The following is a 55,326-nucleotide window of genomic DNA, read 5'->3' as shown; positions in this document are numbered from 1 at the left end:
GACGTGCTCGCGGCCCGTGCGGGAGTCAGCCGCGGCATGCTCATCCAGATCGAGCAGGCCCGGACGAACCCCAGCCTCGGCACCGTCGTCAAGATCGGCGACGCGCTCGGCGTCAGCATCACCACCCTGCTCGACTACGAACAGGGCCCCAAGGTCCGTATCGTCGCCCCCGACCAGGCCGTACGCCTGTGGCACACCGACGCCGGCAGCTACAACCGCCTGCTGGCGGGCACGGAGGCGCCCGGCCCGGTCGAGATGTGGGACTGGCGGCTGATGCCGGGCGAGTCCAGCCCCTCCGAGCCGCATCCGGTGGGCACCGTGGAACTCGTCCACGTCACCGCCGGCGAACTGACCCTCACCGTCGACGGCGTGGCCCACCTGGTGGCGGCCGGCGCGAGCGCCACGTTCGAGGCGAGCACCCGGCACACGTACGGCAACGAGGGCGACGTACCGATGGAGATGGTCATGGCCGTCTCCGTGCCGCCCGTGCGCTGAACGGCCCCGCGCCGCGGGCTGTTAGCGTGCGGCCATGCGCGCACCCATCGGAGACTTCGACACCGCCACCCCGGCCCCGGACTGCCTGGACGACCTGATCGCACCCGTCGCCGACGCCGTACGGCACTGGCAGGGCGCCGTCCCCGCCGACCGGATCCTCTACGTCGAGACCGACCCGCGCTGGGCCGACACCGCCGTCTTCGTGGAGCACTACGGCCGCGGCCTGCTGGAGCAGTCGGCGAACTGCGTGGTGGTCGCGGGCCGGCGCGGCGGCGAGACCTCCCTCGCCGCGTGCCTCGTGCTGTCCACCACCCGGGTCGACGTCAACGGCGTCGTGCGCCGCCAACTCGGCGCCCGCAAGGCCTCGTTCGCGTCGATGGACACGGCGACCGGCGAGACCGGCATGGAATACGGCGGCATCACCCCGGTCGGCCTGCCCGCCGGCTGGCCGGTGCTCGTGGACTCGGCGGTCGCCGACCTGCCGTACGTCCTCGTCGGCAGCGGACGCCGGCGCGGCAAGCTGCTGGTCCCCGGCAAGGCCCTCGCCGAACTGCCCGGCGCCGTGGTGCTGGAGGGACTCGGGACCGCCTGAGGCCGGGCTGCCGGAGGCCCGCGTCAGGCGGTCAGATGGTGGGCCAGTGCCAGGTGCGGGTCGCGCTCGCCCGGCACCGGTGCCGGATCGGCGTGCACGAGGGCGGCCGTCAGCCTCGGTACGGCGTGCAGCAGGGCGTGTTCGGCCTCGACGGCGATCGCGTGCGCCTGCCGCACCGTCGCCTCACCGTCCACGACCACCGCGAGCTCGGCGCGCAGCCGGTGCCCGATCCAGCGCAGCCGCAGCTCGCCCACCTCGCGCACGCCCGGCACCGCACGCACCGCCCGCTCGGCCCGGTCCACCAGCGCCGGGTCGACGGCGTCCATGATCCGCCGGAACACCTCCCGCGCCGCGTCCCGCAGCACCAGCGCGATCGCGGCCGTGATCGCCAACCCCACGACCGGGTCGGCCAGTTGCCGGCCGAGCGCGGAGCCGCCCGCGCCGGCCAGCACGGCCAGCGAGGTGAACCCGTCGGTGCGCGCGTGCAGCCCGTCGGCGACGAGCGCCGCCGAACCGATCGCGCGGCCCACCCGGATCCGGTGACGGGCCGCCCATTCGTTGCCGGCGAAGCCGACCAGGGCGGCCGCCGCGACGGCCGGGAGATGGCTGACCGGGCGCGGTTCGAGCAGCCGGCCGACGGCCGCCCACGCGGCGAAGGCCGCCGACGCGGCGATCGTCAGCACGATCACCAGCCCCGCCAGATCCTCGGCCCGGCCGTAGCCGTAGGTGAACCGACGCGTCGCCGCCCGCCGCCCCAGGACGAAGGCGATGCCGAGCGGGACGGCGGTCAGCGCGTCGGCGGCGTTGTGCACGGTGTCCCCGAGCAGCGCCACCGAACCGGACACGGCCACCACGACCGCCTGTGTCAGCGCCGTCGCCCCGAGCGCGGCCGACGACACCCACAGCGCCCGCATCCCGCGCGCCGAGGACTCCAGGGCGGAGTCCAGCTTGTCGGCGCTCTCGTGGGAGTGCGGGGTGAGCAGATGCGTGAGGCGGTGCCGGAGACCGGCGGCGCGGTGGCTTTGCCCCTGTCCGTGTGCGTGCCCGTGCGCGTACTGGTGAGAGTGCCGGTCGCTCACGTGGCTCCCCTTCCGGTGTGCGGGAGTGGACGTGCGGCGTCCATGGGACCATTATGTGCGTATGAGCGCACGCATGCACTTGTCACCTGCGCACCATACGCATCCGCGCAGCCCGGGCGAGGAGCAGTTCGCGCTGGCCGCCGAGCTGCTCGACCTGCTCGGTGACCGCACCCGCCTCACCCTGCTGCACGCGCTGACGGCGGGCGAGGCCGACGTCACGACGCTCACCGGGGCATGCGGCGCGGCCCGTCCCGCCGTGAGCCAGCATCTGGCCCGGCTGCGGCTCGCGGGTCTGGTGCGGACCCGCAAGGAGGGCCGCCGGGTGGTCTACTCGCTCGCGCACGGGCACCTGCGGCGGCTGGTGGACGAGGCGCTGAAGACCGCCGACCACCACCTCGCCGAACGGGCTCAGTAGGCGGAGGCCGTGCCGAGGTACTGCTCGGCGAAGGCCGCCGCCGCTGCGGGCGAGGAGAACAGCCGGCGCAGCCGGGCCAGCGTGGTGCCGGCGCGGAACGGATCACCGGACGCGACACCGTGGTAGATGTCCGACAGCCACTGCGAGAACTCCTGGTAGTCCCACACCCGGCGCAGCGCCGCGGCCGAGTAGCCGTCCAGGCCGGCGCCGTCCCCCTCCGTGACGTACGAGACGAGCGCGTCGCCGAGCAGGAAGGCGTCGTGCAGGGCGAGGTTCATCCCCTTCGCGGCGATCGGCGCGACCAGGTGACCGGCGTCGCCGGCCAGGAACAGCCGCCCGTGGGAGAGGGGTTCGACGACGTAGTGGTGCATGTCCAGCACCCGCTTCTCGACGATCCGCCCCTCGGTCAGCGGGGGCGCCCCGGTCGCGGCCAGCCGCTCGCGCAGCTCGGTCCAGACCCGCTCGTGCGGCCAGTTCTCCGGATCGTCGCCGGGCGGGCACTGGAGGTAGAACCGGGTCACCCCGGGGCTGCGGGGCATCTGCCCGGCGAAGCCGCGCGGATGGACGCCGAACAGGACACAGTCCGTCGACGGCGGGACCTCGGCGAGCAGCGCCAGCCAGCCGATGCCGTCGTCCTGCCGGACGATCCGCCGGTGCCGCTCGGGAATCGCGTCGCGCGTCACCCCGCGCGCCCCGTCGCACCCCGCGACGAAGTCGCAGCGCAGCAGCCGCCGTTCACCCGTGTCCGGACAGCGGTACGACACCGCCGGCCGGTCCGTGTCCAGGTCGTGCAGCGTGACGTCGCGCACGCCGAAGCGGATGTCACCGCCGCGCACGTCGGCGTACTCGCGCACCAGGTCCGTCACCAGCAACGGCTGCGGGTAGACATAGTGGTGACGGCCCGTCAGTTCGGCGTAGGGGAAGCGGTACCGCTCGCCGGCGAAGCGGAACTCGCAGGCGCTGTGCAGCTCGGCCCGCTGCGGCAGGTGCCCCGCGAGGCCGCGGCGGCCGAGTTCGCGCACCGCCCATTCCTCGATGACACCGGCCCGGGCCCGGGTCTCGATGAACTGCCTGCTCTCGGTCTCCAGGACGACACAGTCGACCGAGGCGGCCCGCAGGATGTTGGCGACGGCGAGCCCGGCGGGACCGGCGCCCACGACGACGACCGTACCGGCTTCCCGGCGTGCGGGGTGCGCGGGATCCGGGTGGGGGGAGGGGGAGGGGGAGATCACCCTCGCATTATGACGGTGTCCCGTCAGCCGGGAATCGGCTGACGGGACACCGGGAGCGGTGTGGCTCAGTGCGCGGGGGCGTCGGTGACGACGACCTCCTCGATGCTGCGCTCGATCGCCTCGGGCTGGGAGGCCGTGGCCTTGGCCCAGTAGTAGATGACGAGCGAGAACACCGTGACGACCAGCATGTCCCACCACAGCGGCAGGTCACCGTTACCGCCGAAGGTGCTCAGGTAGGAGATCACGCCGATGCCCAGCAGGTAGGGCGCGAGCCACTGCGCGGCCTTGAAGTCCAGCCGGGGGGCGTCGGGCAGGCCCTTGCGGATCGCGTAGGCCGCGTAGGCGCCGAGCAGCACGTAGCCGATCAGGATCGCGAAGCCCAGTCGCCACAGGGTGTCCCAGCCGGACCAGAAGATGATCAGGTTGGCGACCACGAACGACAGCGGCGAGATGAAGTTGCCGTAGGGCAGCTTGTACGGACGGTCGTGGTTCGGCAGCCGGTCCTTGAAGACGCCGTAGGCCAGCGGGGCGCCCGCGTACATCAGCACGCTCGCCGAGGTGATGAAGCCGACCAGCGTCTGCCAGCTCGGGAACGGCAGGAAGCAGATCACACCGGTCACGAACGACATCGCGAGGCCGAACCACGGCACACCGCGCGAGTCGGTCCTGGTGAAGAGCTTCGGCGCGTAGCCGTTCTTGGCCAGGCCGTAGGAGATACGGGAGGTGGCGGTGGTGTAGATCAGGCCGGTGCCGCCGGGGGAGATGATCGCGTCGGCGTACAGCACCCAGGCCAGCCAGCCCAGGCCGACCACCGAGGCGAGACCCGCCCAGGGGCCGCTGATGCCGGCGTAGGCCAGGTTCGCCCAGCCCTTGGCGAAGGAGGCGTGCGGCAGGGCGGCGATGAACACGATCTGGAGCAGGAGGTAGATCGTGGAGCCGATCGCGACCGAACCGAGCGTCGCGCGCGGCAGGTCACGCTTCGGGTTGCGGCTCTCGCCGGCCAGCTGGATCGCCTGCTCGAAGCCGAGCAGCGCGAAGATGATGCCGCTGGAGCTGATCGCGGTGAGGACACCCTTGGCGCCGAACGGCGCGAAACCCTGGGAGGTGAAGTTGGACGGGTGGAAGTTGCCGACCGCGATGATGAAGATCGCGGCGAGCGGAACAGCGATCTTCCACCAGGTGGCGGCGCTGTTGGTGTGGGCCAGGATGCGGACACCGAGGAAGTTGACCGCGACGAAGACCGCCATGAGCAGGACGGCGACGACGATGCCGCTGGTCGTCAGCGTGCCGTTGGCGTTCTGCAGGCCGTCGGCGAAGTGCCAGTGCTTGGCATAGCCGATCATGGCCTCGACCTCGATCGGGGCCACCGTCGCGGCCTGGAGCCAGGAGAACCAGCCGAAGGACATGCCGGCCAGGCCGCCGAAGGCGTAGTGCGGGTAGCGCGCGGTGCCGCCCGCCACCGGGAACATGCCGCCGAGCTCGGCGTGCACGAGGGCGAGGAGCACGATGGCCACCGCGCCGATCACCCACGAGATGATCGCCGCCGGACCGGCCACCACGACTGCCTTCTCGGCGCCGAAGAGCCAGCCGGAGCCGATGATGGAACCCACCGAGGCCCACATCAGACCGATCAGTCCGACGTCTCGGCGCAGACCACCGGTGTCGCTTGTGGCTACCGGTGCAGCCTGGTCGACATTCGCCATGTGTAGTGGCCTCTCAGATCTATACGCAGCGTTAACGGGCGAGGAGGCCACAGGTTAGGGGTGCGTTCCATGCCGTCAAAAGAGCGTTAACCAAATTTTGACCCGGGATCTTAGGTGTCTTGGCCCCACGCTCGGTCACTGTCTTGTCACAGGTCAGATGCCTAGTGCGAATGTCAATATTCAGCGTCGAATTGTAAGTAGAAGGAGAGATTCGCTAGTCGAGGCGGGGAATTTCGATGGCCGGGCAGTGGTCCATGACCATGTCCAGACCCGCCGCCCGGGTCCGGCTGTAGGCGGCCTCGTCCACGACGCCGAGCTGGAACCACACCGCCCGCGCGCCCTTCGCCACGGCCTCGTCGGCCACCGCCCCGGCCAGGTCGCTGTTCACGAAGACGTCGACCACGTCCACGTCGAAAGGGATGTCCGCGAGGGAGGCGTAGCCGCGCTCGCCGTGCACCGTCTCCGCCTTCGGATGCACCGGCACGACGCGCTTGCCGAACCGCTGGAGCACCTGCGCCACCCCGTAGGCGGCCCGGTTCCGGTTGTTCGACAGGCCGACCACGGCCCAGGTGTCGCCCAGCCCGGTCAGGATCCTGCGGATCACCGCTTCGTCGCCGTGGTCGTCGCCGTCGTAGCTGCCGTCGCCGTGCACGACCGCCATGGCCGCCTCCTCGGTTCGGGGGAACAGTTCGCCTGGGCAACAGCGGAGCGCAGGGTGCGGATTCCCGCCCCGGTAGCCGCCGCCATGTCCGGAATCGGAGCAAGATGCCTGCGTAGGACGCTCTGCCCGCCTACGCTCGCGCTGTGCTGCGCATCCTCGACGACCGAACCGGTGAGCCCGTCCCCGCCGCGCCCGCCCGCCGCGGCCTGACCCGCATCGAGGCCTACGCCTCCGGGCTGGACCCGACCGCCCTGCGGGTGCTCCTCACCGCCGACCTCCTGGTCCGCGCCCTGGAGCTGGGCGGCACCCCGGTCTGGACGATCCTCACGTCCCCCCACCAGCACGCCGAACTGCGCGCGGCCGCCACCGCCCTCGCCATCCGCCCCTTCGAGGACGGCCGCGACCTCGCCTCGGGGCTGGGCGAGTCCCAGGCGATCCACGTGACGGCCGACCCCGCGGCCGCCGTCGGCGAAGGCCCGGTGATGCGGGTGGCACCGGTGCACTGGCAGACGGACGGCCAGGGGCCGCAGGCGGTCGGCCGCGACGCGGGACCCGCGTCCGCACCCGCCCCCGGCACCGGTCCCACCCTCCACTCCCACCCCGCGCTCCCGGCCCTCCTCGAAGACCCCGAGGCGGTGCGGCTCGCCCTGCTCTCCGTCCCTCGGGGTGAACCCGTTCGGCTGTCGCCCGCCGTACTGGACGCGGCGGCCGGGCGGCTGGCGCAGTGGCGGCGGTCCGTCGCCGGGTGGGCCCGGCGGCCGTCCAGGCCGGTGCCGGAGGCGGTGCGGGGGCGGTTGCGCTCCGCGTGGGAGGACGATCTCGACCTGCCCGGCGTACTGGACGTGCTGCGGGACGTGGCGCGTGACCCGGATCTGCCCGACGGCGCCCGGTTCGAGACGTTCGCCTACGTGGACCGGCTGCTGGCGCTCGACCTCGCCCGTGACCTCGGGAGCCTCGCGTGAGCGCGCGGGCGGGCTCCTCGGGTCCGCTGCGCCGGCTGGTGGTGCTGCGGCACGCCAAGTCCGCCTGGCCCGAGGGCGTCGAGGACCACCGCAGGCCTCTCGCGCCGCGCGGCCTGCAGGACGCCCCCGCCGCCGGACGCACCCTCGCCGAGGCCGACTGCCTGCCCGACCTCGCTCTGTGCTCCACGGCCGCACGCGCCCGCCGCACCTGGGAGCTGGCCTCCGCCGAGTGGGGCACCCCGCCGCCGGTGCGCTACGACCGGCGGCTGTACACGGCCGACGCGGCGGACCTGGTGGAGGTGGTCCGCGAAGTGCCGTCCCAGGTGGAGACCCTGCTGCTGGTCGGGCACAACCCCGGGCTGGAGGAGCTGGTCCTGGAGCTGGCCGGGGACGGTCTCGACGACACGCTGGAGCGGGTGCGGACCAAGTTCCCGACGTCCGCGATCGCCGTCCTCACCTGGCACGGCACCGGCTGGTCCGCCCTCGCCCCCGGCGTCGCCCTGCTGACCTGGGTGACCGTGCCGCGCGGGGGCAAGAAGCAGTAGCGGAGCGCCGCCGGGGAGGAGGATCCGCCGCCACGCGCGCGTGGGCGCGGCCTCCGCCCGGACCCGCACTTCCCGCCACCGCTTAGGCTGGCGGGATGCAGGACGAGTACCGCACAGTCGCCCACGCGGGCGTGCACGAGACCGAGATCAACCGCTCCCGCTTCCTGTGCGCCCTCGCCCCGGCCGCCACCGAGCAGGAGGCACAGGACTTCATCGCCGCCGTCAGCAAGGAGCACGCCGACGCCACCCACAACTGCTGGGCGTACGTGATCGGCGCCGACGCCTCCGTGCAGAAGGCCAGCGACGACGGCGAACCGGGCGGCACCGCCGGCGTCCCCATGCTCCAGATGCTCCTGCGCCGTGAGATGCGCTACGTCGTCGCCGTCGTCACCCGTTACTACGGCGGCGTCAAGCTCGGGGCCGGCGGACTCATCCGCGCCTACGGCGGCGCCGTCGGCGAGGCCCTCGACACGCTCGGCACACTCACCCGGCGCCGCTTCCGGCTGGCCACCGTCACCGTCGACCACCAGCGCGCGGGCAAGGTCCAGAACGACCTGCGCGCCACGGGGCGGGAGGTGCGCGACGTCCGGTACGGCGAGGTGGTCACCATCGAGATCGGGCTGCCGGACGCCGACGTGGACGTCTTCCGGGCGTGGCTCGCCGATGCGACGGCGGGCTCGGCGGGGTTCGAACTGGGCGGAGAGGCCTACGGAGACGCGTGACATAGCGGACTGATCGGAACATCCAGACCATTCGCGACGTACGGGATATCCGTACGAACTCCTGCGTGCCGCCGGTCGATACGGGAGTAACCGCCCGTGATGTCAGACCCGGCCGTTAACCTCGGGGATCATGAGACTGCTGCACACGTCCGACTGGCACCTCGGCCGGGCCTTCCACCGGGTGAACATGCTCGGGGCCCAGGCCGAGTTCATCGGTCACCTCGTCACCGCCGTGCGCGAGCACGCCGTGGACGCGGTGGTCGTGTCCGGTGACGTGTACGACCGCGCGGTGCCCCCGCTCGCCGCGGTCGAGCTGTTCGACGACGCGCTGCACCGCCTCGCGGACCTCGGCGTACCGACGGTCATGATCTCCGGCAACCACGACTCGGGTCGCCGCCTCGGCGTCGGCGCCGGTCTCATCGAGCGCGCGGGCATCCATCTGCGCACCGACCCGGCCGCCGCCGGCACCCCGGTGCTGCTCGCGGACGCCCACGGGGACGTCGCCTTCTACGGGCTGCCGTATCTCGAACCGGCCCTGGTGAAGGACGAGTTCGCGGTGGACCGGGCCGGACACGAGGCCGTGCTCGGCGCCGCCATGGACCGTGTCCGCGCCGACCTCGCCACGCGCGCGCGGGGCACCCGCTCCGTCGTCCTCGCCCACGCCTTCGTCACCGGCGGCCGGGCCAGCGACAGCGAGCGGGACATCACCGTCGGCGGGGTGGCCGCCGTCCCGGCGGGCGTCTTCGACGGCGTCGACTACGTCGCCCTCGGGCATCTGCACGGCTGCCAGACCCTCACCGAGCGCGTGCGCTACTCCGGCTCCCCGCTCGCCTACTCCTTCTCCGAGACCGACCACCGCAAGAGCATGTGGTTGATCGACCTCGGCGCCGACGGCTCCGTCACCGCCGAGCGCCTCGACTGCCCGGTGCCGCGCCCGCTGGCCCGCGTCAGGGGCACGCTGGACGACCTGCTGGCCGACCCGGAGCTGGCCCGGTACGAGGACTCCTGGGTCGAAGCCACCCTCACCGACCCGGTTCGCCCGGCCGATCCCATGGCCCGGCTCACCGAGCGCTTCCCGCACACCCTCAGCCTGGTCTTCGCCCCCGAGCGGGCCCCGGACGACCCCGAGGTGTCGTACGCCCGGCGGCTCGCGGGCCGCAGCGACCAGCAGGTCGCCGAGGACTTCGTCGCCCATGTGCGCGGCGCCGGGCCGGACGACCGTGAACTGGGCGTGCTGCGCGAGGCGTTCGACGCCGTGCGCGCCGACGACGCCGTGCGGGAGGTGGCCCGGTGAGGCTGCACCGGCTCGACATCACCGCCTTCGGGCCCTTCGGCGGCTCCCTCGGCGTCGACTTCGACGCCCTGTCCGCCGCCGGACTCTTCCTGCTGCACGGCCCCACCGGCGCGGGCAAGACCTCCGTCCTGGACGCCGTCTGCTACGCCCTGTACGGCTCGGTCCCCGGCGCCCGGCAGAGCGGAAACGGCCAGGGCATGACCCTGCGCAGCGATCACGCCGAGCCCGGCACCCGCACCGAGGTCCGCCTCGACCTCACCGTCGCCGGCCGCCGTCTGGAGATCACCCGGCAGCCGCCCTGGGAGCGCCGCAAACTGCGCGGCAGGGGCACCACGGTCGACAAGGCCCAGACCTGGCTGCGCGAGTACGACAGCGCGGCCGGCGCCTGGCGCGACCGCAGCCGCTCCCACCAGGAGATCGGCGAGGAGATCACCCAGCTGCTCGGCATGAGCCGCGAGCAGTTCTGCCAGGTCGTGCTGCTGCCCCAGGGCGACTTCGCCCGCTTCCTGCGCGCCGACGCCGAGGCCCGCGGCCGGCTGCTCGGCCGGCTCTTCGACACCCAGCGCTTCGCCGACGTCGAAAAACGCCTCGCCGACCGCCGCCGCGCCACCGAGGCACGCGTGCGCGAGGGCGACGCGGCCCTGCTCGCCGACGCCCACCGCATGCAGCAGCAGGCAGGCGACACCATGGAGCTGCCGGACCTGGCGCCGGGCGAGCCGGGCCTGGCGGAGCAGGTGCTCGCCGCCGCCGCCGTGGCCCGCGCCACCGCCCGCGAGCGCCTCACCATCGCCCACCTCCGCCTCGGCGCCGCGGAGTCCGCGCACGCCGAGGCCCGCCGCGCCCTGGACGACGTACGCGAACTCGCCCGGCTCCAGGCCAGGTTCGCCGAGGCCCGGCAGCGCGCCGAGCGGCTCCAGCAGCACTCCGGCGCGCACCGCGAGGCCCAGGAGCGCATGGAGCGGGGCCGCAAGGCGGACACGGTCGCGCCCGCGCTGGAGCTGCGCGAGGCCGCCGAGCAGGAGCACCGCAGGGCAGCGGCGGCCGAGGCAGGCGCGCGCGGGAGGCTCCCCGAGTCGTACGCCGACGCCGGGGCGAGCGGACTGGCCGCCGCCGCCCGCCGGACCGCCGAGGAGCTGGGCGGCCTGGACGCGGCCCGGCGCGCCGAGCAGCGGCTCGTGCAGCTGGCCGAGGAACGCGACGGGCTCGACCGGCAGGAGCACGCCGACGAGGAGGTGCTGCGCGAGGCCGACACCTGGCTCGACGGCTGGGACACCGCTCGCGCCGCGCTCCAGGCCCGCGTGGACCGTGCCCAGGAGGCCGCCACCCGCGCCGAACAGCTCGCCGTCCGGCGGGAACCGATGGACCGCCGGCTCACCGCGGCCCGCACCCGCGACGCACTGGCCGCCGACCTGGAGGACGCACAGCACCGGGCGCGCGCGTCCCAGCAGCAGGCACTGGACGCCCGCGCCCACTGGCTCGACGTCAAGGAACAGCGTCTGAGCGGTATCGCCGCCGAGCTGGCCGCCCATCTCACCGACGGCGAGCCCTGCGCCGTCTGCGGAGCCACCGCGCACCCCGCCCCGGCCCGCAAAAACGCCGGACATGTCGACCGCGCGGCCGAGGAGCGGGCGCACCGGGCCTTCCAGCAGGCCGACCAGCGCCGCACCGAGGACGAACGGCGCCTCGGTGTCGTCCGCGAGGCGCTGGCCGCCGCCACCGCCGAGGCCGGTGACACCCCGACCGGTCAACTGGAAGCAGAGGCGGGGGAGTTGGAGCAGGAGTACGCCCGCGCCCGCCGTGCGGCCTCCGTCCTGCACGCCACCCACGAGGAGCTGCGCCGCGCCGAGCGCGAGCGCGAGCAGCGCCTCGCCGACCGCCAGCAGGCCGCCGTGCGCACCGCGTCCCGGCTCACCCGGCGCGAAACCCTGGAGCGCGAACAGGCCCAGCTGGAAACCGAGTTGGCGCAGGCACGCGGCGACGCGGGCAGCGTGGCCGCGCGCGCCGCCCAGCTGGAGCGGCGCGTCGCCCTGCTCGCCGACGCCGCCGACGCGACGCGCAGCGCCGAGGACGCCGCCCAGCGCCTGAAGGACGCCGACGCCCGCCTCGCCGACGCCGCCTACCGGGCCGGCTTCGACACCCCGCAGGCCGCGGCCGCCGCCCTCCTCGCCGACGCCGCCCACCGCGAGCTGCAACACCGCCTGGACGCCTGGCAGTCGGAGGAGGCGGCCGTACGGGCCGTGCTGGCCGAGGGCGACACCGCGGCCGCCGCCCAGCAGCCGCCCGCCGACCTCACCGCGGCCGAGCGCACCGCGGCCGAGGCGGAGCGCCGCCTGCGCACGGCCGCCTCCGCGCGCGACGCGGCCGCCCACTGCCGCACCGAGCTGGACCGCCTCTCCGCCCGCGCCACCGAGGCCGTACGGCAACTCGCCCCGCTGCGCGAGGAGTACGACCGGGTCGCCCGTCTCGCCGCCCTCACCGCGGGCACCTCCGCCGACAACGAGCGCAAGATGCGCCTGGAGTCGTACGTCCTGGCGGCCCGCCTGGAGCAGGTCGCCGCCGCCGCGACCGCGCGCCTTCAGCGCATGTCGTCCGGCCGTTACACCCTCGTCCACTCCGACGACCGCTCCGGCCGCGGTCGCAGCGGGCTCGGGCTGCACGTGGTCGACGCCTGGACCGGCCGCGAGCGCGACACCGCCACCCTCTCCGGCGGCGAGACCTTCTTCGCCTCGCTCGCCCTCGCCCTCGGTCTCGCGGACGTCGTCACGGACGAGGCCGGCGGCGTACGGCTCGACACCCTCTTCATCGACGAGGGCTTCGGCAGCCTCGACGACCAGACCCTCGACGAGGTCCTCGACGTCCTCGACTCCCTGCGCGAACGCGACCGCAGCGTCGGCATCGTCAGCCATGTGCCCGACCTGCGGCGCAGGATCCACGCCCAACTGGAGGTCGTCAAGGGGAGGACGGGGTCGACGCTGCGGCAGCGGGGCGCGTGAGGACCCCGTTGCGAGGAATAAGTTGTGAGGTGACCACCGGCCGACCAGGGGAGCCCGCATGTCCGTCGAACGCCAGCCTGTCAACAGCAGCGCGCCGCACTCCGCCCGCATCTGGAACTACTGGCTGGGCGGCAAGGACTGCTACGAGATCGACCGGCAGGTCGGCGACCGGATCGCCGCGGCCAACCCGGGGATCCTCGACACCGCCCGGGCGCAGCGGGCGTTCCTCGTCCGGGCCGTGGAGTACCTCGTCCGGGACGCCGGTATCCGTCAGTTCCTGGACGTGGGCACCGGGCTGCCCACCGCGGACAACACCCACGAGGTCGCCCAGCGCCTGCTGCCCGAGGCGCGGATCGTCTACGTCGACCACGACCCGGTCGTCCTCGTGCACGCCGAGGCGCTGCTCACCAGCACGCCCGAGGGCGCGACGGACTACATCGACGCCGATCTGCGCAACCCGGACGGCATCCTCGAACAGGCCGCCAGGACACTGGACTTCACCCAGCCGGTGGCCCTGATCCTGCTCGGGATCGCCGCGCATGTCACCGACGACTCCGTCTACGGCATCGTGCAGCGACTGCTCGACGCCCTGCCGTCCGGCAGCCACCTCGTGTTCTGCGACAGCACCGAGGTCATCCACCCCGAGCAGCAGCGCGCCATGGTCGAGCAGTGGAACGAGGCGAGCGACAACCCTCGCGTCAACCGCAGCCCCGACCAACTCGCCCGCTTCTTCGACGGCCTGGAGATGCTGGAGCCCGGCCTGGTCTCCACGTCCCGGTGGCGCCCCGCGCCGAACGGCGCCGAAGCACCGGCCGAAGTCGACAACTTCGGCGGCGTGGCCCGCAAACCGTAGCCCCGTACGCCCAGTTCGGGTCAGCGGCCCAGCGCGCGCCGGGGGAGCGGAGAGGAGTACACGACGCTGGTGGTCACCGAGCCCAGCGCGCCGATCTTCCCGGAGATCTCCTCCAGATGGGACATGGAACGGGCGGCGACCTTGATCACGAAGCAGTCGTCGCCCGTCACGTGGTGCGCCTCCAGGATCTCGGGCGTGGCGGCGACCAGGTCGTGGAACGGCTTGTAGTTGCCGTTCGGATAACGCAGCCGCACGAACGCCAGGATCGGCAGCCCCAGCCGCTCGGGGTCCACGACCGCCGCGTACCCCTGGATCACGCCGGCCTCCTCCAGCCGCCGTACGCGTTCGGTGACGGCGCTCGGCGACATCGAGACGGCGCGCGCCAGCTCGGCGTAACTGGCCCGGCCCTCGCGCTGGAGGACCTCAAGGATGCGCCAGTCGGTGGCGTCCGGGGAATACACGGTCATCCCGGATGGATAGCAGGGAAATCCCCGGCGCGGCAAGGGCAGGCCCGTGGATCGCCCCTTCAACGGCCGGGCGTGCGGCCGTAAATTCTCAGCCATGATCACCCACACCTCACCGGCCCCCGTGAACCCCGTCCTGCGCGTGGCCCCCGCGGCCCCCGCCGAGGCCGCCGCCCACTTCCGGGCGAGCCTCGCCTTCCACACCGACGTCTCCGACGTGGCCGCGGCGCTGGCGGCCGGCGGTGACCCCGGGTTCGTCGTCGTGGACTCCCGCTCGACCGAGTCCTGGGACCAGGGTCACATCCCCGGCGCCGTCCACCTGCCCACCGCCCGCATCCCCGAACAGGCGGGGCAACTCCTCGACCTCTCCGTGCCCGTGGTGACGTACTGCTGGGGCCCCGGCTGTGACGGCGCCACCCGCTCCGCCCTCGCCCTCGCCGAACTCGGCTATCGTGTAAAGGAGTTGCTCGGCGGCTTCGAGTACTGGGTGCGCGAGGGCTTCGCCTACGACACCTGGCAGGGACCGGCGCGGCGCGATCCCGACCCCCTGACCGCGCCGGTCGCAGGCGAGTGCGGCTGCTGACGCCGGCCCGTGTAGGTTCTTGGGCCATGGCTCGATACGCGGATCCAGGCGTGCTGGAGTGGGTGGAGTCGGCCGGCGGCCCTCTGATAGCCGTGCCCGAGACGGTGCTGTCGTTCTGGGCGGGCGCCGACAACGAGGACCTCGCCACGGACTACGACCGGGCGTGCGAGGTCGACGGGCACGTCGGTCTGCTGCCCGTCGGCGACAGCGCGGCCCTCGTGTTCGGCGAGGAACCCGCCTCCACCTCCTTCCTGCCGGAGCACGCCACCTTCGTACGGTGGTCCGCCGCCCACTCCGAGGACGAACTGCTCGCCGGTGTCCCGGCCGCCCTCGACTCGGCGGTGTGGGGCAGCGAGGTGCACTGGCGGGTGCCCGGCCCGGTGCTGCTGTTCGACTCGGCCTGGCCGGGCCGCGCCGCCGGCCGCGTCGAACACCTCCGGGTGCCGCTGGAGGCGGGCACGTACGCGGTGCGCGCCGCGTACGCCCAGCCGGGCCCCGAGACCTGGGTGGGGCTGGTCCGCCTCAGCCGCCTCGGCCACTGACCCGGCCCCCGCGCACGCGACCCCTGCGGTCAGTTCAGCCCGTCGAAGGCGATCTCCAGATGGCGCGGGCCGCGCAGGACCGCGTTCTGCCGGTACGGCGGCGGGTCCGCCACCAGGCGGGGGTTCTCCAGCCGCCGGGCCAGCGCGGCCAGGGCGGTCTGGGCCTCCAGACGGGCCAGCGGGGCGCCGAAGCAGCTGTGGATGCCGCTGCCGAAGCCGAGATGCTGGATGTCCTCACGGTCCGGGTCGAACCGGTCGGGGTCCTTGAACCGCTCGGGATCGCGGTTGCCCGCGGCCAGCATCAGCCAGATGCGCGAGCCCTTGGGGATGACGACCCCGCGCACCTCGATGTCGGCGATACAGGTGCGCTGCGGCACGATCTGCACCGGCGGCTCGTAGCGCAGCAGCTCCTCCACGATCCGCACCGACAGGCCCGGGTCCCGGGCGAGACGGCGCAGGACGTCCGGGTACCGCAGCAGGGTCAGCATGCCGTTGGTGATGAGGTTGACCGTCGTCTCATGGCCGGCGATCAACAGCAGCACCGCGGTGGCGAGCACTTCCATCATCGTCATGGAGCCGTCCGGGCCGTGGCTGTTGACCAGGTCGGACAGCAGGTCGTCCCGTGGTTCCCTGGTGCGCTGCTCGACCAGCCCGGACAGGTACATGCCGAGCTGCAGCCGCGCCTCCTGCGCGGCACGTGCGGAGTCGGCGCTCGTGCGGGAGTCGGGGTCCAGGCCGGCGACGATCGGGTCGACCCAGGCGCGGAACCTGGGCTCGTCCTCGCGGGGCACGCCGAGCAGCCGGCAGATCACCGTCACCGGGAACGGGTAGGCGAACTGGTCCACCAGGTCGATCTGCCGGGCGTCGCCGAGGCTGTCGAGCAGGCCGGCGACGATCTCCTCCAGCTCACCGCGCATGCCCTCGATCCGGCGCGGCCGGTGCGGCGGGCCGAAGCCCTGGTTGGCGATACGCCGCAGCCGGTCGTGCTCGGGCGGGTCGAGCCGGATGAACGACGGCGGCAGCCCGCCCGTCTCGTCCGGCTGGCTCAGCTCGTCGGCCCCGGCGGCGGCCAGGTTGGCGGCGTCGGAGCTGATCCGCGGATCGTGCAGCAGCGCCTCGATGTCCCAGTACGAGCTGATGACGTAGGGGCCGTCCTCCTCCTCGTGCAGCACCGGTGTCCGGCGCAGCTCCTCGTACAGCGGGTACGGGTCGGCGCGGTTGGCGAAGTCGGTGATCTGGCGGAACAGCGAGGCTTTCGGCATGACTCGTTCCTCGGAGCGTCGGGCCGGGCGGCCGTCAGTGGCGGGCGGGGTGGAAGACCAGCTGCTGGTCGGCCGGCGAGTAGCCGCTGAGCGTCACGGTGGGGCCGTGGGTCGGCAGGGACGGGTCGGGGAAGTCGGCCGCCACCGGCTGCCGGTTCTCGGGCCGCCGGTCCATCGTCGGGTACTCCACCGGGAACGGGGCGCCCCGCTCGATCTGCCGTGCGTAGAACTCCAGCCAGCGGGCGTTGTCGAAGGTCACGGCGGCGATGACGCGGCCCTGGTAGCCGTACACGCCGACGAACCGGCGCTCGGCCAGCGAGCCCTGCGTGATCATGAGCTGGTCGCCCATGGGCGGCACGCCCACCGACTTGATGTTCACGCCGAACATCGACGACCAGAACGCCGGCATCCACAGGTGCGGTCGGCGGTCGGCGCCGTGGCAGATCATGTTGTGCGCGGCGGTCTCCGCCTGTGCGACGGCGTTGCCCCAGTGCTCCAGCGACAGGAACTGGTAGCCGAACAGCGCGTGCGGGGAGCGCGCCACGTCGCCCGCCACGAAGACGTCGTCCGTGACGATGCCCCGGAAGTCGAAGGCCCGGCAGCCCGCGTCGCACGCGATGCCCCGGGGCCCGGCACCCAGCCCCGACCCGGTCAGCCACTCGGTGTTGCGCTGCGAACCCAGCGAGACCACGACCACGTCCGCCTCGACGACACTCTCGTCGGACAGATGGACAGCCCGCACCCGGCCGATCGAGTCGCCCTCCAGGCCGGTCACCGTGACATGGGTGCGCAGGTCCACGCCGTTCTCGGTCTGGAGGTCGGCGGCGACCGCGCCGATCACGCCACCGAGCGCGCCCACCAGCGGCGCCCCGGCGCGCTCCGCCACGGTGACCGGGATGCCCTTCTCGCGGCACGCCGAGGCGATCTCCGAACCGGCGAACCCGGCGCCGATGACGAACACCCGGCGCGGTCCCGCGTCCAGCCGCTGGACCAGATCGGCCGCGTCGTCCCGGGTCCGCAGCAGACAGACTCCGCCGAGCCGGGCCTCGTCCTCCTTCAGCCAGGGCCGGGCACGCACCCCGGTCGCGATGAGGAGGCGGTCGTACGGCACCTCGTCCCCGTCGGCCAGCTTGACCCGCCTGGCCGACAGATCCAGCCCGGTCGCCGCGACACCGAGCCGCCACTTTGCGTCGATCTCCCGGCGGTGCGGCAGCTCGGTGCGGCGCGGGGACGCCATGCCCAGCAGGACGGACTTCGACAGCGGCGGGCGGTCGTACGGCTCGTACGGCTCGTCACCGATCAGGGTCAGCTCGCCGGCGAAGCCCTCGGCGCGCAGCGTCTCCGCCGCCCGCAGGCCCGCCAGGGAGGCGCCCACGATGACGATCCGGCCCTCGCGCCGGAGCCGGTCCAGGTGGTCAGCGGCCATCGGACGCCTCCGGCGCCACCTGGCGGGGACCGGTGCCCGGCTCGGTCACGAGGTCCTCCAGCCCGTCGGCGGTGATCGCCTGCACCGGACAGGCGGCGACCGCGCGGGCCAGCCGCTCGCGTTGCTCCTCCGGCGCGTGCGGGTTGTAGATCAGCGACTCCTCGCCGTGCATCGCGAAGACGTCCGGTGCGAGGAACGCGCACTGGGCGTACCCCTGACATTTGTTGAGATCGACGACGAGCCTCATCGACGCTCCGCTCTTCCCGTGGTCATGTCCCGCCCGTCAGCATGCGAGACACGCGCGCACTCCGCTCGTCGGCACCACCGTCCGGGTCAACGGGCGCGACCGCCCACGACCAGGATGTAGCCGCTGAGCACCAGCGACCACGCGGGGAACACCAGCTCCGCCCAGGGCACGTTCGAGGAGGCGAAGAGGAGGGTCACGGTGGTGACGAAGCCCAGCAGCGTGAGCGGGCGGGGCAGTACGCCCAGGCGGTGGCCGAGCACCGACAGCGAGCACACGAAGACGGCCGCCATCCGCATGGCGTACTCCATCAGCAGGAGGTAGGCGAAGTGGCGCCCGAAGTCCCAGGAGGCCGGCGGCGGTGCCGTGCCGCTCGGATGCGCGACGTCGAGCACGGCACCGGCGGCGGCGCCGACGCCGAACAGTGTGGCGGTGAAGACCAGTCCGCTGCCCAGGAAGACCGTCGCGAGGAACTTGTCCTCCGCCGCGCCGACGTGCGCCCGTACGGCACCGATGAACCACAGGCAGAAGATCCCGGCGAACGGCACCAGCGCGAGGGCCGTCCGGAGCGCGGCGCGCCGCCCGGAGTCGGTGAACCCCCGGGCGGTGACCACGTGCGCCCCTTGCGGGATGCCCAGGCGCACGAGCACGATGACCGTCGCCAGCAACAGCGCGAACACGACCCCGGCCAGCCCGGCGGCCCGCGGCGTCCGCAGCGCCTCCGCCGCCCCCGTCTCCCGGCTCCCCGCCACGCACCCCGCCTCCTCGCCGCCGGCGTCATCGCTTCCGCCACCAGCCAGCAGTCCGCCGCCCCCGCCCGCCACCGGGGAGGGCCGGACGGCGGACACCGGGTCCGGCGCGGGAGCCGACGGCGCCGGGGGGCCGCCTGTGCCCAACTCCCTTGGGGCAGAAGGCCGTCAGAGCCGGGCGAGCTCGTCCACCAGGTCGTCCAGGCCCAGCGAACCCTGCGACAGCGCGGCCATGTGCCAGGCCTTCAGGTCGAAGGCGTCGCCGTGCCGCTCGCGCGCCTTCTCCCGGCCCAGCAGCCACGCCCGCTCACCGAGCTTGTAGCCGATCGCCTGGCCCGGAATCGTCAGGTACCGGGTCACCTCGCTCTCCACGAAGTCCGCCGGCCGGCTGCTGTGCGCACGGAAGAACTCCTGCGCCAGCTCCGGCGTCCAGCGCTCACCGGGGTGGAACGGCGAGTCCGCCGGAATCTCCAGCTCCAGGTGCATGCCGATGTCCACGATCACCCGGACCGCGCGCATCATCTGCGCGTCCAGGTAGCCGAGCCGCTCCTCCGGGCCCTTCAGATAGCCCAGTTCGTCCATCAGCCGCTCCGCGTACAGGGCCCAGCCCTCCGCGTTGGCGCTGACCCCGCCGACCGTGGCCTGGTAGCGGGAGAGGTCCTCCGCCACGTGCGCCCACTGCGCGAGCTGGAGGTGATGGCCGGGCACGCCCTCGTGGTACCAGGTCGAGACGAGGTCGTAGACCGGGAAGCGGGTCTGGCCCATGGTCGGCAGCCAGGTGCGGCCCGGACGCGAGAAGTCCTCCGACGGGGCCGTGTAGTACGGCGCCGCGGCACCGCCGGGCGGTGCGATGCGCGACTCCACCCGGCGCACCCGCTCGGCGAGTTCGAAGTGGGTGCCGTCCAGGTCCGCGACGGCCTGGTCCATGAGACCCTGGAGCCACTCCCGGACCTCCTCGACGCCCTCGATGTGCCGGCCGTGCTCGTCCAGGTGGGCGAGCGCCACCCACGGCGTCCCGGCACCGGGCAGGATCTTCTCCGCCTCCCGCCTCATCTCGCCGAGCAGCCGGTGGAACTCTGCCCAGCCGTACCCGTACGCCTCGTCGAGGTCCAGGTCGGTGCCGTTGAAGTAGCGGGACCAGCGGGCGTAGCGCTCGCGGCCCACGGTGTCCGGGGTGCCCTCGATCGCCGGGGCGTACACGTCCCGCAGCCAGTCCCGCAGCTCCGTCAGGGCGGCGGTCGCGGCGCGGGCCGCCTCGTCCAGCTCGGCGCGCAGCGCGTCCGGCCCGGCGGCGGCGAAGTCCTCGAACCAGCCGCGGCCCGAGCCGTCGGTGTCCGTCCACTCGGTCAGCTGCCCGATGTACGTCGCCGTCGGCCGGGGGGCCGCGAACAGCTTGCGGTCCAGGCCCAGCTCGATCGACTCCCGGTAGCCCGCGAGCGCCCCGGGCACCGCGCGCAGCCGCTCGGCGATCGCCGCCCAGTCCTCCTCCGTCTGCTGAGGGGTCACCGTGAACACGTCCCGCACCGCGTGGCCGGGGGTGTGCATGTTGCCGACCGCGCGCAGGTGTTCGTCCGCCTCGTGGACCGCGAGTTCGGCGGTCAGCCGCTCCCGCAGCAGCCGCGCGCAGCGGCGCTCCACGTCACTGTCCGCGCCGGGCCGGCGCTCCGCCTCGTCGAGCCGGGCGAGCGTCGCCCGCGACAGCCGGGCGAGAGCCTCCTGACCGGCCGGGGAGTAGTCGGGCAGCCGGGTCGAACTCTCCTTCACACCGAGATAGGTACCGGTGACCGGGTCGAGGGCGATGAGGTCGTCCACATACGCGTCGGCCACCTGACGGGGCAGCGGGCTCTTGGTCTCAGACATGCCGCCCATCCTCGTACGACGGCGATCTCCGCGTCACCCGGGTTCGGGGGGATTCAGCTGTGGGCTTGGCCGGGCGGCAGCAGCGGCCCGCACTCCCACTGCTGGAAGATCAACCGGGTCTCCACCCGGGCCACTTCCCGCCGCGAGGTGAACTCGTCGAGCACCAGCCGCTGAAGATCGGCCATGTCCGCGACGGCCACGAGCACCAGATAGTCGTCCGGCCCGGTCAGATGGAACACCGTCCGGGCCTCCGGCAGCGCCCGGATCCGCTCCACGAAGGGCCCCACCAGCTCCCGCCGGTGCGGCCGTACCTGCACCGACAGCAGCGCCTGGAGCCCGCGCCCCAGCTTGGCCGGATCCAGCCGCAGCCGATGACCGAGGATCACACCCGAGCGGCGCAGCCGGGTCACCCGGTCCAGGCAGGTCGACGGAGCGACGCCCACCTGCTCGGCGAGGTCGCGGTAGGTGGTCCGGGCGTCGTTCTGCAGGAGCCGCAGCAGATGGAGGTCCACCGGATCCAGTACGACAGATTCGGCCATTGGCCGAACGTAGCACGGTGTTCGATCCGCGGAAACCGTTCAATGTTCACCCTTCCGGTCATGGACACAGCGAGCACCGGTGCCTACGACGGCGTACGCACCGCATCGAGAGCCCTTGCCACCGAGGCCGTGCACGCCGGCCGCGACGACCTCGCCCGCCAGGGTCTGCACGCCCCGCCGATCGACCTGTCCACCACCTACCCGTCGTACGACAGCCGCGCCGAGGCCGCCCGCATCGACGCGTTCGCGACCGACGGCGCCGACCCGGCCGGGCCGCCCGTCTACGGCCGGCTCGGCAATCCGACGGTCGCCCGCTTCGAGACCGCGCTGGCCCGCCTGGAGGGCACCGAGTCCGCGGTCGCCTTCGCCAGCGGCATGGCCGCGCTCAGCGCCGTCCTCCTCGCACGCTCCGCCATGGGCCTGCGGCACGTCGTCGCCGTACGGCCGCTGTACGGCTGCAGCGACCATCTGCTGACCGCCGGGCTCCTCGGTACGGAGGTCACCTGGACCGACCCGGCCGGGATCACCGCCGCGCTGCGCCCGGACACCGGTCTGGTGCTGGTTGAGTCCCCGGCCAACCCGACCCTCGCCGAACTCGACCTGCGCGCCGTCGCCCACGCCTGCGGCTCGGTCCCGCTGCTCGCCGACAACACCTTCGCCACGCCCGTCCTGCAACGCCCGGCCGAGCAGGGCGCCCGGCTGGTGCTGCACAGCGCCACCAAGTACCTCGGCGGCCACGGGGACGTGCTGGCCGGAGTGGTGGCCTGCGACGAGGAGTTCGCGGGCAGGCTGCGGCAGATACGGTTCGCCACCGGCGGCGTCCTGCATCCCCTCGCGGGCTACCTCCTGCTCCGGGGGCTGTCCACGCTCCCGGTGCGCGTGCGGGCCGCCTCCGCGAACGCCGCCGAACTGGTCCGCCGCCTCACCACCGACCCGCGCGTGGCCCGCGTCCACTACCCGCGCCTCGGCGGCGCGATGATCGCCTTCGAGGTGTACGGCGACCCGCACGAGGTCATCTCCCGGGTCCGGCTCGTCACCCCGGCGGTCAGCCTGGGCAGCGTCGACACGCTCATCCAGCACCCCGCGTCCATCAGCCACCGCATCGTCGACGCCGACGACCGGCGCGGGGCGGGGGTGAGCGACCGGCTGCTGCGGCTGTCGGTGGGCCTGGAGGATCCGGACGACCTGTGGGCGGATCTGGACCAGGCGCTGGGTGCCACGCCGGAGACCGCGGTGGGTGCCGGTGAGTCCGTCACCGCCGGGCACCTCCGTCGTGGCTGAGCGCGGGCGCGGCGGAGTCAGGTGAGCCGGGTGTGCGCCGTACGGGCGTTGCGGGCGCCGACCGCCCGGGTCGCGTCCAGCCGGGCCGTGATCACCAGGGTGCCCTCCTCGATCTGGTAGTCCAGGGGAAGGCCGAGGCCGCGCATCGCGGCGACCATGCCGGTGTTGGACGCCTGCGTCACGGCGTACACGCTCGCGCAGCCGGCGTCCTCGGCCATGGCGACCAGCCGGCCGAGCAGTTCGGCGCCGATGCCGCGCTGCTGCCAGTCGTCCTCGACCAGCAGCGCGACCTCGGTCTCGTCGCCGTCCCACAGCAGATGGCCGAGGCCGACGATGCGGCCGGCGGCGGTCTGCGCGGCCAGGGTGCGCCCGAAGCGCGGGCTGAGCAGGTGGTTCAGATAGCGGTCGGCGTCGCCGACCGGGCCGTGGTAGCGCAGGCCGAGGGTGCGCGGCGAGCACCGCTCGTGCATCGCCCTGGCCGCCGCCACGTCACCGGTGTCGGCGCGGCGGACGGTGATGTCGTCGCCCGCGGGCAGCGTCAGCACGTACTCGCCGCGCGGGATGCGCGGGCCGAGCCGGTTGTCCAGTTCCACCAGCGCCCGGGCCCGCGCGAACTCGGTCGGTGTGAACGGCAGATACGGCCGCTCCACCGTGAGCACCCCGCCCTCGGGCGCGCGCAGTCGCATCACGGTGTCCTCCAGCACGCCCTCGACCGGCACCGGCTGCGGCCCACGGCCCCCGCCGACCGGCTTGCCGGGCAGCGAACGGATGGTGCAGCGGCCCAGCAACTGACGCAGCGCGAGCGGCAGTTCGGCGGCGTCCAGTGCGGTGCGCGCGGCGAGGCCGAGCACCCGGGTGGGGGCGTCGACCAGGTCGTGGGCGTCGGCCCGCTCGATCCAGGTGGACACGCCCCCGGCCAGCGCGACGGCCCGGGTGATCGCGGCCGCCTCCAGGGTGCCCGGCGCCCGCAGCAGGAACTCGTCCACGGTGCCGTCGGCCAGCGGATGCGTCTGGAGGCTGAGGATGTCGACGCGCTGTCCGGCGAGCGCCGTGCACAGGGCCGCCAGCGAGCCCGGCTCGTCCTGTACGGTCGTCCGCATCCGCCACAGCGCGGCGGCGCCGGCCGTCTCGCCCGCCGCCGTGCCGGGCTGCTCGGCGGACCCGGCCGACCGTGTCCCGGCGGTGGGCCGGGCGCCGGTATCGTCGGCCGGCGGTGCGTGGCCGTGGCGCCGTGCCCACCAGGTGTGGAAGCCGGCCGTCGAGGCGAGCAGCACCGCCGAGATCACCAGCAGGGCGGGGCCGCCGGGGCCGTGCCCGATCAGGTTCGCCACCCCGTCGGCGACCGCGACGGCGGTGAACAGGGCGGCGAGTTCGACGACGTCGCGGCGCCAGTGGTGCACGGGGCGTCCGTGCTTCGTGCGGGTCACATCGGACATCTCTGGAGTCATACACCCACTGTGAAGGAAGGGTGTTGCGTGATCACGAACGCTTTGTGACCGATGGGTAAAGTATGCTCCGCGCCAATTGTCCAGATTTTTACGACCCCGCGCCCCCGACCGGGGCCCGGGTGCGGCGGGACCCTGCCGCGCTCCGGGGGATGACGCCGTAGCGCGGCACGGTGTGAGAGGAAGCGTACCCGCCGTCGGCTACTGGCCGACCCGGCCCGGCTGGAGCGTCCGCGTGAACAGCACGGTGCCGTCGTACTCCCGCAGCCGGACCGTCAGTTCGCCGCTTTCGCCGTCGATGTCCACCTCGCCGAAGAACTGGTAGCCCTCGGCCGGTGACACGTTCGCGGTCGTCGGCGCCTTGACGAACACCCGGTCCGGGCCGAACGTGCCGTCGAGGGCGTTGGCCGGGAACGCGCCCGCGTTGAGCGGGCCGGAGACGAACTCCCAGAACGGCTCGAAGTCCTTGAACGCGGCCCGCGCGGGGTCGTAGTGCTGGGCGGACGTGTGGTGCACGTCGGCCGTCAGCCACACCGTGCCGGTGATCCGCCGGTGCTTGATGAACCGCAGCAGCTCGGCGATCTGCAGCTCGCGGCCCAGCGGCGCGCCCGGGTCGCCCTGCGCGACCGCCTCGAAGTTCGGCCTGCCCTCGACCGGGTCCGGCACGACCAGCCCGAGCGGCATGTCGTTGGCGATCACCTTCCACACCGCGCGGGACTTCGCCAGCTCCCGCTTGAGCCACTCCAGCTGCTCGCGGCCGAGGATGCCGACCGGGTCCGTGGTCTGGTCGTCGGGGGAGTTGGCGTTGCGGTAGGTGCGCATGTCGAGCACGAACACGTCCAGCAGCGGGCCGTGGTGCACGACGCGGTAGATGCGGCCGTCGGGGCGGCCGCTGATCGTGGAGATCGGGAAGTACTCGGAGAACGCCTGCCGCGAGCGCAGCGCCAGGTCGTCGAGCCGGGTGCCGGCCGGGTAGGGGGTGTTGGTGCCGATGACCTCGCCGGGGTACCAGTTGTTGCGCACCTCGTGGTCGTCCCACTGGATGATGTTCGGCACCTGGGCGTTGAACCGGCGCAGCGCCTGGTCCAGCAGGTTGTAGCGGAAGTTGCCCCGGTAGTCGGCCAGGGTGGTCGCGACGTGCGACTTCTCCTCGGTGGTGAGGCTGCGGTACACGCTGCCGTCGGGCAGCGGCGCGCTCGCCGCGATGGGGCCGTCGGCGTAGATGTTGTCGCCGCTGCACAGGAAGAAGTCGGGGTCCGTCCGCGCCATGGCGTCGAAGATGCGGTAGCCGCCGATGGACTCGTTGATGCCCCAGCCCTGTCCGGCGAGGTCGCCCGACCAGACGAACTTCACGCCGCGGCGCCGCTCGGCGGGCGCCGTGCGGAAGGTCCCGGTCACCGGTTCGCCCGTGCGGCGCGGGTCGTCGGGATCGGCGAGCAGCACGCGGTAGTGGACCTGCTCGCCCGCGGGCAGGCCGTGCAGCCGGGTGGTGCCGGTGAAGTCGGTGCCGGAGCCGAGCAGCGGGCCCTGCCATCGGCGCGGATCGCGGAACGACTCGGTGGCCGCGGTCTCCACGATCATCCGGGCGGGCCGGTCCGAACGCACCCACACCAGGCCGGAGTTCGCGGTCACGTCGCCCGCCTGCACCCCCCAGCTCGCCTGCGGGCGCCCGGAGCGGGCGAACGCCGGGGCCGCGCCGAGGCCGACGGGCAGGGTCAGGGCCGCCGACGCGGCGAGCGAGCCGCGCAACACGCTGCGGCGACCGGGGAACGGACGGTGGGACATGGCTGTGCCTCCAGGGGCAGGATCCGGCCAGTGTGCACAGCCACACCTACGCGGGCGTCGCGGCGCGCACGCGAACCCGAAGTGAACAACCGGCCGAGGGCGGCGGGTTCGGGCGCGCCGGTACCCGGATCCGGGTCAGCGGCTGCCGTCCAGGACGACGCGCGCGACGAGCGCCGGATCGTCGTTCATCGGGACGTGGCCGCAGCCGGGCAGCCGCACCAGACGCGCGTGCGGGATCATGCGCTTGGCGCGCACGCCCTGCCGGCGCACGAGGATGCGGTCCCGGGTGCCCCAGCCCACCGTGACCGGCAGGCCCGCCAGTTCGTCGGTGAACCGCACCGCCCGGCCCGCCCGCAGCGTCGCGTCGAAGCCCGTGGCCTCCACGATCGCGAGCGTCTCGGCCACCACGGCCTCGGGCGCGCGGCGCGCGGGACGGGCATAGATCGTGCTCGTCAGCGCCGTACGCCCGGCCGCCGTCCGCGACAGGCGCTCCACCAGGGGCAGCGGCATCCGCCGGGCGACCGCCCGCATCGCGAGCAGGGTCGTGAAGGCGTAGCGGCGCTCGGCCTCGGTCCAGAATCCGGCGGGGGACAGGGCCGTGACGGACCGCACGAGCTTCTCGCGGCCCAGCTCCAGGGCGAGCAGGCCGCCGAGCGAGTTGCCCGCCACGTGCGGACGGTCCAGCTCCAGGACCTCGAACAGGGCGCCGAGTACCGCGTTGGTGTCGGGCAGGGTGTAGTCGAGGCCGTCCGGCAGGCCCGGCGAGGCGCCGAAGCCGGGCAGGTCGACGGCGATCACCTCCCGCTCGGTGGCGAGGATGTCCACCACCGGGTCCCAGGCCTGCCGGTGGTGGCCGATGCCGTGCAGCAGGACCAGCGGCTCGCCGCGGCCCACGCGCGCGTAGGACACGGTCACGTCCTTCGGGCCGTGCGGACCGGGGACCGGGAAGGAGACGGTGGCGGACATGGGATGCTCCTCGTCTGGCTGCTGACGAACGTCATAGACAGTTTGTCAGCAACTGCTACCCGTCGGTAGCCCCCGGAACGGCCACGGTCGGTCAGTCCGCCCGGCGCACCTCGATGTTGAAGTCCGCGCTGCCGGAGTTGCGGTACATGGTGAACCACAGCAGCAGGTACATCTCCGTCGCCCGCGCGGTGCGGAGCCCGCCCAGGTCCACCACCCGCTCCGCCGGCCAGCCCAGCTCCCCGAGCAGCGCCGTCACCTGTTCCTTGGCCCCGGCGTCGTCACCGCTCACGAAGAGGTTGTGCGCACCCGGCACCCGGTCCGGGTCCACCATCACCTGGGCGTTGATCGTGTTCAGCGTCTTCACCACGCGCGCGTGCGGGAAGGCCCGCTGGATCCGCTCGGCCACGCTGTCCGACTCCACGGGGTCCAGCCGCGCCTCGCCGTCCACGAACGCCAGCGGGTTGCAGACGTCCACCAGCACCTTGCCGTCGAGATGCTCCGCGCCGGCCGCGCGCAGCGCGTCGAGCGCCACCGGGCCGCCCACGGCGTTGACCACCACCTCGGCCGCCGCGGCCGCCTCCGCGAACGTGCCCGCGCGGGCACGGTCCCCCTTGCCCGCGGCCCACTCCAGTGCCACCGGATTGTCCTTGGCACGCGACCCGAGGGTCACCTCGTGCCCCAGCTCCACCAGCTTGCCGGCCAGCGTGCGGCCCACCTCGCCCGTGCCCAGTACCCCGTACCGCATCGGCCACCTCCCGGTCACCGGCCGCCGACCCCCGGCGGTCCGCGGTCATTGTGATCCGGATCCTGGGCGGACGGGCCGATTCCGCCCGGTCCGTCTCGGGGCGCGGACGAAGCGCGCGGGACGAAGGCGCGGGACGCGGAACTGGACACGCCCGGCGCGGGTCGGATGGGATGCGGGGGTGAGCTCCGACACCGAGACCGATGTCTTCACCGACGTCTTCGAAGAACACCGGCCCCTGCTCATGGGGGTCGCCTACCGCATGCTCGGCCGCGTCGCCGACGCCGAGGACGTGGTCCAGGACGCCTGGCTGCGCTGGTCCCGCGCCGACCGCACGGAGGTCCGCGAACCGGGCGCCTATCTGGTGCGCATCACCACCCGCCTGGCCATCGACCGGCTGCGCCAGGTGCAGGCGCGCGGCGAGTCGTACGTCGGACCGTGGCTGCCGGAGCCGTACGTCGGCGAGTTCGGCGACCCGGCCCCGGACGCGGCGGACCGCGTCCTGCTCGCCGACAGCGTCTCCTTCGCCGTGCTGGTCGTCCTGGAATCGCTGTCCCCGCTGGAGCGGGCCGTCTTCGTGCTCCGGGAGGCGTTCGGCTACCCGTTCGCCGAGATCGCCGCGCTGCTCGACCGCGGCGAGGCGGCGGTACGGCAGCTCGCCGGGCGGGCCCGACGGCACGTCGACGAACGCCGGCCGCGCTACGAGGTCGATCCCGTCCAGCGCCGCGCGGTGACCGAGCGCTTCCTCGACGCCGCGTCCGACGGCGACCTGGACGCGCTCATGTCCCTGCTCGCCCCCGACGTCCGCCTGGTCGGCGACAGCGGCGGCAAGGCCAAGGCGCCCTCGCGGATCGTGCACAGCGCCGACAAGGTCGGCCGCTTCCTGGCCGCCGTCGTACCGGGCGCCTGGGAGACCATGTCGTACCGCTTCGTGGAGGCCAACGGCGGCCCGGCCGTCCTGCTCCTGGACGGCGACCGGCCCGACAGCCTCTTCCAGCTGGAGATCGCGGACGGCCGCGTCACGACCGTGTACATCGTCCGCAACCCCGACAAGCTGCGGCACCTCGCCACCGTCTGACCCGGGCACCCTCCCGCCCCGCGAAGCCCCCGCCGTACGACGGGGGCTTTGCCGCGATGTCACACCCCCGCGCGCGTGCGAACGCCTCGTGAACGCTGTACGGCGGCGCGTCCGTGGGTTGCCCAAGGGATCGAGGATTGGTCTTGACCAAGGGTGACGGCCGCCCTATGGTCGCAGACAAGTGCAACAACCTTTAATAAACAAGGGCGCTAAAAACCGCCGGACCACGGCTCTCGCGGAGGACAGGGTGGGGACCACGCAGCTGGAATCGGTGCCGGAACCGAAGTACTGGCATCTCAGGACGGTGCTGAGCGAGGCACTGGACTCCGAGTTCTCGGTCGGTGAGATCCTGCCCAACGAGCGCGACCTCGCCGCCCGCTTCGGCGTGGCCCGCGCCACGCTCCGCCAGGCGCTCGAACAGCTGGAGCTGGAGGGCCGCCTCCAGCGCCGCCGCGGTGTCGGTACGACCGTGGCGCCGCCGCGCGTCGGCGTGGCCGTCGGCACCGAGCAGCACGCCTGGCCGGGCGCCGCCGGGGACGCCTGGCAGCCCGTCGACTGCGAGCAGACGACCCCGCCCGCCGCCGTCGCCGCGGCCCTGGAGAGCGGCGCCGGCGAGCCCGTGCACGTCGTGCGCCGGTCCCGGATGTCCCAGGGCCAGCGTGTCGCCACCGACCTGCTCTACGTCCCGGCGGCCTCGGTGCCCGGCCTCACCGCGATCGACGCCCCGTCCGGACCGGCACGCGCGCGTGCGGTGCTGCGCGAGCTCCAGCACCTGACCCTGGAGGGCCAGGACCGCTCCGTCGAACTGGGCTCGGCCCGTGCGGACGACGCGAAGGACCTCGACCGCCTCCCCGGCTCACCGGTCCTCGTCGTCACGACCCGCTTCGCCGCCGAGGGCCGCACGGCCGCGCTGTCCGTCGCGACCTACCGGGCCGACACCTGCCGGCTGACCTTCGGCGACTCGACGGGCGTGGAGATACACCACGATCCGGAGCGCCAGGCCTCCTGAGCCCTTCCGTGACGGCGCGGCAGTCGTGCGACGACCCGCGCCGTCACGGCGCATCGCTCACCGACGGGCCGTCACCGAGCCGTCCACGGCGAACAGTTGCGCCTCGACATGGTCCAGGGCCAACCGCAACGCCCCGGTGGACACGGCAGCCTCACCCAACGACGACAACGCCACCTGAGGCGGCCGCAGGCAGTACCGCGCCAGTTCACGGCGCAGCGGTTCCAGGACGCCGTCCAGACCGGCCGCCCAGCCGCCGATCACGACCAGCTCGGGATCGAGCGCGAGCACCAGCGCGGCGACATCGTGCACGAGCCGCTGGATGAAGCGGTCGACGGCCGCCCGCGCCCGCTGGTCGCCCTTGCGCGCCAGCGCGAACACCTCGGCGACCGCCTGTTCGTCCAGCGGATGCAGCGGCTCGTCGGTGGTGGACAGCAGCGCCTCCGGCGTCGCCTCCCGCCCCAGCAGATGCAGCGCCCCGATCTCCCCGGCCGCCCCGCCGTACCCCCGGTGCAGCCGCCCGCCGATCAGCGAACCCGCGCCCGGACTCAGCCCCGCCAGCACGAACACCATGTCGTCGGACTCGGTCGCCACACCCTTCCAGTGCTCGGCGACGGCCGCCGCGTTGGCGTCGTTCTCCACCAGCACCGGGCACTTGAAGGACCGGCTCAGCCGCTCGCCCAGGTTCAGCCCGGTCCACTGCGGCAGCGCCGTGCCCAGCCGTACCGTGCCGTCGGCCGCCACGATCCCCGGCGTGCCCACGCCGACCGCCCGCAGCGAGCCGCGCGCGACCCCGGCCCGGCGCAGCAGTTCGGCGACCACGCCGCGCAGCCGGTCCAGACGCTCGTCCGCCGAGGCCGTCTCGTCGACCTCCCTGGCCTGTGCGCCCAGCACCCGCCCGTCCAGGTCGGACAGCAGCGCGGCGACCCGGTGCGGCTCGATCTCCAGGCCCAGCAGATGCCCCGCCTCGGCCCGGAACCGGAACCGGCGCGCGGGCCGGCCCTGACGGCGCGCGCCGCCCTCGTCGGCGGCCGTCTCCACGACGAGCCCGCCCTCGATGAGCCCTTCGACGACGCCCTCGACGGTCGGCCGGGACAGTCCGGTGAAGCGGGTGATCTCGGTGAGCGTCGCACAGTCCGTGCCGCGCAGCGCGTGCAGCACCACCGCGGAATTGATCCTTCGCAGCAGCGAGGGATCGCCGCCGGTCAGCTGCGTCACCGTCCGTCCTTCCAGCTCGCGGGGGTATTGGGGCGGATGGTACTCGGCCGGACGCGCCTGCGGCGAGTGGCGCGTTCCGCATCCGGGGGCCGTCGGTGCGGCTCAGCGCGGTGCCACGAACCCCGACTCGTAGGCCGCGATCACCGCCTGGGTGCGGTCGCGCGCGCCGAGCTTCGCCAGGACGGCGCTCACATGCGACTTCACCGTCTCCGTGCCCACCACCAGCCGTGCGGCGATCTCCGCGTTCGACAGCCCGCGCGCCATCAGCCGCAGCACCTCCTCCTCCCGCTCCGTCAGCCGGGCCCGCTCCAGCGCGGCCCGCGCCGGGCGCTCGCCGTCGCCGTACCGGGCGGCCAGGCGCCGTACGGAGGCCGGGAAGAGCAGCGACTCGCCCTCCGCGACCAGCCGTACGGCGTGCACGATCTCGGCCGGCCGGGCCCGCTTCAGCAGAAACCCGTCGGCGCCCGCGCGCAGCGCCTCGTACACGTACGCGTCGTCCTCGAAGGTGGTCACCACGAGGATCTTCGGCGGCCCGGCCACCGTGCGCAGCACCGCGCGCGTGGCCTCGATGCCGTCCAGCAGGGGCATGCGGACGTCCATCGCGACCACGTCGGGCCGCAGTTGCCGCACCAGCGGGATGACCGCGGCGCCGTCGGCCGCCTCGCCCACCACCTCGATGTCGGGCTGCGCCTCCAGCACGGCCCGCAGACCCGCGCGGACCAGGGGTTCGTCGTCGACGAGGAGTACGGTGACCGGCATTCGGCCAGACTAGATCAGTTGAGCGGAGCGACCGTTCCGGATCAGCCGAGTGGCAGCTCCGCCCGCACCTGCCAGTCGCCCTCGTGCGGACCCGTGCGGGCGCTGCCGCCGAGCAGGGCGGCCCGCTCGCGTATGCCGCGCAGGCCGCTGCCCCGGCCCGGGCCGGGTATCGGGGCCGGCAGCGGGTTGCGGACCTCCAGGGCGAGCCGGCCGTCCGTGACCGCGACGCGGACCCGCACCGGCACGGAACCGGCGTGCCGCAGCACGTTGGTGAGCGACTCCTGGAGGATGCGGTAGCCCTCCCGGGAGACCGGCCCCGGCAGGGCCGCGACCGGACCGGTCACCTCGGCGTCGACCTTCGCACCCGAGGCCCGCGCCGACTCCAGCAGCCGGCCCGCGTCGGCGAGCGTGGGCCGGGCGCTCACCGGCCGCTCGCTCTCGCGCAGAATGCCCAGCACCCGCTCCAGGTCCTCCAGGGCGGCCCGGCCGGTCTCCTCGATGGCGTCCAGCGCGCGCTCGGTGAACTCCGGATCGCCCGCCGCGCGCGCCGCACCGGCCTGCACCACCGCCACCGTCAGGGCGTGCCCGATCGAGTCGTGCAACTCCCGTGCGATCCGCGTGCGTTCGAGCAGCTGCTCGGTGCGCTCCTCCAGCGCGGCCAGCCGCTCCGCCGCCGACGGCCCCAGCAGCCGGCGCGCACAGACCGTGATCAGCATGCCGAGGCCCACCACCACGCCGTACAGGACGAGCAGCGGGAGCGGCGTCAGCAGTGCCCAGGCGCGGTGCTGCGGCAGTTGGCCCAGCACGGGAAGCCCGGACGGCGCCCGCCCCCACGCGGCCCGAGCCAGCTCGAACGCGATGACGAGCAGCCACACGGTGGCGAACATGCTGATCCAGCCGAGGATCCAGCGCAGTTCCAGCCACACCACCGTGCGCGTCCGGTCCCGCCATGTCGTGGACGGCGCCTCGGAGATGCCCGGCTCCTGTTCGCCGGGCGTCAGCAACAGCCGCGCCTGCACCCCCTCGCCCCTGCGCACGGCGGGCACGAGGCCCACCAGGACGAGCATCGCGCCCGGGACCCAGGGCTTCGACATGTCGATGAACATCCACATGCTCTGGATCAGCATGGGCACCCACTGGTGCAGCAGGCGCGTGTACGTCGTCCCGCGCAGCAGCGGGCGCAGGAAGCGGGGCATGACCACGACGCCCATCGTCGCAGCCGGCACTGACAACGGACCTCCCCCGCACGGGGGAGACGCTCTCCACCGGCGGGGGAGGCCCCGACGCCCTCGCACGGCAAGGCTGGTGGCATGACCAGCATCGACGTACACGACCTCACCAAGGAGTACGGCGGACGACGGGCCGTGGACGGACTCACCTTCAGCGTGCGCCCCGGCCGCGTCACCGGATTCCTCGGCCCCAACGGCGCCGGCAAGTCCACCACCATGCGCCTCGTCCTCGGCCTCGACCGGCCCACCTCCGGCACCGCCACGATCGGCGGCCGGGCCTACGCCGGGTTCGGCGAACCCCTGCGCACGGTCGGCGCGTTGCTCGACGCGCGCGCCGCGCACGGCTCCCGCACCGCCCGCGACCACCTGCGCGCCCTCGCCGCGAGCAACCGGATCCCGGACCGCCGGGTCGACGCCGTTCTGGAGGAGACCGGGCTGGCCGCGGTGGCGCGGCGCCGGGTGCGGACGTACTCCCTCGGCATGCGCCAGCGTCTCGGCATCGCCGCAGCCCTGCTCGGCGATCCCGAGGTGATCCTGCTCGACGAGCCGGCCAACGGCCTCGACCCCGAGGGCATCGTCTGGATCCGTACGCTGCTGCGCCGCCTCGCCGGGCAGGGCCGTACGGTGCTGGTCTCCAGCCATCTGATGGGCGAGACCGCCGCCTTCGCCGACCACCTCGTGATCCTCGGCCGGGGCCGGCTGCTGGCCGACACACCCGTCCAGGACTTCATCCACGCGCGCGTACGGCCCCACGTCCGGATCCGCACCACCGACCCCGCCGCGCTGGACGATCTGCTCGCCCGGCACGGCCTCGACACCTCCCGGGACGCGGACGGAGCCCGGACCGTGCGGCACGCGCGCGTGGACGACCTCGGCCGGATCATGGCCGAGGCGGGCGTCCCCGTCCTGGAACTCGCCGCGCGGGAGGCCACCTTAGAAGAGGCCTATCTCGATCTGACCGCGGCCGAGGCCGAGTTCACCGCACAGTCCCAGGAGGCCTGACCATGCCGTTCGCACCCGTGCTGCACGCCGAGTGGATCAAGATCCGCACCCTGCCCTCGCTGCTCGGGGGCCTGGCCGGGATCCTCCTCGCCACGACCGCGTTCTCGGCCGTCGCGGCCGCGTCAGGCGCCGACCCCGACCCGCTGTACGCGGTGTTCTTCGGCGTGAGCCTCGGCCAGATCGCCGCGATCGCCCTCGGTGCGACGGCCGTCTCGGCGGAGTTCCGGGGCGGCGCGCTGCGGCTGGCGCTCTCTGCGGTGCCGGACCGGCGGCGGTGGTTCGCCGCCAAGGCCGCAGCGATCGCCCTGTCCGCCCTGCCCGTCGGCCTCCTCACCGGACTGGTCACGCTGCTGGTCGGCAAGGCGGTCCGCGGCGCCGACGGGCCGACGTGGACGGCAGGTCTGCGCGGCGCCGTCGGCTGCGGCCTCCAGCTGACCCTGATGGCCCTGTTCGCCGCCGGACTCGCGGCCGTGCTGCGCAGCGGCGTCGCGACCCTGTCCGTCCTGATCCCGTTCGTGCTGATCGTGTCCTTCGTCGTCGGGGACCTGTCGGGCGGCGTCGCCGACTATCTCCCCGACCGGGCCGGTCAAGTGGCCCTGCACAGCACCTGGGGCGGCGCCCTCGGCCCGTGGAGCGGGCTCGCGGTGACCGCGCTGTGGGCGGCGGCCGCGCTGCTCGCGGGCGCGTGGACCCTGCACCGCCGGGACGCCTGACGGCCCGCCAATTGTCAGTGCCGCCCGGTTTACTGGATCACATGGACATCGTGAAGTTCCTGACCGCCGTCGAGGCGCTGTGCGCGGGGGAGTTCCCGGAGGCCGGCCATCGGACGGTGGAGTTAGCGACCAGCCACGGGACACGCGCGGACGACGCCCAGATCCGGGAGCGGACCGCCGCGGACTTCCATGCGTACCGGGAGGCACTGGCGCAGCGGCTGCACGACCGCTGGGGCCGGCAGCACCCCTGGGGCCAGCAGACGGTGCGGCTGCGCGTGGCCCGGGGCGAGGAGATACCGGAGCCCTGGGCCACCCTCAGCCTGCTCACCGACGAGCTGGACGTGTGGGAGCCGCCGGGGACCGGCCGCTGGATCGCCCTCGGCGTCGCCGACCGGGACGACACCGACGAGATACGGCTCCTGGCCACGGCCACGGTGACACCGCCGCCGTGACCGCCCGGGCCGCCGCCGAGCGCACCGCGGGAAGTGCCGTGATGTGCCGTCCGGTGTCCACCGGTCCGTTGCGGCCGGTCGCGCCCACGCGGCGGAGCCGCACACGCGTACAGTCCCGCGCCCCCGGCAGGGCGCCGCCGAACCGCACCGGTCTTCGCCGGACCCGCTCAGCCCTGTGCGGCCGCCCTCAGCCGGGCGAACTCCTCGGCCATCGTCTGCGCCGTCCAGTGCGCGTTCAGCCCGCTCGGATTGGGCAGCACCCACACCCGGGTCTCCCCGAACGTCCGCTCCTGCGGCCCCACGTGAGCCGTGCGCTCCCCGAAGGCCGCCCGGTACGCGGTCACCCCGACCACCGCCAGCCACCGCGGCCCGAGCCGTGCCACCTTCTCGGTGAGCAGCCGGCCGCCCTCGACGTACTCGTCGTTGCCCAGCTCGTCGGCGCGCGCGGTCGCCCGCGCCACCACGTTCGTGATGCCCAGCCCGTACGACAGCAGCTCCCGCTGCTCCGCCGGCTTCAGCAGCCTCGGCGTGAAGCCGGACAGGTGCAGCACCGGCCAGAAGCGGTTGCCGGGGCGGGCGAAGTGATGACCGGTCGCCGCCGTCAGCAGTCCCGGGTTGATGCCGCAGAAGAGCACCCGGAGGCCGTCCGCGACGACGTCCGGTACGAGACGGTCGCGGGCGGCCTCCAGTTCCGCACGGCTGAAGCGGGTCAGAGGATCGCCCCGGGGGTGTATCCGGCCGCCTCCGGGTGCTGCTTGGCGATCTCCTCGATCCGGCCGACGAGGACGCCGACCTGGTCGGCGGCGGCACCGGTGAAGGACAGCTTGTCGGCCATCAGCGCCGCCAGCTGCTCCCGGTCGAGCGGCAGGCGCTCGTCGGCGGCGAGCTTGTCGAGCAGGTCGTTGCGCTCGGCGCCCTGCTCACGCATCGCGAGCGCGGTGGCGACGGCGTTCTCCTTGATCGCCTCGTGCGCGACCTCGCGGCCGACCCCGGCCCGCACGGCGCCCATGAGCACCTTGGTGGTGGCGAGGAACGGCAGGTAGCGGTCCAGCTCACGCGCGATGACCGCCGGGAAGGCCCCGAACTCGTCGAGGACCGTCAGGAAGGTCTCCAGCAGACCGTCGAGCGCGAAGAACGCGTCCGGCAGCGCGACCCGGCGCACCACCGAGCAGGACACGTCGCCCTCGTTCCACTGGTCGCCCGCCAGCTCGCCGGTCATCGAGGCGTAGCCGCGCAGGACGACCATGAGGCCGTTGACGCGCTCGCAGGAGCGGGTGTTCATCTTGTGCGGCATCGCCGAGGAGCCGACCTGGCCCGGCTTGAAGCCCTCGGTGACCAGTTCGTTCCCCGCCATCAGCCGGATCGTCTTCGCCAGCGAGGACGGCGCCGCCGCCAGCTGCACCAGCGCGGTGACGACCTCGTAGTCCAGGGAGCGCGGGTAGACCTGGCCGACCGAGGTGAACGCCTGCGCGAAGCCCAGGTGTCCGGCGATCCGGTTCTCCAGCTCGGCGAGCTTGGCCGCGTCGCCGCCCAGCAGGTCCAGCATGTCCTGCGCGGTGCCGACCGGGCCCTTGATGCCGCGCAGCGGGTAGCGGCCGAGCAGCTCCTCGACGCGGCCGTAGGCCACGAGCAGCTCGTCGGCCGCCGTCGCGAAGCGCTTGCCCAGGGTCGTGGCCTGCGCGGCCACGTTGTGCGAGCGGCCGGCCATGACCAGCTCGGCGTACTCGCCGGCCAGCTTGCCGAGGCGCGCCAGCACGGCCACCGTACGGTCGCGCATCAGCTCCAGCGAGAGGCGGATCTGGAGCTGCTCCACGTTCTCGGTGAGGTCACGGGAGGTCATGCCCTTGTGCACGTGCTCGTGCCCGGCGAGGTCGTTGAACTCCTCGATCCGTGCCTTCACGTCGTGCCGGGTGACCTTCTCGCGCTCGGCGATGGAGGCCAGGTCGACGGTGTCGAGGACGCGCTCGTAGTCGGCGATCGCCGCGTCCGGCACCTCGATGCCGAGGTCCTTCTGGGCGCGCAGCACGGCGAGCCAGAGCTGCCGCTCCAGCTTCACCTTCTGCTCGGGGGACCAGAGCGTGGCGAGCTCGGCGGAGGCGTAGCGTCCGGCGAGGACGTTCGGGATGCGGGGCTTGGCGGGCGCAGAAGTCACGTGTCCAGATTGTACTGGCGGTTTGTGCAGGCCAGCGCCACGCCCCTGTTCGGCGGAAGCTACGAGACGGGGGTCACTGATCGCCGCCGGCGGCACGCGGGGCTCGGGCCCGGGACGTCGGTCACCCGTGGCTACGCCTGGCCCTCGTACGGCAGCAGCTCCGGACGCTTGGCCGGGCGGCCGTCGCCCGAGGAGCGGCCCGTCAGCCGGCGGCCGATCCACGGCAGCAGATGCTGCCGTGCGAAGCGCGCGTCCGCGACCCGGCGCGCCGCCCAGCCCGGCGGCGGCGTGGCCGGCATCGGCACCCGCCACTCGGTGTCCTCCGGCTCGTACCCGAGCGTCTGCCACACCGCCTCGGCGGCCCGGCGATGCCCCTCCGCCGTCAGATGCAGCCGGTCCACGTCCCACAGCCGGGGATCGGCCAGCGACGCGGCGCCGTACAGGTCCACGACGACCGCGCCGTTCTTCGCGGCCAGCTCGTCCACGCAGGAGAACAGCTCCTCCATGCGCGGCCGGAACCGCTCCAGCACGGGGCCCTGGCGGCCGGGGCTGCGCATCAGCACCAGCTGCCTGCACGACGGCGCCAGACGCTCCACCGCCTCGGTCAGCAGGCCCTTCACCCGGCCCATGTCGCACTTCGGCCGCAGGGTGTCGTTGAGGCCGCCGACCAGCGTGATCACGTCGGCGTTCATGGCCGCCGCCACGTCGACCTGCTCGTCGACGATCTGTCCGATCAGCTTGCCGCGCACGGCGAGGTTGGCGTACCGGAAACCCGGCGTGCGGGCGGCCATCCGCGCGGCGAGCACATCGGCCCAGCCCCGGTAGGAACCGTCGGGCAGGAGGTCCGACATGCCCTCGGTGAAGGAGTCGCCCACCGCGACCAGGCTGCTGTAGGGGGGAGATGCGGGATTCGTCTGCATGGCGTCAGCGATGGTATCCCGCTTCCATACCCGCCGGTCGGTCACCCCGGACCAGCCTCCCTGCCCCCGGGCTCCCTGCCCCCGGCTCTTGGACCCGGACCCTGCCTCTCGGGCCCCGGTTCCAGCCTCGCGTCCTCGCAGCCCCTTGGCTCCCTCGCTTCGGTCCCGGCCTGCGTCCTCGCGGCCGGGACTCAGCCCTCCGGCCTCCGGACCTCGGCCGTGGGCCCCAGCCTCGGTCCCGGCCCACGTCCTCACGGCCCCGGACTCGGCCCCTCCGGCCTCCCCCAGACCAGGCCCCCAGACCCGGCCCGCGTCCCCGGCCTCCGGACCCAGCCAACCGCCCCCCGATCCAGCCAACCGCCCCCCGGACCCGCCCCCGGACCCGGGTGCCCGGACCCGGCTCCGGGGCCCGGGTCGGCGTTAGCCGGGCGCCGGTTGGCCGAACAGTTCCCGCAGGACGTCCTCCATGGTGACCAGGCCGGCCAGGCGGCCGTCCTCGCCGAGCACGGCCGCCAGGTGGGTGCGGCTGCCGCGCATCGCGGTCAGGACGTCGTCCAGCGGGGTGCTCTCCCGCACGCGCGCGATGGAGCGCATGTCCCGCAGCCGGAACGGTATGTCCTGGGGCGAGGCGTCCAGGGCGTCCTTGACGTGCAGATAACCCACGATCCGCCGGCCCGCGTCGACCACCGGGAACCGCGAGAAGCCCGACTCGGCCGTCAGCCGCTCAAGCTCCTCCGGGGTGACGCCCACGCGCGCGTAGACGACCCTCTCCAACGGCACCACGACGTCCCGCACCGGCCGGCGGCCCAGCTCCAGGGCGTCGTGCAGCCGCTCCTGCGCCCGGTCGTCGATCAGGCCGGCCTCACCGGCGTCCTTGACGATCTCGGCCAGCTGGGCGTCGGTGAAGCTCGCCGCGACCTCGTCCTTGGCGTCCACCCGCAACAGCTTGAGCAGCCCGTTCGCGAACGCGTTGACGGAGAAGATCACCGGCCGCAGCGCCCGGGACAGCGCGACCAGCGGCGGGCCGAGCAGCAGCGCGCCGCGCACCGGTTCGGCGAGGGAGATGTTCTTCGGGACCATCTCGCCGAGCAGCATGTGCAGATACGTCGCCAGGGTCAGCGCGATCACGAAGGACACGGCGTGGCCCGCGCTCACGGGCACCCCGAGCGCGTGGAAGACCGGCTCCAGCAGATGCGCGATCGCCGGCTCGGCGACCACACCGAGGACCAGCGTGCACAGCGTGATGCCGAGCTGGGCGGCGGCCAGCAGCGCCGAGACGTGCTCCAGAGCCCACAGCACGCTCTTCGCGCGCCGGTCGCCCTCCTGGGCCAGCGGCTCGATCTGCGAACGGCGCACGGAGATCAGCGCGAACTCGCCCGCCACGAAGAAGGCGTTGACAACGAGCGTCGCCAGCCCGATCAGCAGCTGTACGGCGGTCATCGCGCCCCCTCCGGGCTTCCGTGGGCCTGTTCGTCGTCCAGCGGCGCGTGCAGCAGCACCCGGGCCGCCCGGCGGCCGGAGGCGTCCACGACGTCCAGCCGCCAGCCGGCGACCTCGACCGTGTCACCGGTCCGCGGTATCCGGCCCAGCCGCGCCGCGACCAGACCGGCCAGGGTCTCGTACGGCCCCTCGGGGACGCGCAGCCCCACGCGCGCGAGCTGGTCGGTGCGGGCGGCGCCGTCGGCCAAGTACAGGGCGCGGCCCTGTTCGTCCGCGCCGGCGGGGGCGAGGTCGGGCGTCTCGTGCGGGTCGTGCTCGTCGCGCACCTCGCCGACGACCTCCTCCACGATGTCCTCCAGCGTCGCCACGCCCGCCGTGCCCCCGTACTCGTCGATGACGACGGCCATCGTGCGCCGGCCGCCGAGGCGGTCCAGGAGCCGGTCGACGGTCAGGGACTCGGGGACGAGCAGCGGCTCGCGCATCACCTGCGAGACCGGGCGGCGAGGCCGCTCGGCGGCGGGCACGGCCAGGACGTCCTTCACGTGCGCGATGCCCACGACCGAGTCCAGGCCGCCCCGGTGGACCGGGAACCGGGACAGCCCGGTGGCCCGGGTCGCGTTCGCCACGTCCTCGCAGGTCGCCTGGGTGTCCAGGGCGACGACCTGTACGCGCGGGGTCATCACGTTCTCCGCCGTGAGGTCGGCCAGGTTCAGGGTGCGCACGAACAGCTCGGCGGTGTCCGCCTCCAGCGCGCCCTGCTTCGCGGAGTGCCGGGCGAGCGCCGCCAGCTCCTGGGGGCCGCGCGCGGAGGCCAGCTCCTCGGCCGGCTCGATGCCGAGGCGGCGCACCACACGGTTGGCCGTGTTGTTCAGGTGTGTGATGAAGGGCCCGAAGGCCGCACTGAACAAGCGCTGCGCACTGCCCACCCGCTTGGCCACGGCCAGCGGCGAGGAGATCGCCCAGTTCTTCGGTACCAGCTCGCCGACGACCATCAGGAACACCGTCGACAGCGCCGTACCGACCACCAGGGCGACCGAGCTCGCCACGTCGTCCGACAGGCCCGTCGCCCGGAACGGGCCGGCCAGCAGCTTGGCGATCGACGGCTCGGCGAGCATGCCGACCACCAGGTTGGTCACGGTGATGCCGAGCTGGGCGCCGGAGAGCTGGAAGGTGAGGTTCCGCGCGGCCTTCAGGGCGCCCTGCGCCCCGCGTTCGCCGCGCTCCGCCGCGCGCTCCAGCTCGCCGCGCTCCACCGTGGTCAGCGAGAACTCCGCCGCCACGAAGGCGCCGCAGGCGAGCGACAGCAGGATCGCCACCAGAAGGAGCAGCACTTCGGTCATCGGGTCACCCCCGTCCCATGATCGGGCAGGGCGGGGCGGAACGCGCGGTGTCGCGGACTGGGAGGCTCGCCCATGGGCGGACGCTCACAACCTTTCATCGAGGGGTCGAGTGCTCCCTCAATGGTAAAGGATGGGCAAAGTTGGTCTTCGGGGTCAGTTCGCGGGCTCGGACAGCGGCTTCACCCAGCGCCGCCAGTGGTCCTCGCGATGGTAGCCGCCCGCGGCCCACGTGTGGTGCGCCCGTTCGTTGGCCTCCAGCACCATGGCGTCGACCCGTCGCCCGCCCAGGGCGGCGAAGCGTTGTTCCGCGGCTTCCAGCAGGGCGGTGGCGATGCCCTGCCGGCGGTGGTCGGGGTGTACGGCCAGTCGGTAGGCGGAGCATCGCCATCCGTCGAAGCCCGCTATGACCGTGCCGGCGAGGAGGCCGTCGCGCTCGGCGAGGAGCAGGGCTTCGGGGTCTCGTGCGATGAGTCGGGCCACTCCGTCGTGGTCGTCGCTGATGCTCGTTCCCTCCGCGGCGTCGCGCCAGAACCGCAGCACGGTGTCGATGTCCGAGGGGGTGGCGCAGCGGATGTGGAGATCGCTCATGGGGGGAGCCAAGCAGAGCACCGGTCTGTCTGGCGAACGGTTTCCGTGCCGGGGGCGGACAACGCGGGCCGCGCACCGCCCCCGGCGGCTTCGTCTCCCCATGCCCCTCGCTTGCCTCTCCCTATGCCTGTGCCTCGGGCCCCACGTCTTCGACGACGAGAACCGGAAGGACGGCCCGTCCCAGATTCTCCGGATGCACGTTCGGGCGTGCGGCTTTGAGCGACACGACGTCGGCGCGGGAACTGCCTGCCGGAGCCGGGAGAGCGAATCGGACGGCATCGCTCTCGTCCTCCCAGCGGGACAGCAGCCTCGGCAGCTCGCTGACGATGGCCCGCCGTGTCAGGTACTCAGCCGCGGACTCCTCCCAGACGCCCCCGAGTGCTGTGACGCGGTCGGCCACGGAGACCGCTGCCGCGAGCCCCGAGGCACCGAGCCGCAACAGGTCGCAGAGCAGAACCAAGCGGCTGCCGGGGGCGACGCCGTCGTCACAGATCAGCTCTGTGAGGAAGGGGACGGCCTGGGCCGTGGTGTCGCTGCACATGCCTTGGTGGGCTACGGCATCCGCGAGTTCGCCGAGGAACTCGCCGGTCGTCCCCTAGGGCTCGCCGAACGCGAACTCCTCATCGAGCAGCCACCCCACGGGCATCCGGCGCGTTCTCCGCACCGCCGTACAGGCGCTCCGCGGCCGCCACCACGGCCAACGACGAGGCGCTCGACGCGCGTCGCTGCTGAGCAGGCGATCCCGGGTGCGTCGGGCGCGACCCGGCACGGCGGATGCTCTCCGGCGGGTCCTCACTCCACGCTCGGCTGCGCCCGCCGGATCCTCACTCGTGGGCGATCGCCGCCAGCACGTTCATCCGGGACGCCCGCAGGGCCGGCAGCAGCGCCGCCACCACGCCCACCACCGCCGCGCCGATGACGACCGCGACGATCGTGGTCCAGGGGACCGCCAGTTCCCGCAGCCCGCGCAGGGCCAGTACCCGCTGCATGCACACGCCCCACACCAGCCCCAGCGCCAGCCCGAGGACCGCTCCGAAGACCGCGATCACCACCGACTCCAGCCGGATCATCCGGCGCAGCTGCCGGCGTCCCAGCCCGATCGCGCGCAGCAGCCCGATCTCCCTCGTCCGTTCCACCACCGACAGGGCGAGCGTGTTGACCACACCGAGCACGGCGATGACGATCGCCAGGGCGAGCAGCGCGTACACGAGGTAGAGCAGCACGGCGATCTGGTCGTGGACCAGTTGCTTGTAGTCGTCCTGGTCGCGCACCTGGACCTGCGGAAACGGCTTCAGCGCCCGCTCCAGCCCAGGGCGCAGGTCCTGCGGTCTCGTACCGGCGGCCGCGTTGACGTACAGCACCGAGTCCTGGCCGCTCGGCACGTACCTCGCGAAGGTGGCGAGGCCGAAGTACAGGCCGCCCTGGGCGCCGAAGCCCTGTGCCGTGTCCTGGTGGGTGAGCGCGCCGACGGTCAGCGTCGTGTGCCGCCGGCCGGGGAACTCGACCGGGAGCGTGCCGCCGATCCGCAGCCCGTGGTCCCTGGCGAAGCCGGCGTCCATGGCCAGGTGCCCGTCCGCCAGCGCGGCGGCCGTGCCGCCCTGCGCGTACGTGAGGTGCACGACGTCGTCGAGCCCCGGGCCGTACCCGACGGCGGAGGTCTGGACCCGGCGGCCGTCCGGCAGTCGTACGGCGACCTGGGTGAGCCGCTGCGCCACGACGAGCCCGACGCCGCGCGTGGCGGCCACCGTGTCCCGTACCTGCCGGGTGAACGGGGTGAAGCCGGCGTTCTGGACGATGAAGTCGGCGCCGAGGTTCTTGTCGATCTGCCGGTCGAACGACGCCGACATCGAGGCGCTGGCCACCGACATCCCGCCGACCAGCGCCAGGCCCACCATGAGGGCCGCGGCGGTGGCGCCGGTACGGCGGGGATTGCGCAGGGCGTTGCGCTGGCTCATCCGGCCGACCGGGCCGAACAGCGCCGGGAAGGCGGCGCCCAGCACCCGGATCACGGGCCGAACCAGCAGCGGTCCGGCGACCACGGTCGCGATCAGGGTCAGGACGACTCCGACACCCAGCAGCACGGCCGCCTGCGCGGTCCTCGTGGCCGCCGCGCACCCCGCCAGCGCCGCCGCACCTGCCGCACCGAGCGCCGCCCCGGCGACGGCCCGCGCCGTCAGCGGCCTGCCCACGCCGGCGACCTCGGCGTCCACCAGCGCGGCCATCGGCGAGACCGCCGCCGCGCGCCGGGCGGGCAGATAGGCCGCCACGAAGGTGACGCCGAGCCCGACGACGTACGCCGCGACGGGCGTCGGCCAGCCGATGACCATCTCCGTGGCCTTGAGGTTCATCCCGAACAGGCTCATCAGCCGGATCAGCCCCAGCGCCAGCCCGATCCCGGCGCCGAGGCCGAGCGTCGAGCCGGCCAGTCCGAGCAGCAGCGCCTCGGTGAGCACCGAGCGCCGCACCTGCCGCCGGTCCGCGCCGAGCGCCCGCAACAGGCCCAGCTCACGCGTGCGTTGGGCGATCAGCATGGAGAAGGTGTTGACGATCAGGAAGACGCCGACGAGCAGCGCGACACCCGCGAAGCCGAGCATCACGTACTTGATCACGTCCAGGAAGGGGCCGAGAGCGGCCGCCGCCGACTCGGCCTGCTCGCCGGCCGTCTTCACGTCGTAGGCGCCGGTGCCGACCGCCCGGCCGACCCGCAGCCTGAGGGAGGCGTCCGACACGCCCTTCGCCGCGTCCGCCGAGACGCTGGTCGCGAGCGCCTGGGAGCCGAGCAGCTCCCGGCCCGCCACCGCCGGGTCCAGGAAGACCAGGGCCGCGCCCGGGTTGGTCGTGGTGAACGTGGCGATCCCGACGACCCGGACGCGGAACGTGCCCGGCTGCGCCTGCACCGTCAGCGGGTCGCCGATCCGTACGCGCTTCCTGTCCGCGGTGTCCGCGTCCAGCAGCGCCTCGCCCGCACCGTGCGGCGCGCGGCCGGAGGTCAGCACCACCGGGCTGCGGTGACCGGCGTACCAGGCGGTGGCGATGGTGGGGGCGCCGGTGGTCGGCCCGACGGACCTGTCGTGGTGGTCGACCACCACGATGTTCTGCACCTTGACGTCCGCGCGGGCGGCCGCGACCCCGGGGACCCGGGCCACCCGGTCCCGCAGCGCCGCGGGCAGGGTCTGCACCGCCGCGCCCGGCACCGGGGACTTCAGGTCCTGCTTCGGCTGCACGCTCACATCGGCGGCGGTGGAGGCGAAGAGCCGGTCGAAGGTACGGGTGACGGTGTCGGAGAAGATCAGGCTGCCCGCGACGAACGCCACGGACAGGATCACCGCCAGCGCGGACAGCGCGAGCCGTCCCTTGTGCGCGAGGAAGCTCCTCAGGGTCGCCTTCAGCACCGGGGGTTCCCTCCGGAAAGGACACGCATGCGTTCCAGTACGGCGTCCGCCGTCGGCCGGGCCGTCTCGTCCACGATGCGGCCGTCGGCGAGGAAGAGCACCAGGTCGGCATGGGCGGCGGCGCCGGGGTCGTGGGTGACCATGACGACCGTCTGCCCGAGATCGTCCACCGCCCCGCGCAGGAAGCCCAGCACCTCCAGGCCGGCCCGCGAGTCCAGGTTGCCGGTCGGCTCGTCGGCGAAGATCAGCTCCGGCCGGGAGAGCAGCGCCCGCGCGCACGCCACTCTCTGCTGCTGACCGCCGGACAGCTGCGCGGGCCGGTGGGCCAGCCGGTCCCGCAGGCCGAGCCTGTCGATCACCTCGTCCAGCCATCGTTCGTCGGGTCTGCGGCCCGCGATGGCCATCGGCAGCGTGATGTTCTCGGCGGCCGTGAGCGTCGGAACGAGGTTGAACGACTGGAACATGAACCCGATCCGGTCCCGCCGCAGCCGGGTCAGCTCACGGTCCCTCAGCCCGGTGATCTCGGTGTCACCGAGCCACACCTCGCCCGCCGTCACGGTGTCGAGCCCCGCCAGGCAGTGCATGAGCGTGGACTTGCCGGAGCCCGAGGGCCCCATCACGGCGGTGAACCGGCCGCGCGCGATGTCCACGTCCACTGCGTCCAGGGCGACCACGGCCGTCTCGCCGGAGCCGTAGGCCTTGGTCAGGGCGCGGGCGCGGGCCGCGAACCCGCCGTCCGGGGCGCGCCCCGGCCCGTGCTGCGCAGCCACTGCGTCAGGTGTGGACAAGACCGCCTCCCGGTCGCCGGTACGCGTACGCCTGTCCCGGGCGAGCGTAAGGGACGGCGCGCACGGGGGACAGACAGGCACGGCACGGCGATTCCGTGCGCCCTTGCGGTTGCTAGCACCTCGGCGCTAGCGTCGAAGCATGGCGAAGACCCAGCTGAACGTGCGCGTGGACGAAGGCACCGCCCGCGCGGCCCGCGAACGCGCCCTGGCCCGTGGCATCAGCGTCAACCGCTACATAGAAGAGCTGGTCAGACAGGACACCGGCGAGGCCGGCCGCACGTTCGTGGACGCCGCCGCCGACTTCATGAAGCAGTACGAGACCGTGTTCGCCGAGGAGTTCACCGAGACCCGGGGCAGCGGTGGCGGCACCGGGGACGGCCGCTGATCCCTTGAACGAGCTCAGCATCGACCTCGCCTGGCTGCTCATGCTCGCCGAACAGCGCACACCCGGGGACCCGCAGGTCACCGACTGGGGCGCGCTGATCGCCGCCGTCGCCCGGCACCGTGCCGAGATATTCGGCGTGCCCGTCTACGACGACCCGCATGCCCGCGCCGCCGCCCTCCTCCAGCTGCTGATCCACGTGCCGGCGCTGGAGCGCTCCAACGCGCTGTTCGCCTCGGCGGTCGCCTACGCCTACCTGGTCGCCAGCGGCGTCAAGGTCGTCACCTCCGCCGAGCAGGTGCGCGACCTGGCCCGGCTGGTAAAGGACGGCGCGGCCGACGTGGACGCCATCGCAGGGGAGCTGCGCCGCTGGAGCATCTGACGCGGGCCGTCCGGCTCGGGGCGGTCAGCGGGACCCCGGCTCCCTCGGGCGCCAGCCGACGCCCAGCACGCCGTACGAGGTCGGCAGCTTCGGGCCCTGCTCCGGCAGCAACAGCCGCCGGTACGGGCCGAGTTCGAATCCCGCCTCGCGCAGCGCCTCGACCGGCTCGCGGGCGACGTGACAGCCGCCGAACAGCACGGGCCACACGGTGCGGTCCAGGGCCTGCTGGGTCAGCGTCATCATCCGGCCGCCGCCGCGGCCGTGCTCGAAGAAGCGCACCTCACCGCCGGGCCGGAGCACCCGCCGTACCTCGGCGAGCGCCCGCGCCACGTCCCGCACGCTGCACAGCACCAGCGACAGCACCGCCGCGTCGTACGCCTCGCTCTTGACGGGCAGCGCCTCCGCCGCGCCCGGCACCACGTCGACCGGCACCTGGGCACGCTGCGCGGCATCCAGCGCCAACCGGCGCAGCAGCGGCTCGGGCTCGACGGCGACGACCTCGGCCACGGCGGCCGGATAGCGGGCGAAGTTCAGCCCGTTGCCCGCGCCGACCTCGATCACCCGCCCGGACAGCCCGGCGAGCAGCCGCTCCCGCACGGCGGCGAGACCGAGCCGCCTCTCCGCGTCGACGCTGCAGCGGGCGTAGAACCGGGCGAACAGCGGATGGTGGACAGGGCTCGGCGCGACCTTGGCAGAACCGGCCGACATCAGTCGCATGGCACCTCCCGGAGGACGTTCTCAGGGTGATTGTCCCCCGGGATCCTGGAAGGCACCCGCGCCGTACCCCTACGGCGCCACCCGCACCCGGAACGCCTCCGCGTCCCACGTCCCGTCCAGCGGTGGCGCGAGCCACCCCGGCGCCGCCCCACGGAAGTCGCCCGGCGACAACGCCCCGGCCCCGCAGGGGATCGCGCCGAGCAGCGGCGCCTCCGCCACCGCCGACAGGTCGGTCACGTTGCAGCGGGCGGCCAGGTCGGGGGAGTCGGGCCAGCTGCCGATCACCACGCCCGCCAACTCCAGCTCCCGGCGCCGTAGTTCGCGGGCCGTCAGCTCCGTGGTGTTCAGCGTGCCGAGCCCGGGCGAGGCCACGACCAGCACCGGCGCGTCCAGCAGCCCGGCCACGTCCGCCAGCGTGCCGCCGGCCGCGTCGAACCGGACGAGCAGCCCGCCCGCGCCCTCGACCAGCACCAGATCGTGCTCGGCGGCCAGCTTGGCCGCCCGGTCGGCCACCTCCTGCGGGTGCACCGGCGCCATCCCGGCCCGCCGGGCCGCCGTACCCGGCGCCAACGGCTCGGGGAAGCGGGCCGTTTCGGCCGCCGTGAGCGGACCCGCGAGCCGCGCGACCTCGTCGGCGTCCCCTCGCTCGTCCGGCCGTACGCCCGTCTGCGCGGCCTTCAGTACGGCCACCGAGCGCCCCGCCGCGAGCGCCGCGGCGGCGACGGCGGCGGTGGTGACGGTCTTGCCGACCTCCGTGCCCGTCCCCGTGATCACCAGTACCGGCATCTCAACCCTCCCGCGCCGCGGCACGCACCGCGCGCGCGATCCGTGCCACGTCCTCGTCCGAGGTGACGTACGGCGGCATCGTGTAGACCAGGTCGCGGAACGGGCGCAGCCACACGCCCTCCCGCACCGCGGCGTCCGTGGCGGCCCGCATGTCCACCTCGTGATCGAGCTGGACCACCCCGATGGCGCCCAGCACCCGGACGTCCTTCACACCCGGCAGTTCCGCGGCCGGTGCCAGCCCGTCCCGCAGGCCCGTCTCGATCCGCTTGACCTCGGACAGCCAGTCCTGGCCCAGCAGCAGTTCGACAGAGGCGCAGGCCACGGCCGCCGCGAGCGGGTTGCCCATGAACGTGGGGCCGTGCGCGAGCACCGGCACCTCGCCCCGCGAGATGCCGTCGGCGACCCGCGCGGTGCACAGCGTCGCCGCCATCGTGAGATAGCCGCCGGTCAGCGCCTTGCCCACGCACATCACATCCGGGGTGACGGCCGCGTGGTCCGCCGCGAACAGCGCGCCGGTCCGGCCGAATCCGGTGGCGATCTCGTCGAACACCAGCAGCACGCCGTGCGCGTCGCACGCCTCGCGCAGCACCCGCAGATAGGCGGGGGAGTGGAAGCGCATCCCGCCCGCGCCCTGCACCACAGGCTCCACGATCACCGCGGCCAGCTCGTCCGCGTGGCGGGCGACCAGCTCCCGCAGACGGTCCGCGTACGACTCCTCGTACTCCGTGGGCGGCGCGTCCGCGAACACCTGGCGCGGCAGCACCCCGGACCACAGCTGGTGCATCCCGCCCTCGGGGTCGCACACCGACATCGGGTTCCAGGTGTCACCGTGATAGCCGCCGCGCCAGGTCAGCAGGCGCTGCTTGCCGGGGCGGCCGAGCGAACGCCAGTACTGGAGGCACATCTTCACGGCGACCTCGACCGACACCGAGCCGGAGTCGGCCAGGAAGACGTGCTCCAGACCGTCCGGCGACATGTCGACAAGGAGCTTCGCGAGACGCACGGCGGGCTCGTGCGTGAGCCCGCCGAACATCACATGGCTCATCCGGCCGAGCTGTCGCCGCGCCGCCTCGTCGAGCACCGGGTGGGCATAGCCGTGGATCGCCGACCACCAGGACGACATGCCGTCCACCAGCTCGCCCGCGCCGTCCGCGAGCCGCAGCCGGACCCCGCTCGCCGACTCCACGACGAGCGGTCGGACACGCCCCGGCATCGGTCCGTACGGATGCCACACGTGCCGCCGGTCCAGCTCCAGCAGCTCGGGCACACCCAGCTCAGGCATTGGGCGCGAGGTCCGTTCCGGCCCCTCGGCGGCGTACGGCGACGAGGTCCGTGCGCGCCTCGTTCGCGACCGGCACCTCCGCCGTGCCGCAGACACCGCCACCGGCGTGGGATCCGCACCCGGCACCCTCGGCGCCCTCGTGCGACCCGCACCCGGCGCTCGCGTGCGAGCCGCAGCCGCCCGCCGCCGTGCCCGCCCCCCGGTGCTCCGGCAGCGTCACCTCGCCGGCGCCCTCCACCTCGAACCCGGCGTCCGCGATCATCTCCAGGTCGGCCTTGCCGGCCTGGCCCTCGGTGGTCAGGTAGTCGCCGAGGAAGATGGAGTTGGCGAGGTTCAGCGCGAGGGGCTGCATCGTGCGCAGGTGGACCTCACGGCCGCCCGCGATGCGCACCTCGACGTCCGGGCACACGAAGCGCACCATCGCGAGGATCCGGAGGCAGCGCTGCGGGGTGAGGTTCCACTCCTTGGCCAGCGGGGTGCCCTCGACCGGGATCAGGAAGTTGACCGGGACCGAGTCCGGGTCCAGCGCGCGCAGCGAGAAGACCACGTCGACGAGGTCCTCGTCACTCTCGCCCATACCCGCGATCAGCCCGGAGCAGGCGGACAGACCGGCCGCGTGCGCCTTGTTCACCGTGTCCACCCGGTCGGCGTAGGTGTGGGTGGTGGTGATGTCCGCGTACGTGCCCTCGGACGTGTTGAGGTTGTGGTTGTAGGCGTCCGCGCCCGCCTCGCGCAGCCGCTCGGCCTGGCCGTCGGAGAGCAGCCCGAGGCAGGCGCACACCTCGACGCCCTCGTTCTGGTCCTTGATCGCCTTGATCGTGCCGGCCACCCGGTCCACGTCACGGTCGGTCGGACCGCGGCCCGACGCCACCAGACAGACCCGCTTGGCACCGCCGGCCAGCCCGGCCGCCGCGGCCCGGGACGCCTCGTCGGGCTTCAGCCAGGTGTACTTCAGGATGCCGGTGTCCGAGCCGAGCCGCTGGGAGCAGTAGGAGCAGTCCTCCGGGCACAGGCCCGACTTGAGGTTCACCAGATAGTTGAGTTTCACCCGGCGCCCGAACCAGTGCCGGCGCACCTTCCCGGCCGCGGCCACCACATCGAGCAGGTCGTCGTCGGAGGTGGCCAGCACGGCCAGCGCTTCTTCGCGGGTCGGCAGCTCGCGCCGAAGCCCCTTGTCCACCAGCGTGTTCAGCAGGTCCATGAGGTCCGATCCTGTCTTACGGGACCGCCCCGGGCCAAGGAGAGTTTGCACAACGGAGACGGTTCACCGTGTGGGTATTGCCACACCCTGGGCGGTCGGCCGTGCCGCTAGGGTCTGTCCGCTACCTACAAAAGCCCCGGAGGACCCATGGCGTTCGGCTGGATCGACGACCAGGCCGAGGCGCGCCGCCGCGCCGGACTCGTCCGCACCCTGCGCCCGCGCCCCGCCGACTCACCCCTGCTGGACCTGGCGAGCAACGACTACCTGGGCCTCGCCCACCACCCCGAGGTCGTCGAGGGCGCGGCCGGGGCGGCCCGGACCTGGGGCGGCGGCTCCACCGGCTCCCGGCTGGTCACCGGCACCACCGAACTGCACACCGAGCTGGAGCGCGAGCTGGCCGCCTTCTGCGGCTTCGAGGCGGCCCTGGTCTTCTCCTCCGGGTACGCCGCGAACCTGGCCGCGGTCACGGCACTCGGCCCGCACGGCTCGCTGATCGTCTCCGACGCGGGCAACCACGCCTCGCTCATCGACGGCTGCCGGCTCGCCCGGGGCGCCCGGCAGGTCGTCGGGCACGCCGACCCGGAGGCGGTGCGCAAGGCGCTGAGTACGCACGAGGGGGAGGCGATCGTCGTCTCCGACTCGGTGTTCTCCGTGGACGGCGACGCGGCGCCGCTGGCCGAGCTGGCCGCGGCCTGCCGCGAGTACGGCGCCGGACTGGTCGTGGACGACGCGCACGGGCTCGGGGTGCTGGGCGACGGCGGCCGGGGCGCGCCGTACGCGGCGGGGCTCGCGGGCGCGGCGGACGTGGTGGTCACGGCCACCCTGTCCAAGTCGCTGGGCAGTCAGGGCGGGGTGGTGCTGGGACCGGCGCGGGTGATCGACCATCTGGTCAACGCGGCCCGGACGTTCATCTTCGACACGGGGCTGGCCCCGGCGGCGGCCGGTGCGGCGCTGGCGGCCCTGCGGCTGCTCGTGCGCGAGCCGGAGCGGGCGGCGCGGGCCCGTGACGTGGCCGCGGAGTTGCACGCACGGCTCACCGCCGCGGGTCTGGACGCGGTGCGTCCGGACGCCGCGGTGGTCTCCGTGCGGGCTCCGTCCCCGGAGCAGGCGGTGCGCTGGGCGGCCGACTGCCGTACGGCGGGACTGGCCGTGGGCTGCTTCCGTCCTCCTTCCGTGCCCGACGGCATCTCGCGGCTGCGGCTGACCGCCCGGGCGGACCTGTCCGGGGCGGAGATCGAACGCGCTGTACGGGTGATCGACGAAACGCGACCATGAGTCGGCGTGACACGGCCGTGCTTCACGCGTGACGGACTGCCTGGCTGATTACCTGACTGACTACGTGTGATCGGCTCTGATCAGAGAGTGGAGAGGAACCCGGCCCAGCTGCCGGCGGAGAAGAGCAGCGCGGGCCCGGCCGGACTCTTCGAGTCGCGCACGGCGAGCGCTCCGGCCCACGGGCCGGAGCGCAGCCGAGCCGTCTCCACACAGTTGTTGGCTCCCGTGCTGTAGCTGCTGCGCAGCCAGCGCACGTCGTGCAGGTCGGTACTGGCAGGGACGTTCCGAGGCGGTGCTGACATGGGGGGCGTGCCTCCTTACGCGCCGTCACCTATCCCGGCGATGTAATCCAACGAGTCCTCGGGGGAAAGGGCGTGGATCCGAAGGGTGTCGAAGGCCTCCGAGTAAGCCTTGAGGTCTTCTTTCCGTTCGAGGTAGAGGCTACTCGTCAATTGGTCGAGAACAACCACGTCCAGATCAGAAGTGCTCGGAAATGAGAAGATAACGAAAGGTCCGGTGAGGCCCACATGGGCTCCGGCGGCGAACGGCAGTACCTGCAGCCGCACTTGGGGCAGCCGGGCGGCCTCCGTGAGCCGCTCCAGCTGGCGGGCCATCACATCGGGGCCGCCGACCTCGCGCCGCAGCACCGCCTCGTCCAGCACCGCGCTCAGCTCCAGCGGAGGGTCGGAGCGCAGCACGTCCTGCCGGGCCAGCCGCACCTCCACCAGCGTGTCCAGCCGCTCCTCGTCCAGGTCGGGCACCGCCGCCCGGGTCACCGCACGGGCGTACTCGGGCGTCTGGAGCAGGCCCGGGACCACCGTGGTCTCCAGGGTCCGCATCGCGCTCGCCTGCGATTCCAGACTGATGAAATCCCGGTACGTCGGCGGCAGCACCCCGCGGTAGGCGTGCCACCAGCGGTGCCGGTCGCCCGACCCGTCGGATCCCGCCAGCATCAGCAGCAACTCGCGCAGATGCCCGTCCCGCACCTCGTAGGCGTCGAGCAGTGAGCGCACATCGGCTGGTTTCACCCCACTGGCACCGGTCTCGATCCGGCTCACCTTCGACTGGTGCCACCCGACCAGCCGGGCCGCGTCACCGCTCGTGAGCCCAGCGCCGGTACGCAGCATGCGCAGTTCGGCGCCCAGTTTGCGGCGCCGTACCGCCGGCCCGTTCTGCATGGGCTCCTCCTTACTCCTTCCGGGCCGCCCAAATACGGTATTCCGTCGTAGAGTTCACCGCTTCGGGCGACAGATATATGCATATCTTGGTGGATCCCTCCCCGTGACCGCTTCGGTGATGGCAGTCTGACGAAGAAGCACCAGTCCGGGACCGTACTCGAACCAACCGCTCCTTGTCGGTGCGATCCCGCGGGAAAGGGACGACGACGCCATGGCAGACCACCTGGAAGCATCCGTCACTCTGCCGAGCGCTCCCGCCTCGGTCTCCGCCGCCCGCTCCTACGTCGTCGGCACTCTCGCGGAGTGGGGCCTGCCGTCCGACACCGAAGCGGCCGACACCGTCCGGCTCATCGTCTCCGAACTCGCCACCAACGCGGTACAGCACACCTTCGGCCAGTCACCCACCTTCACGGTCGACATCGCACTGGACCGTGACGAACAACTGCACATCGGCGTCACGGACAGTCATCCCCGCTTCCCGAAGAGACTGCCCGCCGCCGTGCAGCAGGACAACGGCCGCGGCATGGTCATCATCCGCTGGCTCACCGCCGAGTGCGGCGGCAAACTCCGCATCCGCCCCACGCGGGAGGGCGGCAAGACGGTGTCCATCGAACTGCCGTGGGCGGTGCCGACGGCATCCTGAAGGGACGTCAGTGCCGACGGTGGGCTGTACTGGGCCACCGAGATCGCGCGGTGCGGTCGTCCCGCCTCCCCGGTCCGCCCGTGGGCTCCAGGCGGGCACCGGGGTGGCGCTACGGTGCTGTGAGCGGCCCTGCTGCCGGAGCCGCTCACAGCCTGACGCCGGATCAGCTGATCCGGCCGTACCAGACGCTCCTGGTCCAGATCTTCTGGAGCCGTACGACGTCCCCGGTCTTCGGCGCGTGCCAGATCTTGTTGTGGCCCGCGTAGATGCCGACGTGGTAGACGTTCGAGCCGTAGTGGAAGAACACCAGGTCACCGGCCCTGCGGCTGTCGGCCGAGATGTGGTGTGACGTGTTGTACTGCGCGGCGGCGGTACGCGGCAGGGTCTTGCCCGCCTTCTTGAACGAGTAGAGGGTCAGCCCCGAGCAGTCGAACCGGCGCGGCCCGGTGGCCCCGTACTGGTACGGGGCGCCCCTCTTGGAGGCCGCGACCTGGAGGGCTTTCGTCGCGAGGGTAGCTGCCGAGGCGTCGGTGGAGAGCCCCGGGACCACGATCGAGCCGCCCACGGCGGCGAGGGTGAGGGCCGAGGCCGTACCGGCCCGGGCCATGAGCGACGGGACACGATTGAGCGCAGTCATGCGCAACCCTTCGTCAGCCGCCTGTGAAGGATGACCTGTCGGATTCGGGCTGGCGAAGGTGCCCGGCCGCGTTGCCGCGGCTTCACCCCAAGGGCTGCTCGGAGCCTTCGGTCGTCCGCCTGTCATGCACAGACGACGTCCGCTCCGGCGACCCGTCTTGCCTGGGTCCTCCACTCCTGCCGATCCACTCCTGTCGACCGGTCACCCGGGCGGCGGCAGGACTCGGCGTCCGCCCGGATCGCCCCGCCGTTGTGGCGGGGGCTTGTCGTCAGTCAGGGATCTTGACGTACTGCAGTCAGAAAATCCCAACGGAACCGGGGATTTGTGGCGTTACTCACCACTCACCCGTTCGGGTGGACAGCGCGGCGTTCGAGGCCTCGTCAAAACCCGTACGTAGCCTCGGACCTGGGAAGACGTCAGCGTGCAGGATCCGACGGACCGCGCCGTGCGCGGGCCGCGGGCCCCGGAAAACGATCTGGATATACACCGGTCGGCGGTACGTCGTTCGGGCCGTTTGACACCCCGTTCGAACCAATCGTGTCGACATGTCGATCCCGCCGGATCGTCGGGGCGTCCGGATCAGCCGACGCCGTCCGGCGGGAGCGTGACGCGCGCAGTACGGCGTTCACCGTCCAGCACCCGCAACGCCCGTGCCAGCGTGTCCCCGTGCAGCTCCGTCTCGCCCCGCCGGTGCATCAACGCGAGGGCGTCACGCAGCTCTGCGGCCTTGCGTACCAGTGCCTGGGCCGCACGCAGACCTCGGTAGGTGTCCCCGCCGGCCGCCGGGTTGACCCTGCCCAGCAGGTCGGCCGCCTCCAGGTACCGGTCGATCAGTTCGCCCTCGGCCCGCGTGAGTGCGGGCAGCGGCGGAAGCTCGGGAAGCATCCGCGGCTCACCTCGCGTCCGGTGCGCCGGGCGTGCCGCGCCGGCCGGGCACGATGCCGTCCACCAGACCGTAGGCGAGAGCCGCCGGGGCGTCCAGGACCGTCTGCCGTTCCAGGTCGGCGTGCACCTGCTCCGCCGTGCGCCCGGTGTGCCGCACCAGCATCTCCTCCGTCAACGCCCGCATCCGCGTCAACTCCTCGGCCTGGATGAGGAGGTCGCTCGGCTGCCCCTGCGCCGGTTCGGCCAGCTGGGGCTGTTCCAGCACCATGCGCGCCCCGGGCAGCGCGAACCGCTTGCCCGGGGTGCCGGCCGCGAGCAGCAGCGCGGGGTAGGAGGCGGCCTGGCCCAGGCAGTACGTGGCCACGTCGCAGCTCACGTAGGTCAGCGTGTCGTAGATCGCGGTCATCGCCTGGAAGGTGCCGCCGGGGGAGTTGATGTACAGCGTGA

Annotated in this window: 57 protein-coding genes (2 of these 57 cut by a window edge); 21 read left to right on the top strand and 36 right to left on the bottom strand. The window is 73.3% G+C overall.

Annotated elements, in window-relative coordinates:
- Nucleotides 1–495 carry the 3' portion of a cupin domain-containing protein gene (locus AC4OXY_RS12215; protein ID WP_356030050.1) on the top strand. Its footprint begins 78 nt before the window's first position, so only the last 495 of its 573 coding nucleotides appear in the window; its start codon lies beyond the left edge, outside the window; its stop codon occupies nt 493–495.
- A gap of 34 nt (nt 496–529) precedes the next feature.
- Complete coding sequence (locus AC4OXY_RS12210; protein ID WP_376288331.1) at nt 530–1,087, top strand: YbaK/EbsC family protein; 558 nt, start codon at nt 530–532, stop codon at nt 1,085–1,087.
- 23 nt (nt 1,088–1,110) lie between these two features.
- Here the strand turns inward: AC4OXY_RS12210 and AC4OXY_RS12205 are convergent, their stop codons facing one another.
- Entirely contained in the window at nt 1,111–2,166 is a 1,056-nt protein-coding gene (locus AC4OXY_RS12205) for a cation diffusion facilitator family transporter (protein ID WP_491993907.1), read from the bottom strand.
- A gap of 61 nt (nt 2,167–2,227) precedes the next feature.
- Between AC4OXY_RS12205 and AC4OXY_RS12200 the strand changes: the two genes are divergently transcribed.
- Nucleotides 2,228–2,581 (top strand): ArsR/SmtB family transcription factor, encoded by a 354-nt coding sequence (locus AC4OXY_RS12200; RefSeq protein WP_491993906.1) that lies wholly within the window; start codon nt 2,228–2,230, stop codon nt 2,579–2,581.
- On the opposite strand, the gene AC4OXY_RS12195 is transcribed toward AC4OXY_RS12200, so the two are convergent.
- The 3 genes from AC4OXY_RS12195 to AC4OXY_RS12185 form a co-directional block, all read right to left on the bottom strand.
- Nucleotides 2,575–3,738 (bottom strand): 4-hydroxybenzoate 3-monooxygenase, encoded by a 1,164-nt coding sequence (locus AC4OXY_RS12195; RefSeq protein ID WP_491994820.1) that lies wholly within the window; start codon nt 3,736–3,738, stop codon nt 2,575–2,577. The genes AC4OXY_RS12200 and AC4OXY_RS12195 overlap by 7 nt on opposite strands.
- A gap of 140 nt (nt 3,739–3,878) precedes the next feature.
- Nucleotides 3,879–5,516, bottom strand: coding sequence for an APC family permease (locus tag AC4OXY_RS12190; RefSeq protein WP_356030056.1), 1,638 nt, complete (start codon nt 5,514–5,516; stop codon nt 3,879–3,881).
- 214 nt (nt 5,517–5,730) lie between these two features.
- Nucleotides 5,731–6,177 carry a CoA-binding protein gene (locus tag AC4OXY_RS12185; protein WP_356030058.1) on the bottom strand — a complete coding sequence of 149 codons (447 nt, stop codon included), beginning with the start codon at nt 6,175–6,177 and terminating at the stop codon, nt 5,731–5,733.
- 143 nt (nt 6,178–6,320) lie between these two features.
- Here AC4OXY_RS12185 and AC4OXY_RS12180 point away from each other — a divergent pair, with 143 nt between their 5' ends.
- The 6 genes from AC4OXY_RS12180 (at nt 6,321) to AC4OXY_RS12155 (ending at nt 13,546) form a co-directional block, all read left to right on the top strand.
- Nucleotides 6,321–7,139: a hypothetical protein gene (locus AC4OXY_RS12180; protein WP_362821360.1), complete on the top strand. Its 819-nt coding sequence runs from the start codon at nt 6,321–6,323 to the stop codon at nt 7,137–7,139.
- Nucleotides 7,136–7,684: a SixA phosphatase family protein gene (locus AC4OXY_RS12175; RefSeq protein WP_356030061.1), complete on the top strand. Its 549-nt coding sequence runs from the start codon at nt 7,136–7,138 to the stop codon at nt 7,682–7,684. The genes AC4OXY_RS12180 and AC4OXY_RS12175 overlap by 4 nt, the downstream gene beginning before the upstream one ends.
- Before the next feature lie 95 nt (nt 7,685–7,779).
- Nucleotides 7,780–8,406 (top strand): YigZ family protein, encoded by a 627-nt coding sequence (locus tag AC4OXY_RS12170; RefSeq protein ID WP_356030062.1) that lies wholly within the window; start codon nt 7,780–7,782, stop codon nt 8,404–8,406.
- 130 nt (nt 8,407–8,536) lie between these two features.
- Nucleotides 8,537–9,700 (top strand): exonuclease SbcCD subunit D, encoded by a 1,164-nt coding sequence (locus AC4OXY_RS12165; RefSeq protein WP_491993905.1) that lies wholly within the window; start codon nt 8,537–8,539, stop codon nt 9,698–9,700.
- Complete coding sequence (locus AC4OXY_RS12160; RefSeq protein WP_491993904.1) at nt 9,697–12,693, top strand: AAA family ATPase; 2,997 nt, start codon at nt 9,697–9,699, stop codon at nt 12,691–12,693. Before AC4OXY_RS12165 ends, AC4OXY_RS12160 begins: the two co-directional genes overlap by 4 nt.
- A gap of 58 nt (nt 12,694–12,751) precedes the next feature.
- A complete protein-coding gene (locus tag AC4OXY_RS12155) occupies nt 12,752–13,546 on the top strand; it encodes an SAM-dependent methyltransferase (protein WP_362821356.1) in 795 nt (264 codons plus the stop codon).
- A gap of 20 nt (nt 13,547–13,566) precedes the next feature.
- Here the strand turns inward: AC4OXY_RS12155 and AC4OXY_RS12150 are convergent, their stop codons facing one another.
- Nucleotides 13,567–14,013: an Lrp/AsnC family transcriptional regulator gene (locus tag AC4OXY_RS12150; RefSeq protein ID WP_356030067.1), complete on the bottom strand. Its 447-nt coding sequence runs from the start codon at nt 14,011–14,013 to the stop codon at nt 13,567–13,569.
- A 94-nt stretch (nt 14,014–14,107) separates the two neighbouring features.
- On the opposite strand from AC4OXY_RS12150, the gene AC4OXY_RS12145 reads away from it, so the two are divergent.
- A complete protein-coding gene (locus tag AC4OXY_RS12145) occupies nt 14,108–14,593 on the top strand; it encodes a rhodanese-like domain-containing protein (RefSeq protein ID WP_356030069.1) in 486 nt (161 codons plus the stop codon).
- Nucleotides 14,594–14,619: 26 nt separating this feature from the next.
- Complete coding sequence (locus AC4OXY_RS12140; protein WP_356030071.1) at nt 14,620–15,135, top strand: immunity 21 family protein; 516 nt, start codon at nt 14,620–14,622, stop codon at nt 15,133–15,135.
- Nucleotides 15,136–15,164: 29 nt separating this feature from the next.
- On the opposite strand, the gene AC4OXY_RS12135 is transcribed toward AC4OXY_RS12140, so the two are convergent.
- The 6 genes from AC4OXY_RS12135 to AC4OXY_RS12110 form a co-directional block, all read right to left on the bottom strand.
- On the bottom strand, nt 15,165–16,397 hold the full coding sequence (locus AC4OXY_RS12135; protein ID WP_491993903.1) for a cytochrome P450: 1,233 nt from the start codon (nt 16,395–16,397) through the stop codon (nt 15,165–15,167).
- A gap of 34 nt (nt 16,398–16,431) precedes the next feature.
- Nucleotides 16,432–17,823 (bottom strand): NAD(P)/FAD-dependent oxidoreductase, encoded by a 1,392-nt coding sequence (locus tag AC4OXY_RS12130; protein WP_356030074.1) that lies wholly within the window; start codon nt 17,821–17,823, stop codon nt 16,432–16,434.
- Entirely contained in the window at nt 17,813–18,070 is a 258-nt protein-coding gene (locus tag AC4OXY_RS12125; protein WP_356030075.1) for a ferredoxin, read from the bottom strand. The genes AC4OXY_RS12130 and AC4OXY_RS12125 overlap by 11 nt, the downstream gene beginning before the upstream one ends.
- A gap of 86 nt (nt 18,071–18,156) precedes the next feature.
- Complete coding sequence (locus tag AC4OXY_RS12120) at nt 18,157–18,819, bottom strand: hypothetical protein (RefSeq protein WP_491993902.1); 663 nt, start codon at nt 18,817–18,819, stop codon at nt 18,157–18,159.
- Between the two features lie 165 nt (nt 18,820–18,984).
- A complete protein-coding gene (locus AC4OXY_RS12115; RefSeq protein WP_376288341.1) occupies nt 18,985–20,676 on the bottom strand; it encodes a DUF885 domain-containing protein in 1,692 nt (563 codons plus the stop codon).
- A 53-nt stretch (nt 20,677–20,729) separates the two neighbouring features.
- A complete protein-coding gene (locus tag AC4OXY_RS12110) occupies nt 20,730–21,215 on the bottom strand; it encodes an Lrp/AsnC family transcriptional regulator (RefSeq protein WP_356030079.1) in 486 nt (161 codons plus the stop codon).
- A gap of 60 nt (nt 21,216–21,275) precedes the next feature.
- Between AC4OXY_RS12110 and AC4OXY_RS12105 the strand changes: the two genes are divergently transcribed.
- Nucleotides 21,276–22,496, top strand: a complete 1,221-nt coding sequence (locus AC4OXY_RS12105; RefSeq protein WP_356030080.1) for a trans-sulfuration enzyme family protein — start codon at nt 21,276–21,278, stop codon at nt 22,494–22,496.
- A gap of 17 nt (nt 22,497–22,513) precedes the next feature.
- Here the strand turns inward: AC4OXY_RS12105 and AC4OXY_RS12100 are convergent, their stop codons facing one another.
- The 4 genes from AC4OXY_RS12100 to AC4OXY_RS12085 all read right to left on the bottom strand — a co-directional run bounded on the left by AC4OXY_RS12100 (nt 22,514) and on the right by AC4OXY_RS12085 (nt 27,437).
- Nucleotides 22,514–23,932, bottom strand: coding sequence for a GNAT family N-acetyltransferase (locus AC4OXY_RS12100; protein WP_362821352.1), 1,419 nt, complete (start codon nt 23,930–23,932; stop codon nt 22,514–22,516).
- Between the two features lie 210 nt (nt 23,933–24,142).
- Entirely contained in the window at nt 24,143–25,726 is a 1,584-nt protein-coding gene (locus AC4OXY_RS12095; protein WP_356030083.1) for an alkaline phosphatase D family protein, read from the bottom strand.
- A gap of 135 nt (nt 25,727–25,861) precedes the next feature.
- Nucleotides 25,862–26,692, bottom strand: coding sequence for an alpha/beta fold hydrolase (locus AC4OXY_RS12090; RefSeq protein ID WP_491993901.1), 831 nt, complete (start codon nt 26,690–26,692; stop codon nt 25,862–25,864).
- Nucleotides 26,693–26,783: 91 nt separating this feature from the next.
- Nucleotides 26,784–27,437: an NADPH-dependent F420 reductase gene (locus tag AC4OXY_RS12085; protein ID WP_356030085.1), complete on the bottom strand. Its 654-nt coding sequence runs from the start codon at nt 27,435–27,437 to the stop codon at nt 26,784–26,786.
- Nucleotides 27,438–27,615: 178 nt separating this feature from the next.
- Here AC4OXY_RS12085 and AC4OXY_RS12080 point away from each other — a divergent pair, with 178 nt between their 5' ends.
- Complete coding sequence (locus AC4OXY_RS12080; protein ID WP_356030086.1) at nt 27,616–28,512, top strand: RNA polymerase sigma-70 factor; 897 nt, start codon at nt 27,616–27,618, stop codon at nt 28,510–28,512.
- Nucleotides 28,513–28,759: 247 nt separating this feature from the next.
- Nucleotides 28,760–29,521: a GntR family transcriptional regulator gene (locus tag AC4OXY_RS12075; protein WP_356030087.1), complete on the top strand. Its 762-nt coding sequence runs from the start codon at nt 28,760–28,762 to the stop codon at nt 29,519–29,521.
- Nucleotides 29,522–29,578: 57 nt separating this feature from the next.
- On the opposite strand, the gene AC4OXY_RS12070 is transcribed toward AC4OXY_RS12075, so the two are convergent.
- The 3 genes from AC4OXY_RS12070 to AC4OXY_RS12060 form a co-directional block, all read right to left on the bottom strand.
- The gene (locus AC4OXY_RS12070) at nt 29,579–30,736 is read right to left on the bottom strand and encodes an ROK family transcriptional regulator (RefSeq protein WP_362821349.1); all 1,158 of its coding nucleotides are present in this window, start codon (nt 30,734–30,736) and stop codon (nt 29,579–29,581) included.
- Nucleotides 30,737–30,838: 102 nt separating this feature from the next.
- Complete coding sequence (locus tag AC4OXY_RS12065; protein ID WP_376288345.1) at nt 30,839–31,495, bottom strand: response regulator; 657 nt, start codon at nt 31,493–31,495, stop codon at nt 30,839–30,841.
- 41 nt (nt 31,496–31,536) lie between these two features.
- Nucleotides 31,537–32,691 carry a sensor histidine kinase gene (locus tag AC4OXY_RS12060; protein ID WP_356030129.1) on the bottom strand — a complete coding sequence of 385 codons (1,155 nt, stop codon included), beginning with the start codon at nt 32,689–32,691 and terminating at the stop codon, nt 31,537–31,539.
- A 114-nt stretch (nt 32,692–32,805) separates the two neighbouring features.
- Here AC4OXY_RS12060 and AC4OXY_RS12055 point away from each other — a divergent pair, with 114 nt between their 5' ends.
- The 3 genes from AC4OXY_RS12055 to AC4OXY_RS12045 are packed head-to-tail and all read left to right on the top strand — an operon-like array spanning nt 32,806 to nt 34,891.
- Entirely contained in the window at nt 32,806–33,726 is a 921-nt protein-coding gene (locus AC4OXY_RS12055; RefSeq protein ID WP_356030091.1) for an ATP-binding cassette domain-containing protein, read from the top strand.
- A 2-nt stretch (nt 33,727–33,728) separates the two neighbouring features.
- Nucleotides 33,729–34,439 carry an ABC transporter permease gene (locus AC4OXY_RS12050; protein WP_402065274.1) on the top strand — a complete coding sequence of 237 codons (711 nt, stop codon included), beginning with the start codon at nt 33,729–33,731 and terminating at the stop codon, nt 34,437–34,439.
- 41 nt (nt 34,440–34,480) lie between these two features.
- Complete coding sequence (locus AC4OXY_RS12045) at nt 34,481–34,891, top strand: hypothetical protein (RefSeq protein ID WP_402065272.1); 411 nt, start codon at nt 34,481–34,483, stop codon at nt 34,889–34,891.
- 167 nt (nt 34,892–35,058) lie between these two features.
- On the opposite strand, the gene mug is transcribed toward AC4OXY_RS12045, so the two are convergent.
- The 9 genes from mug to AC4OXY_RS12000 form a co-directional block, all read right to left on the bottom strand.
- Nucleotides 35,059–35,604: a G/U mismatch-specific DNA glycosylase gene (gene mug, locus AC4OXY_RS12040; RefSeq protein ID WP_356030130.1), complete on the bottom strand. Its 546-nt coding sequence runs from the start codon at nt 35,602–35,604 to the stop codon at nt 35,059–35,061.
- Nucleotides 35,601–37,043 (bottom strand): adenylosuccinate lyase, encoded by a 1,443-nt coding sequence (gene purB, locus AC4OXY_RS12035; RefSeq protein ID WP_356030097.1) that lies wholly within the window; start codon nt 37,041–37,043, stop codon nt 35,601–35,603. Before purB ends, mug begins: the two co-directional genes overlap by 4 nt.
- A 131-nt stretch (nt 37,044–37,174) precedes the next feature.
- Nucleotides 37,175–37,963: an SGNH/GDSL hydrolase family protein gene (locus AC4OXY_RS12030; RefSeq protein WP_356030098.1), complete on the bottom strand. Its 789-nt coding sequence runs from the start codon at nt 37,961–37,963 to the stop codon at nt 37,175–37,177.
- A gap of 420 nt (nt 37,964–38,383) precedes the next feature.
- Nucleotides 38,384–39,403, bottom strand: coding sequence for a hemolysin family protein (locus AC4OXY_RS12025; RefSeq protein WP_356030099.1), 1,020 nt, complete (start codon nt 39,401–39,403; stop codon nt 38,384–38,386).
- Nucleotides 39,400–40,743, bottom strand: a complete 1,344-nt coding sequence (locus AC4OXY_RS12020) for a hemolysin family protein (protein WP_491993900.1) — start codon at nt 40,741–40,743, stop codon at nt 39,400–39,402. Before AC4OXY_RS12020 ends, AC4OXY_RS12025 begins: the two co-directional genes overlap by 4 nt.
- A 153-nt stretch (nt 40,744–40,896) precedes the next feature.
- Complete coding sequence (locus AC4OXY_RS12015; RefSeq protein WP_356030102.1) at nt 40,897–41,331, bottom strand: GNAT family N-acetyltransferase; 435 nt, start codon at nt 41,329–41,331, stop codon at nt 40,897–40,899.
- A gap of 121 nt (nt 41,332–41,452) precedes the next feature.
- Nucleotides 41,453–41,872 carry a hypothetical protein gene (locus AC4OXY_RS12010; RefSeq protein ID WP_356030104.1) on the bottom strand — a complete coding sequence of 140 codons (420 nt, stop codon included), beginning with the start codon at nt 41,870–41,872 and terminating at the stop codon, nt 41,453–41,455.
- A 283-nt stretch (nt 41,873–42,155) separates the two neighbouring features.
- Nucleotides 42,156–44,723 carry an ABC transporter permease gene (locus AC4OXY_RS12005; RefSeq protein ID WP_491993899.1) on the bottom strand — a complete coding sequence of 856 codons (2,568 nt, stop codon included), beginning with the start codon at nt 44,721–44,723 and terminating at the stop codon, nt 42,156–42,158.
- Entirely contained in the window at nt 44,717–45,511 is a 795-nt protein-coding gene (locus tag AC4OXY_RS12000) for an ABC transporter ATP-binding protein (protein ID WP_491993898.1), read from the bottom strand. Before AC4OXY_RS12000 ends, AC4OXY_RS12005 begins: the two co-directional genes overlap by 7 nt.
- A 139-nt stretch (nt 45,512–45,650) precedes the next feature.
- On the opposite strand from AC4OXY_RS12000, the gene AC4OXY_RS11995 reads away from it, so the two are divergent.
- Nucleotides 45,651–45,896: a toxin-antitoxin system, antitoxin component gene (locus AC4OXY_RS11995; RefSeq protein ID WP_071374364.1), complete on the top strand. Its 246-nt coding sequence runs from the start codon at nt 45,651–45,653 to the stop codon at nt 45,894–45,896.
- A gap of 4 nt (nt 45,897–45,900) precedes the next feature.
- Nucleotides 45,901–46,275, top strand: coding sequence for a fic family toxin-antitoxin system, toxin component (locus tag AC4OXY_RS11990; protein WP_356030108.1), 375 nt, complete (start codon nt 45,901–45,903; stop codon nt 46,273–46,275).
- A gap of 24 nt (nt 46,276–46,299) precedes the next feature.
- Here the strand turns inward: AC4OXY_RS11990 and AC4OXY_RS11985 are convergent, their stop codons facing one another.
- From AC4OXY_RS11985 to bioB, 4 genes are all read right to left on the bottom strand, one after another.
- Entirely contained in the window at nt 46,300–46,992 is a 693-nt protein-coding gene (locus AC4OXY_RS11985) for a class I SAM-dependent methyltransferase (protein WP_356030110.1), read from the bottom strand.
- 69 nt (nt 46,993–47,061) lie between these two features.
- Nucleotides 47,062–47,778, bottom strand: coding sequence for a dethiobiotin synthase (gene bioD / locus AC4OXY_RS11980; protein WP_356030111.1), 717 nt, complete (start codon nt 47,776–47,778; stop codon nt 47,062–47,064).
- A 1-nt stretch (nt 47,779) separates the two neighbouring features.
- The gene (locus AC4OXY_RS11975; protein WP_491993897.1) at nt 47,780–49,060 is read right to left on the bottom strand and encodes an adenosylmethionine--8-amino-7-oxononanoate transaminase; all 1,281 of its coding nucleotides are present in this window, start codon (nt 49,058–49,060) and stop codon (nt 47,780–47,782) included.
- The gene (bioB, locus tag AC4OXY_RS11970; protein ID WP_491993896.1) at nt 49,053–50,261 is read right to left on the bottom strand and encodes a biotin synthase BioB; all 1,209 of its coding nucleotides are present in this window, start codon (nt 50,259–50,261) and stop codon (nt 49,053–49,055) included. The genes AC4OXY_RS11975 and bioB overlap by 8 nt, the downstream gene beginning before the upstream one ends.
- 147 nt (nt 50,262–50,408) lie before the next feature.
- Between bioB and AC4OXY_RS11965 the strand changes: the two genes are divergently transcribed.
- On the top strand, nt 50,409–51,536 hold the full coding sequence (locus tag AC4OXY_RS11965; RefSeq protein ID WP_362821336.1) for an 8-amino-7-oxononanoate synthase: 1,128 nt from the start codon (nt 50,409–50,411) through the stop codon (nt 51,534–51,536).
- An 80-nt stretch (nt 51,537–51,616) separates the two neighbouring features.
- Here the strand turns inward: AC4OXY_RS11965 and AC4OXY_RS11960 are convergent, their stop codons facing one another.
- Both AC4OXY_RS11960 and AC4OXY_RS11955 read right to left on the bottom strand, forming a co-directional pair.
- Nucleotides 51,617–51,838 (bottom strand): DUF397 domain-containing protein, encoded by a 222-nt coding sequence (locus tag AC4OXY_RS11960; RefSeq protein WP_356030116.1) that lies wholly within the window; start codon nt 51,836–51,838, stop codon nt 51,617–51,619.
- A 15-nt stretch (nt 51,839–51,853) separates the two neighbouring features.
- The gene (locus AC4OXY_RS11955; protein ID WP_491993895.1) at nt 51,854–52,714 is read right to left on the bottom strand and encodes a helix-turn-helix domain-containing protein; all 861 of its coding nucleotides are present in this window, start codon (nt 52,712–52,714) and stop codon (nt 51,854–51,856) included.
- A gap of 211 nt (nt 52,715–52,925) precedes the next feature.
- On the opposite strand from AC4OXY_RS11955, the gene AC4OXY_RS11950 reads away from it, so the two are divergent.
- Entirely contained in the window at nt 52,926–53,357 is a 432-nt protein-coding gene (locus AC4OXY_RS11950) for an ATP-binding protein (RefSeq protein WP_356030119.1), read from the top strand.
- 163 nt (nt 53,358–53,520) lie between these two features.
- Here AC4OXY_RS11950 and AC4OXY_RS11945 read toward each other — a convergent pair whose 3' ends face one another.
- The 3 genes from AC4OXY_RS11945 to AC4OXY_RS11935 form a co-directional block, all read right to left on the bottom strand.
- Nucleotides 53,521–53,994, bottom strand: a complete 474-nt coding sequence (locus AC4OXY_RS11945) for a C40 family peptidase (RefSeq protein ID WP_356030121.1) — start codon at nt 53,992–53,994, stop codon at nt 53,521–53,523.
- Between the two features lie 579 nt (nt 53,995–54,573).
- Entirely contained in the window at nt 54,574–54,879 is a 306-nt protein-coding gene (locus AC4OXY_RS11940; RefSeq protein WP_356030122.1) for a hypothetical protein, read from the bottom strand.
- 7 nt (nt 54,880–54,886) lie between these two features.
- Nucleotides 54,887–55,326 carry the 3' portion of an ATP-dependent Clp protease proteolytic subunit gene (locus tag AC4OXY_RS11935; protein WP_376288360.1) on the bottom strand. The gene runs 196 nt beyond the window's last position, so 440 of the gene's 636 nt are visible here — the last part of the coding sequence; its start codon lies off the right edge, out of view; it ends in the stop codon at nt 54,887–54,889.

Source organism: Streptomyces sp. HUAS MG56 (assembly GCF_058673395.1).
Note: the sequence above shows the minus strand (reverse complement) of the source record. Positions and strands in the feature narration are given on the sequence as shown.

Coding starts and splice junctions, on each gene's coding strand:
- AC4OXY_RS12210 (WP_376288331.1), top strand. CDS start 530: ATGCGCGCACCCATCGGAGACTTCGACACCGCCACCCCGGCCCCGGAC.
- AC4OXY_RS12200 (WP_491993906.1), top strand. CDS start 2,228: ATGAGCGCACGCATGCACTTGTCACCTGCGCACCATACGCATCCGCGC.
- AC4OXY_RS12190 (WP_356030056.1), bottom strand. CDS start 5,516: ATGGCGAATGTCGACCAGGCTGCACCGGTAGCCACAAGCGACACCGGT.
- AC4OXY_RS12185 (WP_356030058.1), bottom strand. CDS start 6,177: ATGGCGGTCGTGCACGGCGACGGCAGCTACGACGGCGACGACCACGGC.
- AC4OXY_RS12170 (WP_356030062.1), top strand. CDS start 7,780: ATGCAGGACGAGTACCGCACAGTCGCCCACGCGGGCGTGCACGAGACC.
- AC4OXY_RS12165 (WP_491993905.1), top strand. CDS start 8,537: ATGAGACTGCTGCACACGTCCGACTGGCACCTCGGCCGGGCCTTCCAC.
- AC4OXY_RS12155 (WP_362821356.1), top strand. CDS start 12,752: ATGTCCGTCGAACGCCAGCCTGTCAACAGCAGCGCGCCGCACTCCGCC.
- AC4OXY_RS12150 (WP_356030067.1), bottom strand. CDS start 14,013: ATGACCGTGTATTCCCCGGACGCCACCGACTGGCGCATCCTTGAGGTC.
- AC4OXY_RS12145 (WP_356030069.1), top strand. CDS start 14,108: ATGATCACCCACACCTCACCGGCCCCCGTGAACCCCGTCCTGCGCGTG.
- AC4OXY_RS12140 (WP_356030071.1), top strand. CDS start 14,620: ATGGCTCGATACGCGGATCCAGGCGTGCTGGAGTGGGTGGAGTCGGCC.
- AC4OXY_RS12135 (WP_491993903.1), bottom strand. CDS start 16,397: ATGCCGAAAGCCTCGCTGTTCCGCCAGATCACCGACTTCGCCAACCGC.
- AC4OXY_RS12130 (WP_356030074.1), bottom strand. CDS start 17,823: ATGGCCGCTGACCACCTGGACCGGCTCCGGCGCGAGGGCCGGATCGTC.
- AC4OXY_RS12125 (WP_356030075.1), bottom strand. CDS start 18,070: ATGAGGCTCGTCGTCGATCTCAACAAATGTCAGGGGTACGCCCAGTGC.
- AC4OXY_RS12115 (WP_376288341.1), bottom strand. CDS start 20,676: ATGTCTGAGACCAAGAGCCCGCTGCCCCGTCAGGTGGCCGACGCGTAT.
- AC4OXY_RS12110 (WP_356030079.1), bottom strand. CDS start 21,215: ATGGCCGAATCTGTCGTACTGGATCCGGTGGACCTCCATCTGCTGCGG.
- AC4OXY_RS12105 (WP_356030080.1), top strand. CDS start 21,276: ATGGACACAGCGAGCACCGGTGCCTACGACGGCGTACGCACCGCATCG.
- AC4OXY_RS12100 (WP_362821352.1), bottom strand. CDS start 23,932: ATGTCCGATGTGACCCGCACGAAGCACGGACGCCCCGTGCACCACTGG.
- AC4OXY_RS12095 (WP_356030083.1), bottom strand. CDS start 25,726: ATGTCCCACCGTCCGTTCCCCGGTCGCCGCAGCGTGTTGCGCGGCTCG.
- AC4OXY_RS12090 (WP_491993901.1), bottom strand. CDS start 26,692: ATGTCCGCCACCGTCTCCTTCCCGGTCCCCGGTCCGCACGGCCCGAAG.
- AC4OXY_RS12085 (WP_356030085.1), bottom strand. CDS start 27,437: ATGCGGTACGGGGTACTGGGCACGGGCGAGGTGGGCCGCACGCTGGCC.
- AC4OXY_RS12065 (WP_376288345.1), bottom strand. CDS start 31,495: ATGCCGGTCACCGTACTCCTCGTCGACGACGAACCCCTGGTCCGCGCG.
- AC4OXY_RS12060 (WP_356030129.1), bottom strand. CDS start 32,691: ATGCCCCGCTTCCTGCGCCCGCTGCTGCGCGGGACGACGTACACGCGC.
- AC4OXY_RS12055 (WP_356030091.1), top strand. CDS start 32,806: ATGACCAGCATCGACGTACACGACCTCACCAAGGAGTACGGCGGACGA.
- AC4OXY_RS12050 (WP_402065274.1), top strand. CDS start 33,729: ATGCCGTTCGCACCCGTGCTGCACGCCGAGTGGATCAAGATCCGCACC.
- AC4OXY_RS12045 (WP_402065272.1), top strand. CDS start 34,481: ATGGACATCGTGAAGTTCCTGACCGCCGTCGAGGCGCTGTGCGCGGGG.
- AC4OXY_RS12030 (WP_356030098.1), bottom strand. CDS start 37,963: ATGCAGACGAATCCCGCATCTCCCCCCTACAGCAGCCTGGTCGCGGTG.
- AC4OXY_RS12025 (WP_356030099.1), bottom strand. CDS start 39,403: ATGACCGCCGTACAGCTGCTGATCGGGCTGGCGACGCTCGTTGTCAAC.
- AC4OXY_RS12020 (WP_491993900.1), bottom strand. CDS start 40,743: ATGACCGAAGTGCTGCTCCTTCTGGTGGCGATCCTGCTGTCGCTCGCC.
- AC4OXY_RS12015 (WP_356030102.1), bottom strand. CDS start 41,331: ATGAGCGATCTCCACATCCGCTGCGCCACCCCCTCGGACATCGACACC.
- AC4OXY_RS12010 (WP_356030104.1), bottom strand. CDS start 41,872: ATGTGCAGCGACACCACGGCCCAGGCCGTCCCCTTCCTCACAGAGCTG.
- AC4OXY_RS11995 (WP_071374364.1), top strand. CDS start 45,651: ATGGCGAAGACCCAGCTGAACGTGCGCGTGGACGAAGGCACCGCCCGC.
- AC4OXY_RS11985 (WP_356030110.1), bottom strand. CDS start 46,992: ATGCGACTGATGTCGGCCGGTTCTGCCAAGGTCGCGCCGAGCCCTGTC.
- bioD (WP_356030111.1), bottom strand. CDS start 47,778: ATGCCGGTACTGGTGATCACGGGGACGGGCACGGAGGTCGGCAAGACC.
- AC4OXY_RS11975 (WP_491993897.1), bottom strand. CDS start 49,060: ATGCCTGAGCTGGGTGTGCCCGAGCTGCTGGAGCTGGACCGGCGGCAC.
- bioB (WP_491993896.1), bottom strand. CDS start 50,261: ATGGACCTGCTGAACACGCTGGTGGACAAGGGGCTTCGGCGCGAGCTG.
- AC4OXY_RS11965 (WP_362821336.1), top strand. CDS start 50,409: ATGGCGTTCGGCTGGATCGACGACCAGGCCGAGGCGCGCCGCCGCGCC.
- AC4OXY_RS11960 (WP_356030116.1), bottom strand. CDS start 51,838: ATGTCAGCACCGCCTCGGAACGTCCCTGCCAGTACCGACCTGCACGAC.
- AC4OXY_RS11955 (WP_491993895.1), bottom strand. CDS start 52,714: ATGCAGAACGGGCCGGCGGTACGGCGCCGCAAACTGGGCGCCGAACTG.
- AC4OXY_RS11950 (WP_356030119.1), top strand. CDS start 52,926: ATGGCAGACCACCTGGAAGCATCCGTCACTCTGCCGAGCGCTCCCGCC.
- AC4OXY_RS11945 (WP_356030121.1), bottom strand. CDS start 53,994: ATGACTGCGCTCAATCGTGTCCCGTCGCTCATGGCCCGGGCCGGTACG.
- AC4OXY_RS11940 (WP_356030122.1), bottom strand. CDS start 54,879: ATGCTTCCCGAGCTTCCGCCGCTGCCCGCACTCACGCGGGCCGAGGGC.